Origin of the sequence: Bacillus cereus group sp. BfR-BA-01356, from assembly GCF_022663635.1 — a bacterium.
GTDB classification, from domain to species: domain Bacteria; phylum Bacillota; class Bacilli; order Bacillales; family Bacillaceae_G; genus Bacillus_A; species Bacillus_A cereus.
Window position 1 is genome coordinate 1 of record NZ_JAKUFX010000034.1, and the last position, 45,553, is coordinate 45,553.

The following is a 45,553-nucleotide window of genomic DNA, read 5'->3' on the forward strand; positions in this document are numbered from 1 at the left end:
TTATCTAGAAATATCTTGAGACGTCCAAGTATTTTCTTTATTACTGGACTCTTATTAGAGAGTAAAACTAAGCCTGAGATAGGGCTTAAATATTAATATACGAGGGGATTTAATATATGAATTATGAAGATTTTAAAGAAGTAATTCACGGAAGACGAAGTGTTAGAAAGTTTACAGATCAAGAAGTATCTACTAATGATATAAAAGAAATAATTGATTGTGCTCGTTACGCACCAAGTGATACGAATTCACAAACGTGGGAATTCTTAGTTATCATGAATCGAGAGAAGATTAAAGAAATTGAACAAATGACATGGGATGCATTACATAAACTTGCGGCAAAAGCAGCAGAAAATGGAGAAGAGGAAGCAGGGAAATTACTTACACGTTCTTTCGGACCATATGCAACAGCTTTCTCGGAGGCACCAGTATTAATCGTATGTTTGGCAACACCATATGAATCAAAGTTCCGTGAAAAGATATTTGATCCAATTGCTTTTGTTCCAGATTCAGTTTGGGAAGAAGAAGGCATTAAGAGTAGCTGTTTAGCGGCACAAAACTTAATGTTAGCTGCACATGCAAAGGGACTTGGTACTTGTCCAATGACAGGGCCAGTATTGCTAGCTCAAGATGAACTGCGCCAATATTTACAAATTGAGCCTGAAAAACAAATAAATATGGTTATTTCACTCGGATTTCCGAAAGATAAACCGAAGAAACTTCCAAGAAAAGAAGTAGATGAGATTACAACGTTTGTTTTTTAATTGCTGTATAGAAAAGACATTGAATTAACAATGTCTTTTTATTTTTGAGGGTATGTAATTCATATGTTGGGCTAAAATGATAGATAAGAGGGAATTACTATTTATTTCATAAAAAAAATTAATGTTCTATTAAGGAAAGTATGATACATTAATCGTGAGCAGGATTCTATTTGTTCATGAAAGTGTTGAATGTAGTCTCAAAATTTAAAAGTTATTTTTGTATAATAAATTATAATGAAGTTACAGGGGGGATGAATTTTGAAAAAATTCATAATCACTGGATTGTCTGTATTGTTATTAGTTGGTTGCGGTGCTCCACAGGAAAAAGAGGACGCGCAATCAAAACAGGAAGAACAAGTTGTAAACGCAAGTGATGAGAATATGGTTGTATTTCCTGAAGGAGCAATGTCAATTGGAGAAGGGAAAGTAAAAGTTATTACTCCAGATGGTACTTCTGAAAACGGCAATATACCGACTGTATTCATCAAAAAGGATACGTTAATTCAGCAAGTTGAATTAGAACTTTCTAATTTTCAAAGTGATAAAGAAACATTCGTATTTGTAGATCAAATGTATACAGATAAACATCAAGTAACTAGTACAACGCAGACAACAGTGCAGTTAAAAGAAAAAACGCTGGAAACAGGTAGTCATACAATTACTGCAGTTCAGTATGAAAACAATGATCCGAAAGGAAAGGTTATTAGTTTTAATCAAGCAACATTTGAGACAAAACCTGCGTCTTAATAAGAATAAAAAGTACATTACTCAAAAAGTAGTGTGCTTTTTTGTTTGGACTAGAGTGTGCAAGAGTGAATAACTTATTTCATTTTCTAATACGATTAAATAGGAAGTAATCACTTGTTACTACTATGACAGAGAAAGAGGTTGAATACGTGAATTGGTGTATTCGTATCATTTTGATTAGCCTAATGATGGCAGTAATTTGGTTTACGATACAAGAGTTTATGCAAATAACGCTCAATTATCAAATTCATGACTTGTTAATAGGAGTTATTTGTTTTACCATTGTTTATCTATTATATGATAAACTCGGACTAAGGTAAGTTTCAGAAGAAAAATGTAGGTATTTCATTTGAAATGTCGAATAGTACATACGATGTCGTAATAACAAATTTTCTATTGTTTACTGTGAAACAGAAGAAGGAGAGATAGTGGTTATGAAACGAGCTCTTATTAATATTGATTATACATATGATTTTGTAGCGGAAAAGGGGGCTTTAACTTGCGGGAAACCAGGACAGGAAATTGAGAAGGAAATTGTACATATAACGAAGCAATATATTGAAAATGGAGATTACGTTGTCTTTGCTATTGATAAACATGAAGAAAATGATGTATATCATCCAGAATCAAAGTTATTCCCGCCCCATAATATAGCTGGTACAAGTGGAAGAGATTTGTTTGGTGAATTACAAGATGTGTACGAAATATATAAAAATGCAGAGAATGTATATTATATGGATAAAACACGGTATAGTGCATTTGCTGGAACGGATTTAGATATGAAGCTAAGAGAAAGAGGAATAGAAGAAGTTCATCTTGTAGGTGTTTGTACCGATATTTGTGTTCTTCATACAGCAGTAGATGCTTATAATAAAGGGTTTAAAATTGTTGTTTATGAAAAGGCGGTTGCATCTTTTAATGCACAAGGGCATGAATATGCACTTGGACATTTTAAGTCATGCTTACATGCAGAAGTGAAGTGAAAAAAGAGGCCTTTAAAAAAGGTCTCTTTTATTTGTCCTTGTTCATTGAAAACAGCTACAGCAACTCCTGCTAGATTGAGTGGTCTTGATCCGACAACTTTTCTAAGTTCTTCAATATATCCCATTGTATGTAACCTCCGTAAGAAAAAATAAGAGCAAATAAACTATTCGTTATTATGTAGATATATTCCTCTTTATAAGGGGAGAGATGACATATAACTTATTTGTTTTATTTGGTAAAATATACATCAAAAAAGGTCAAACAAAAACTTTGACCTTTTTTGACCAAATGTTATAATAAAGGCAGAAAGAGATAATCTTTCATTCATAAATAATAAGGAGGAAAAAATATGCGTAATTTATTTCCAGAGATAACAAAACGTCAAAATGGCATTTTTGATTTTGGGCCTTCTTTATTAGAAGGGATGACAGATGCTTTCTTTAAGCCACTGAACATGGATACTTTTAAAGTAGATGTTCATGAGCAATCTGATAAATATACTGTGAAAGCAGATTTACCAGGTTTTCAAAAAGAAAACATTCAAGTTGATTTTGAACAAGATGTATTAACGATTCAAGCAACTAACCATAATGAAGTAGAAGAAAAAAATGAGAATGGCACATATATTCGTAAAGAATGTTCTATAGGTTCTGTAACTCGACGCTTTAGTTTTAAACAAGTTGAGGAAGAAAATGTTAGAGCAAATTATAATGATGGCGTACTGACAATTGAATTACCAAAATTGAAAGAAGAAAAGAGCAGTAAGACAACAATTAATATCGAATAAAAGAGCTGATAAATTCAGCTCTTTTTTTACGTAGTTAATGAATAAATTAGTTGAAATCGTAATGACATGAATAAAGTTTTAACGTATAAAAAAATTTCACGATTTGCTCCCCCCTTAGGTTATTAAAAAGGGTATATTTAAAGGGAAAGGAAAAAGAACACCTAGACATACTGTTTAAGGTGAATTAGTAATAGAGTCAAAATACATAGTAAGGATAGTGGCATTTTAGATTAGGATAATAGATTTTTCTGGAACAAACTTAGGCGATTATGAATTTTTTAATTAGTAAGGAAGTGGTTAAATGAGCTTATTAACGTATACTGAAGAATTTTTTAATTATGTAAGAGAGTTTTTACTTTTAAGATTTTTACTATTTGCTTTAGTTTTAATCATTATTTCTTTTGTAATAAACCGTATTATTGATTGGTTTTTTAGGAAATCAAGCTTTTTTGATGAAGAGATAGAGCAGACGATTCAAAGTGTAATTCGATCTATTTTTAGATATATCATTATCATCAGTCTTATCATATATTTAATTAGCCAATTTGTAGATATAAAAAGTATTATTGCAGGTGCAGGGATAGCTGGAGTTGTCATCGGTTTTGCTGCACAACAGATGCTAAAAGATGTTATATTAGGCTTTGCAAGATTAGCGGACAAAGAGTTTCGGGTTGGTGATTTTGTAACTTTTAACGGAACAAATTCAGGAACTATTGAAGAGATTAGTATTCGTTTTATGCAAATTCGTGAATGGTCAGGAAAACTACTTACCATCCCGCACGGAGAGATTAGAACGATACAAAATTTTAATAAAGGATGGATGCGTGTAATTGAACGCATCACGGTAAGTTATCAGGAAGATCCAACAAGAGTGAAGGAATTGTTAGAAGAAGTATGTATTATATGTAATGAAGAATTGAATCAAACTCTTTATAGAGTAGAGGATGAGGCTGTTGAACCATTTAAATACGTCGGTGTTACAGACTTAAATCCTAACTTGAAATATGTTGGCTATGAATTTTGTATTACAGGTTTAATAAAGCCAGAAGATTATTTTGAAACTTCTAGACAAGTAAGATTTGAATTAATGTCTATGTTCCATAAGAATCAAGTGCAAATGCCAGCAGCGAATATGGTTGTTACTACTGAAGGTTTACAGCATATCCATGGTGGACAATCTTTATCGGACAGCTAAAGTAGAATCGTTTGTTAACAAAAATTCTGCTTCCAACATTGGATAGAATAACAATAATAAAATGATTGATATAAAGAAAGGGCTGAAGGAATTCGGTTCTTTTTTTATTTATAGAATTTAGAAATTTCTTAATGTTATAATTGTAGTTGGTGATGAGAATGAACTTTGAAGAAAAAGAGATGCGTCGTTTAGAAGCATTAAAAGAAATTGCTGAATTATTAAATGAAGCAACAAACTTACAGCATATGTTGGAAAAAGTGTTGCATACATTGTTACAAGTAATGAATTTACAAACAGGGTGGATATTCTTTATTGATGAAAGTGGAAAGCACAGCATGCTTGTAGACGAAAATTTACCAGAGGCTCTTACGTGGCAAAAGAAGAAGCCGATGTGTGAAGGAAACTGTTGGTGTGTAGAACGTTTTGTGAATGGGAGATTGGAAAAAGCGACTAATATTATTGAATGTAAGCGAATAGAAGATGCAATTGAATGTAATTGGGGAGAGACAGAAGATGTTACACATCATGCGACAATTCCGCTTAGGTCTGGATCAGAAAAATTTGGTCTACTAAATGTGGCTGCACCTCATAAGACTCATTTTTCTGAGGAAGAGTTAGCCTTATTAGAATCAATTGCATTTCAAATTGGAACGACAATACAACGTATTCAATTAGTTGAGAAAGAACGTAAATATGTAGTGGTAGCGGAAAGAAATCGACTTGCACGTGATTTACATGATTCAGTAAAACAATTGTTATTTTCTATTATGCTAACGGCGAAAGGTACTCTGAATATGACGCAAGATAGAGAATTGCAAGAGATGTTAAGTTATATTGGGGAATTATCACAAGAAGCATTACAAGAGATGACGCTATTAATTTGGCAATTAAGACCTGAAGGATTGGAGAAAGGATTAGCAGAAGCAATTCAAAATTACGGGAAGTTATTAGGAGTTCAAGTGGAAGTTCGAATTGATGGGATGGTTTCAATTGGGGATGAAATAGAAGAAGTTTTATGGCGTATTAGCCAAGAGGCGCTACATAATTGTAAAAAGCATGCTTCGTGTGAAAAGGTACATATTCTTTTGAAAATAGAAAATAACCAGTTACATTTTTACATAGAAGACAATGGAATAGGATTTATACAAGAACAAGTAAGGGAATCAGCACTTGGCCTGAAAAGTATGAAGGAACGTATTCAGTTAATGAAGGGATCGTTTCAAATTATAACAGAGCTGAAAAAGGGTACAAAAATAGAAATTCAATTGCCGATTTGAAGGGGAGAATAAGGTTGAAGATTAAACTGCTACTAGTTGAGGATCATCATATCGTTCGAAGAGGACTTGTATTCTTTTTGAAAACGAGAGAAGAATTTGAAATTATTGGGGAAGCGGAAAATGGCGAAGAGGCATTACATTTCGTGCAAAAAGAAAGACCAGATGTCGTACTAATGGATGTATCGATGCCGAAAATGGATGGAATTGAGGCAACAAAACGTCTAAAGCAATATGATGAGACAATAAAGGTACTTATATTAAGTAGTTTTTCAGAGCAAGATTATGTTATACCAGCACTTGAAGCTGGAGCAGATGGTTATCAATTAAAAGAAGTACAACCTGAGCAACTTGTCGCTTCTATTATTGCAGTACATCAAGGAAATGCGAATTTTCACCCGAAAGTAACACCTGCATTAATGGGGCGTTCTGCAGTAAAGAAGGAAGTAGAAAATCCTTTTTCAATGTTAACGAAAAGAGAGCAAGAGGTACTTCGCGAAATTGCGAAAGGAAGAAGCAACAAGGAGATTGCAGCAGAACTTCATATTACAGAACAAACTGTGAAAACACACGTTTCAAACGTTTTAGCTAAATTGGAAGTGGATGATCGTACGCAAGCCGCATTATACGCAGTGAAACATGGAGAGAATTATTCATAAGCATGAATAATTCTGTTATATCGTATGACAGAATACATAGGAGCAATTAAAATTTATAGTAATCCCTAATATAGGTTTTTCTTCTTTCGATAATTAGGTACAATAAAGTGAAACTCTAATCAGTGGGGGACCATCCCCACTGATGATTAGTTTAACTAATCGGTTTTTACAGGATAAAGCTACGATGGAAGGGGAGGATATGCTATGCCTGGTACAAGAAGTGGGATTGGAAAGATTCAGGCTTCGTTAAATGGTTTATCACCGAAATTGCGAAGTATTGCCGAACATATTTTGAAACATCCACAAGATGTTGTACATAAATCTATTACAGAATTAGCTGAAGTTACGAATAGTTCCGAAGCTACGATATTCCGCTTATGTAAAAACCTTGGTTTGCAAGGTTTTCAAGATTTAAAGATTACATTAGCTCGTGAAATTGTACATACACCGATGCAAAATATCCATGAAGAGGTATCAGCAGAAGATAGTATGGTAACTGTTGCTAAAAAAGTTTTTCATTCGCATATTACAGGACTGCAAGATACTTTACATTTGCTTAATGAGACGGCACTTGAGCAGGCTGTACGAGCCTTACAAGAAGCAAGTCGAATTGAGTTTTATGGAAATGGTGGCTCTGGTATTATTGCAATGGATGCGTATCATAAGTTTATGAGAACGGGTATTTCTTGTATCGCTCATACTGATTCGCATTTTCAAATTATGGGAGCAGGTTTACTCTCGGAAAATTCAGTTGTTATTGGTATTTCTCATTCTGGTAGCAATAAAGGATTACTTGAAGCGTTAGAAGTAGCGAAAGCAAGAGGGGCCAAAATTATTGCGATTACGAGCTATAAGAAATCAGCATTAAGTCAACTTGCTGATATAACGTTATATACATCAACACGTGAGACTGAATTCCGCACAGAAGCAAGTTCATCACGATTAGCACAGTTAAGCTTATTAGATACTTTGTATGTAGGGTTGTCGTTGCAGCGACAAGAGGAAACTCTAAAAAATTTACAAAGTATACGTGAAACGATTTCGATGAAGCGAATATAAAAAAAGCTCTTCAAATGAAGAGCTTTCAGACTGTAGACAAACTATTTTTGGAGAGTTCAAATGCTAAAAATAGTTTGTTTCTTATTTTAGGGATAATTTATCCAATGGAATTTATATGTAGTGCTTTCTATACTATAATTTACTATAAGTGAGGAAGATGTCTTATGAAAATATCTGTTTATGTTGCAAGTGCATTTAGCAAGGATCATAAAGGCGGAAATAAAGCAGGAGTGGTATTTATTGAGAATACAAATACATTGACCACTACTCAAAAAATGGAAATAGCCAAACAACTGGGTTATGCGGAAACCGCATTTATATCAGAATCTGAACTTGCTGATTATAAATTTGAGTATTTTACTCCAAAAGAAGAAGTTGATTTATGTGGTCATGCCACAATTGGCTCTTTCGCGATACTGATGCATTTAAATAAACTTTTCAGGAATCGCTATACGATTGAAACGAACAGCGGTGTTCTTACTATTACTATAACAGATGACATCATATTCATGGAACAAAATAAACCGATATTCTATGATGTTGTATCTCCAAATGAGTTCACCGACTGTTTTGATAGTAAAGATATAGACAATAAATACCCAATTCAAATTGTCTCCACGGGCTTAAAAGATATTTTAATTCCTATAAAAAGCGAAATACAATTACATGCACTGCAACCTAATTTTGAAAAAATTAAAGAAATCAGCAAGTATTATAATGTTGTCGGGATGCATTTATATACTTTTAATGACAATCGAATTATATGCAGAAATTTTGCTCCGCTATACGACATCAATGAAGAAGCAGCGACTGGAACTTCGAACGGTGCATTAGCTTGCTACCTTTATGAACAGGACTACTTGAAAAAAGAAGTCTATGTATTTGAACAAGGTTATTCTCTACACTCGCCTTCTGAAATATTAGTTAAATTAGCAACCAATAGCAAAAATAAAATAGAAAAAGTTTATGTTGGTGGCAAAGGATATTACTGTGAAACTAAGTGTTTACATGTAGAAAATATTGAGTGAAGAGCTTTTTTATCGGTGAGAAGTTTGTTACTTTATTTTGTTTTAGAAATGTATGACTTACTTATAGTCAATGATAAACTCTCATTTTTAAAAATTTAAAATAAAGACCGATTTGTGTAATAATTCAAATATTGTTCATAATTTCACAAGTTGTTTATGAAGTGTCATGTTATGATGAAGATGTAATGATGATTGAACACTTAAATTTGGTACAATAACTAGCCAAAGTAGTGAAGAAAGTAGTTGTGAGATAAACTCATTAAAATGCTAAAACACTAAAGGGGAGATCACATATGAAAGCAGTAGTGGTTAATAAAAACAGCAAAGCAAACATCGAAGTGATTGAAAAAGAATTACGTCCGTTACACTCAGGTGAAGCGTTAGTAGATGTAGAGTATTGTGGAGTGTGCCACACTGATTTACACGTTGCGAATCATGATTTTGGTAACACTGATGGCCGTATTCTTGGTCATGAGGGTGTAGGTATTGTTACGAAAATAGCTGATGATGTTACTTCACTAAAGATAGGTGACCGTGTAAGTATTGCATGGATGTTCCAATCTTGTGGACGTTGTGAATATTGTGTAACTGGTAGAGAAACATTTTGCCGTGAAGTTAAAAACGCTGGTTATTCAGTGGATGGTGGTATGGCTGAACAATGTATCGTTACAGCTGATTATGCGGTAAAAGTACCAGAAGGATTAGATCCTGCTCAAGCATCATCAATTACTTGTGCTGGTGTAACTACATATAAAGCTATTAAAGTATCAGATATTAAACCTAGTCAACCTATTGTAATCTATGGCTGCGGTGGATTAGGTAACTTAGCTATCCAATATGCTAAAAATGTATTTGGTGCAAAGGTAATCGCAGTAGACATTAATGACGACAAATTAGCCTTAGCGAAAGAAGTTGGTGCTGATATGACTATCAATCCAATTTCTCAAGGTCCTGCTGATAAAATTGTGCAAGAGGAGTTTGGTGGCGCTTATGCTGCGGTAGTAACAGCAGTCTCTAAAGTAGCCTTTAACTCAGCAGTTGATGCAGTACGTGCTTGCGGTAAAGTAGTTGCAGTAGGGCTACCAGTAGAAACAATGGACTTAAACATCCCACGACTTGTACTGGATGGAATTGAAGTAGTTGGTTCTCTAGTTGGTACTCGTAAAGATTTGGAAGAGGCGTTTATGTTCGGGGCAGAAGGAAAAGTAGTGCCAGTTGTTCAAACTTGTTCTCTAGATAAAGTACAAAATGTATTCGAAGAAATGGAACAAGGTAGAATTCAAGGGCGTATGGTAATTGATTTTAAAAAACATAATTGTGATTGCAAATAATTCACTTTAAATATAAAAAGCATGAGTCTAGCAAAGGACATGTAAAAAAGCTAGACAGCATAAGAAGATGATCCCTGTATTTAATAGGGATCATCTTCTTTATTTTCTACTAATATCGATGCCAATTAATACTTGATTAATGAGAAATGATTAAAGGTTTACTTTATTGGCAAACGAAAAGGAATCTTTATGTTTAACAAATTTTTTATGATCTGGAACGTTTTGAATTGCTACAATTTGCGAATCTCTTGCTTTCAGTGCATCTTGAATCCCGATGGTCATAAGCTTAATAAATAGAATCGTAATAAAGAATGAAGCGAGAGTATAAAAAATAATCCACCATGAAAGATTCATTTCATTACGATTTAATCCAATAAGACCTGCCCAATCATTAGATAGAGAAACAGGTTTGAGCACTCCGTCATAGAGTTCACGCATTTGTATGCCGCCAATTACAATGTTAAGCAGCGCTAAATGGATAACGAGTATGAGTGTTTGGACGATATGTTCCATAAATAATACAAATAAGCGGTCAAGTAATAAGACTCGTAAGTGTTTTTTAATAATATGAAAACGACTAGCCCCCAGTAATTGTGAACTTAAGATGTAATCTTGTTTCATAAATTCATCAACCTCTGAGGATATGTATAAAGAAAGTGTAGGCAGAGCGACGAAAATAAGTACGAGTACTTGATAAAACGTAAATGAAATATTTGGATCTACCCCATCAGCATTTGATGTGATTATAATATTAACGGGCGTGATGAGTATGAATGCGATAAATAGAGTTGGAATATAATAAAAAACTTCTGAGCATGACTGGAAAAATCTTTTGAGTTTTGGAGCAAATAAACTTAAGAGGATTCCTATACATGTTCCGCATAAAATTCGAAAGAAGCTAATTGCCATGGCTAATAAAATAGTGAATTTTGCTCCTTCTACAATTTGTAAGAAAACAGACTCTCCAAAACGATCAGATCCAAAAGGTGGAATTAACGATGGCGGAAAGGGGGCCTTTCCAAGTAATTCGTTATTGTCATTGTAAAGTAACTGAGGAGGTTTTGGGATGTTATCTTTAAAGAACCAACTATAAATAAAACTAGCTGAAATAAGTATGAATAGATAAGTAAAGCCGATTAAAAAGCGTTTTGATTTCCAAATAGATTTCATAATGATACTCCTTTCACTTGCTTTTTCCATCTATTCATCATGAATGAGACTATTTGGAAAATAGCATAAAATGGTAAAATAATCATAACAAGTATGATAAATGCAGCTGGAGGTGAAACAAACGCCTTATTAAATAAAAATTGAATAATGCCTTCCATATTAAAAACAAATTCTAAAATGAATAAATTAGAAAGTAAGAAAACAAAAATCGTTTTTAAATGGTGGAAGAAGTGGATAGATATATTTTTGAATAAATGAATGCATAGTATATAACTTGATGAAAGGCCTTTTCCATATGCAACCTCTACGTAATGTTTTCCTTGCTCTTCTTTTATGTATAACACCATCATCCGAAACATTTGTAATGTAGGTAAGACAGCTAATGATAAAATAGGGAGTAAATAAGCTCGATTTTCATTAAAGGAAATAATAGTGACAGGAGATTCCCCAAATTTCTGAAGTACCCATATGAAAAAAATTTGCAAACAAATCATCATCATCATATCAGGGACAGCTTCTAATATGAACACAATTCGGTTTATCCATTTTTTTATATAATCTTTTGCTAAAAAATAAAAAAATGCCATGCTAGATGATAAAAAGAGAGCAAGAAAAAAGGCTAAAAATAATATAGTAAATGAATATAGGTAAGGTTCTAAAACAGTTGGAAATAATGGTGTTTTTTTGAAATGGCCAAACTTCGGGTCTGATCCTATAATCACTAATGATTCAGGGGAAAAAACCTGTTTTAACATAGTAACGGTCTGATTAAAAAAATAAATTGGTTGAAAGGTAAATCCTTGTTGAGTAATAAATAAATAAGGTAAATTTAATAATAGTAAGAGTGATAAAAGAATTGATGAAAGCTTAATTGTGAATTGAGATATTTTATTTAACATTAAATCCCTCCGACATCTTTTTACAACATTATACAATAAATTTCGTGTTATTGTTTTTATTTTTCTGAAAAATAAAAATACTTTTCGATTTTATAGTATGCAAGATATATTTACAAGATAAAAAAGTGATAATAGGGGGTCACGCTCTATGTTTATCAAGATAAAAGACTAGTGAACCTAAAACAATAAATAAGAGTAAAATGCACAGAATTCTCATTCTGCGGTTAGTTACTTTTCTTGGTTTGATGGTGATGTTACGTGACCGCTAAAAATAAATATTGCTTTTCAACTCTTTCTTCAAGCAAATAAGTAGAACGTATGGAGGACTATGTATGTGTTGTTAATGAGAGAAAAGAGTGTATTGCGTAACGAATATAACGTAATTTTACCGCATGGAAAAGCTAAATTTAGTATATAAGTGAAATGGAATGAGGGGATTTATTTTTTGATATGAAAAAATTTTCTTTTTATAACTTGATAAACGAAAAAATATTTTATATACTAATTCATGTAAACGGTTTACTAAATCGTATTTTGCTAGAAATGAAGGGAAGATTCGCATGGAAACAAGGGGGAGAGTAATCGGGATTGATATCGGTACCACAAGTACAAAAACGGTTGTGTTCACAGAAAAAGGAAAAGTCATTGCATCACATGCAATCGATTACCCAATTATTCAACCGAATGTAGGATGGGCTGAGCAAGATCCTGATGTAATATGTGCCGCTGTATACAAAAGTGTAAGCGTTGCCATTGGAAAAGGTAATGTATTACCAGAAGATATTTCTTCAATCGGTATTAGTACAGCTATGCACGCATTAATTGCAGTAGATGAAAATGGTGCGCCATTAACGCGTTCTATCATTTGGGCAGATAATCGAAGTACGAAGCAATCAGAAAAATTATTACAACAAATGAATGGGCATGAGATTTATAGACGTACAGGTACACCGATTCATCCAATGTCACCACTTTCTAAATTGTTATGGATGAAAGAAGAGGAACCAGAGTTATATACAAGTGCCTATAAATTCATTTCCATTAAAGAGTATGTGATTTACCAATTATTTTCACGCTACGTAGTTGATTATTCGATTGCTTCTGCTACGGGGTTATTTAATTTAGAAACATTAAACTGGGATGAAGATGTTTTAACTATGTTACATATGTCACCAGAACAATTATCAACCCCTGTACCAACTACATATATTTTATCAGGTATGAAGCCAGAATTAGCACAGAAGATGGGGATAAGTGCAGAAACACCAATTGTCATCGGAGCAAGTGATGGGGTTCTTGCAAATGTAGGAGTTGGTGCGATATCACCGGGTGCGGCTGCAATTACGATTGGAACGAGTGGTGCGGTTCGAACAATCTCATCAAATATAAATACAGATGAGAAAGGGAGAACGTTTTGTTACGCATTAACAGATGAGCACTGGGTAATCGGTGGTCCAACGAATAACGGCGGAATATTACTGAGATGGTTACGTGATGAATTTGGTAGTCCAGAGCAAGAAGTAGCAAGAAAGCTCGGCATTGAGCCTTATGATTTATTAATTAAATATGCAGAAAGCGTACCAGCTGGAGCGGATGGGCTATTGTTCTTACCTTTCTTATCTGGAGAACGCGCACCTTACTGGAATGCAAATGCTCGTGGTACATTCTTTGGAATCAATCTTCAACATAAGCGAGAACATTTTATACGTGCAGTGATGGAAGGTGTTTGTATGAGTGTATATTCAGTAGCACTCGCAATCAGGGATTGTACAGGGCCACTTACTGAAATACGAGTTTCAGGAGGGTTTGCAAAATCTGCATTTTGGAGACAAATGTTGTCCGATATGATGGGAAAAGAATTGCTTGTACCTGAAAGTCATGAAGCATCTGCGCTTGGGGCAGCGGCAGTTGCTTTATATGCTGTAGGAAAAATTGATTCTCTTGAAGAGGTAAAGGATTGGATTGATATTGTCCATCACCATGTACCGAATAAAGAAAATACGGCTATATATTTAGAAATGTTTTATATGTATGAACGACTTTACAATCGCTTGAAAGAAGAATTTGATTGTATAGCTGCTTTCCAACGTAAACAATAGGGGGATTGGGAGAAATGGTAGTTGGGATCGTACTAGCGGCAGTTGTCATACTACTTTTACTTATTACGGTAGTAAAATGGCATCCATTTGTCGCATTAATTTTAACAGCAATTGGTGTAGGATTAGCAATGGGAATGCCTTTAATTGGAACTTCACCAAAAGATCCAGGGATTATTGATTCTATTAAACTAGGGCTTGGTAATACATTAGGGTTTTTAGCGATAGTTTTAGCACTAGGAACGATGCTTGGAAAAATGATGGCCGAATCTGGTGGTGCTGAACGTATCGCTAACACATTAATTAATCGTTTTGGGAAGAAACGAGTTCACTGGGCGATGATGTTCGTTGCATTTTTAGTAGGGATTCCGGTATTTTTCCAAGTTGGATTTGTACTATTAATTCCGTTAGTATTTACAATTGCGTTAGAAACTGGGGTATCACTTATTACAATTGGTATTCCGCTAGTAGCAGGACTGTCAGTCGTACACGGACTTGTTCCACCGCATCCAGCGGCAATGGCGGCAGTTGGTATTTTTAAAGCAGATGTAGGGAAGACAATTTTATATGCGTTAATTGTCGGACTTCCAACTGCAATTATTTCAGGTCCACTTTACGGGAAATGGATTGGTGCTCGTATACATAAGGAAGTACCATTAGATATAGCGGAGCAATTTGTTGAAAAAGATAATAAAAAAGAGCTTCCTAGCTTTTGGAATACATTGTTTACAATTTTACTTCCCGTATTTCTTATGCTTGGTGCATCAATAGCAGAAGTTGCATTAAATAAAACGAGTCAATTAGCACAAGTATTACACTTTATTGGAGATCCGATTGTGGCTTTATTAATTGCAACCATTTACTCTTTCTTTAGTCTTGGATATGCAAAAGGTTTCTCAAAAGATAAAGTGTTACAATTTACAAATGATTGCCTTGGACCTATTGCAAACATATTGTTAGTGATTGGTGCAGGCGGCGCATTTAATAAAGTATTATTAGATTCTGGAATTGGAACGACAATTGCAGATATGGCGAAAGAATCACATATTTCACCGATATTATTAGGGTGGGGAATTGCGGCACTAATCCGAATTGCAACTGGATCGGCAACTGTTTCTATGATGACAGCAGCTGGTATTGTTGCGCCGATTGCAGCAAGCACACCAGGTGTAAATGTTGAATTATTAGCACTTGCAACTGGTGCAGGGTCATTAATTTTATCACATGTGAATGATTCAGGATTTTGGATGATTAAAGAGTATTTCGGAATGACTGTGAAAGAAACATTATTAACATGGACTGCAATGGAGACTATATTATCTGTAGTAGCACTTGGGCTAATTTCGATATTAAATATATTTGTATAGAATAGGAGATTGATTAATATGAAACTAGGTTTAATTGGATTAGGAAAAATGGGATTCCCATTAGCTGAACACTTATATGAAGACAAGCATGAAGTAGTTGTATACGATGTAAATAAAGAGCTTGTTGAAAAGGCAGGAAAACTAGGAATTACTGCACGTCATACATTAAAAGAAATGATTGCTGAACTAGAAGCTCCTCGTACAATTTGGGTAATGGTGCCTGCAGGAGAAGTTGTAGAGTCAGTACTAAAAGATGTATATCCATTATTAGATGAAAGTGATATCGTTATTGAAGGCGGAAATTCATTCTATAAAGATACGTTACGCCGTGCTGAAGAAGCAAAAAGCTTCGGATTACATTATGTAGATATCGGTACATCAGGCGGTGTAGAAGGAGCTAGATACGGTGCTTGCTTAATGGTTGGTGGAGAAAAAGAAATTTACGACCAATTAGAACCTTTATTTAAAGATTTAGCAGTAGAAAATGGCTATTCTTATGCTGGCCGTGTTGGTAGTGGTCATTTCTTAAAAATGGTTCATAACGGTATTGAGTACGGCATGATGCAAGCAATCGCTGAAGGATTTGAAGTACTAGATAAGAGTGACTTTGATTTCAATTATGAAGATGTTGCAAAAGTATGGGCTAACGGATCAGTTATCCGTGGTTGGTTAATGGACTTAACTGAAAAAGCATTTGCAGAAGATCCGAAACTAGATGGCATTAAAGGTGTAATGAACTCTTCAGGAGAAGGAAAATGGACTGTTGAAACTGCACTTGAACTTCAAGCTGCAGCACCAGTTATCGCTATGTCATTATTTATGCGCTATCGTTCTCAGGAAGATGATACATTCCATGGAAAAGTAGTTTCAGCATTACGTAATCAGTTCGGTGGACATGAAGTTGTGAAAAAATAAGGATGTTTTTAAAAAGAAACTTGTGTATAAGCGCAAGTTTCTTTTTTATAGTTTAAGAAATTACTAATTTAAAAATACCAATCAATCATCGTTTTTTTGTCACAAATGATAGCTTCAACGTTCATTGAATGAACAATATATTCTATATTTTCTTCTTTAGCTAATAATAAGGTTGTAAAGGAATCGTATATACTCATAAACGCATACTCATTATCTTCGCCAGTAATAATTAACTCATTATTGCTAATGTCCCAAATATCTAATGGAGTAGTATTATTTACCTGTAATAATCCGTTTGTATCAAGAATTGGTCCAGAGAAATATAGATTTTTTGCACCTTTAGAACCGAGGAGTTTAAGTAATTTGTGTAATAAAAATATAGACGTATAATCTTCTGTTGGATAATAAAGATCTTTTTTTAAGTTTGAATGTAGCTTTTCAGCTAAATCCTCTCTTTTATATTCTTCTGAAAGGGCACTAATGGAAGTCAACATGGCCATTGCTAGGTCTGCGTATGAATGTAATCCACTACAAGACATCATTTCCTTCCAAGAAACGGATTTCCCATTATAAATGATTTCTTCAGCGCTAGGATAGATGTGCTCATATGGTCTTTTTCTCACAGACTTTTCCCATCCTAAAGGCATTTGGATAAAAGGATGTAGCAATATAGCTGCAGATTTAAAGTTTCTTGGTAGTTGTTCTAAAATTGGTGATTTGTCATCTAGCCAAATGTAATCCAACAAAATATAACCTCCTCTTAGACTTTGAAATGTACGGATTCCCGTATTATGTTTTTTGTATTGATTGTATCAAATATAAAGCGAAGCATGAAATATGTCCCAACATAAAAGTAAGAATAAATAAAATGAAGTTTTCATAAATAGTAAAAGGGTGCTTATGTCATCAGTATAGCTAAGAAATGTTGTTACATATGAGAAGAGCGTGTTAATAAAATATGAGGTGGTTAAATGGGAAATGAGCAAGTGAAGTCTGTAAAGGAAGAAAAAAAGTTATGTCTTTGTATGATCGTTAAAAATGAGTCTAGAATTATGGAAAGATGTTTAAATGCAACAAAATCAATTGTAGACTTTGTTTCTATTTGTGATACTGGATCGACGGATAATACGCCTGAAATTATTGAAAATTGGTGTAAGGAAAATGAGATACCTGGGACGGTTCATCATGAGCCGTTTAAAAACTTTGGTTATAACAGAAGCTTAGCTGTTTCGTTAGCGCAAAAAACATACCCAGAAGCAGATTATTTATTAATATTAGATGCGGATATGATTTTAGAGGTTGATCCGAATTTCGATAAAACGAGCTTAACGGAAGATCATTATCTTACATTACAATATGATGTTCATATTAAATATTGGCTTACACGTCTTTTAAAAGCTTCTTTACCATGGAAATCTGTCGGTGTTACTCATGAGTATTGGGATATAGATCGTTCAAAAGTTGGAGCGAATTACAATACGAGGGTAGCTCGGTTAGAGACTCTTGTCGTGAATGATCCCGGAGATGGCGGGAGCAAAGCTGATAAATTTGAAAGAGATGAGAGGTTGTTGTTACAGGGAATAAACGACCCAGAAACAACGCCAGATTTGCATATAAGATATTTATTTTATTTAGCTCAGACTTATTTTCATTTAAGTCAATTTGAGAATTCAATTAAATGGTATAAAAAACGTGTGGAAGCAGGAGGATGGGTTGAAGAGGTATTCTATTCGTTATTGCGAATAGGATTTTGTTATGAGCAGTTAGCAAATCGTTCAGCAAATAAACAAAATGAAGTGACAGATGCTGATGAAAAACTGTTAAAGGGCAAGAAGAGCAATATTTAGCATTAGCTGTTTTTTATTTTCAAAAAGCTTGGGAATATAGACCAACCCGGGCTGAACCATTATACCAACTTGCAAGGTTGTATCGATTACGATCTCAAAACAATATTGCTTTGATGTATGCTCTGCAAGGGAAGGAAATTCCTTTTCCAAAGGATGATCTACTATTTGTAGATTATCATGTGTATGATTACTTATTTGACTATGAAATTTCTATTAGTGCTTTCTATATACCTCATAAAAAACATTTAGGGGCGGTGTCGCAAAAGTATTTGGAATCGATAAAAGAAAAGATTCCATTTCATATAGCAAATATAGTAGAGAATAATGCGAAATTTTATTAAATACATTTTCGATTAAAGGAGTAGTGGAGTAATCATGGAATTAATGCGATGGGCGATTGAACTAGGAGAATCGGTGCATGGAAATACGTATGAAGAATTGATGCCACTACTAGACTATTATTATGATCGTGATCATTTAAAAGCGTATTGTATCGCAAATCTTCTTTTAAACATGGATGTATTAGATGAAGATCGGGAAAGAATCGAATTAAGAAGATGCATCGCTGCTTATTATGCTGGATTATATAAAGTAGCAAGAAAACATGCAAATGAGTTGGTACTTAAACATCCAGATGTAGATCTATATAAAAATAATTTAAGATTAATGGAAGTTTATTTGAATAAAGAATATGATTATTGTCTTTTTATATGCCCAAAGACATACGGTAGTTTCATAGATGTTGCGCGAGCTTTAAAGTGGAGATTGGAGCAGGAGGGAAATACAGTAATTATATCAGAAACAATACTGGAAAATGTAAAGAATACAGTTGTTTTTGGAGCCCATACATACGCATATAACCCGAACCTTCTTCCGAAAGATGCAATTATTTATAATTTAGAACAGCTATACGAAGGAAGTCCATATGCGCATCCCCTTTATTTAATATTATTAAAAGATAGAGTGATTTGGGATTATAGTAAACAAAATATAGAATGGCTTAAACAAAAAGGGGTAGGAAAAGAAATAAAACATGTAGAAATGAACTATGCTCCAACTTTGGAAATAAAAAAAGATGCGTTTGAAGATGAGATTATTGAAGATATTGATATTCTGTTTATAGGTGCTCTTAATCCGAGGCGACAAGCTATTTTTGATCATCTAAAAGCGATTGCCCCGAATTTAAATATAGTTTTTAAAAATAATGCGTGGGGAATTGTTCGAAATGAATTGATTGCTAGAGCTAAAATTATATTAAATATTCATTTTTACTTATCAGGAATTCTTGAAACACCTCGCGTATCTTATGCAGTCGCAAATAAGAAATTTATTATTTCCGAAAATAGTAATCCAGAAGATGAGGTAGAGTGGCCAGGAATTGTATTTACTCCGTACGAAAAAATAATTGAAAACGTAATGAAATATATAGAATTACCAGAAGAACGGAAAAGATTAGCGGAAAAAGCATATAATCATTTTGAAGCAAATAAAAGTTTAGGTACATTGAGCATGAGAGATGAATCAAAGTAATTGTACGAAACTCATACGAAAGTATGAGTTCTTTTTTGTTTATCATACTATTTTATGAAACAAGTTAACTCTTTATATTGTGTTTTGTATAGAAATTTCTGATAATATATAAGTAGAACTTGAAAACAAAGGGGAGAAATAATCATGAAACTAGTCGTTATTAACGGTACACCAAGAAAATTTGGTAGAACTCGCGTGGTGGCAAAATATATTGCGGATCAATTTGAAGGGGAATTATATGATTTAGCAATTGAGGAGTTACCTTTATACAATGGAGAAGAGTCGCAACGTGATTTAGAGGCAGTAAAAAAATTAAAAACGTTAGTGAAAGCTGCGGATGGGGTTGTATTATGTACACCAGAATATCATAATGCGATGAGCGGTGCGCTGAAAAACTCTTTAGATTACTTAAGTAGTAGTGAATTTATTCATAAACCAGTTGCGTTGTTAGCGGTTGCTGGTGGCGGTAAAGGTGGAATAAATGCATTAAACAGCATGCGAACGGTCGCTAGAGGTGTTTATGCAAATGCAATTCCAAAACAAGTTGTGCTTGATGGATTACATGTGCAAGATGGTGAACTTGGGGAAGATGCAAAACCATTAATTCATGATGTAGTTAAAGAATTGAAAGCATATATGAGCGTATATAAAGAGGTGAAAAAACAACTAGGAGTGGAGTGATATGTCCTCACTTTATCATGATTCTCGCTTGTATTACATTCTAGGAGCCAATAGTCTATCTGCTATTGGTTCCGGAATTGTTATGATAACGATTCCTTGGCTGTTAATTAAAGAGAGTGGAGGAGAGACAACATTTGGTTATGTTTCTATCATTGCAACCCTCATTATGTTTTTATTAACACCATTCATTGGGCAAAGTATTGATCGTTTTTCAAGAAAATCTTTATTGCTATGTAATGAAGGAATCGGAATAGCCGTAATCGGAATAATGGTTATATGGGGATTTGCTGGGCAACCTTATCATTCTATTCACTATATTCTTATTTATATAGCCGGATCATTCTACTATTTATTATTTTATCCTACAATATTTGCGTTCAACCAAGAGATATTTCAAGCAGAACATTATAAAAGTTTAAGTGGAACGATGGAAATACAAGGACAGTTAACACAAGTTATTTCTGGAGCGGCCGCGAGCTTCTTAATTGAAATTGTATCTTTGAAGTGGATTTTGTTAGTAGATATGTTAACTTTTGCTGGAGCATTTTTTCTTTTCTTATGTATACCGTACGTAAAGAAAAAAGAAGTGAAAAGAAAAATAACATTTAAGAAGCAATTGTTTGAAGGAATTCACTTTATGAAAAAACGTCCTAAGCTCTTTTGGTTCTTACTGGCCACTTATATGCCGTTTATAGGTGTTATGATGGCAAATTATTTAATACCAGTTTATATTTCGGATATACTTAAAGCCAATGCCTCTGTATACGCAATAGAGGGGATGATGTACGGTGTTGGAGCGGTTGTTGCAGGAATCTGTATTCCACTCATAATGAAATATATCAAAACAGAAGTTTCAATCGTTATGACGATGTTCATTTATGTAATTTCAATTACCGCAATGATTATTGAACCTTCGGTAATTTTCTTATATGGACTTGCAATTTTTCATGCAGTTGGAAATGCGGGTACAAGAGTGGCGAGAAATGTATTGATGATGGAGGAAATTCCAAACGAAGTAATGGGACGTGTAGACAGCTTATTTCGCCTAATTGGTACTGGAATACGAATTGTATTATTAATGCTGTTTACAGCGGGTGTATCTAAAGCCGGAGTAATGCTTCCGTTTTACGTATTAAGTTGCATATTGATCTTCTCATTAGGAATCGCTATTTATTATGTACTATCACAACGTAAAGTAGCGGCGAATGTTTCTAATAAATCAATCGTTTAAAAAAACACTTCTGCCGCCCTTTCTTTTTCTGTATAATAAAAAGAAAGGGAGTGCAAACTTATTTATGAACAAATGGATCTTTCTTATCATTTTATTATTACCGCCACTATACATCATTTATATGACGTTTAGAATGAACAAAGTTGCTCGTGAAAAGTTGAGCTATCACTCTCCGTACGTTCTTATACTGGGTGCAAAGTTATTTGGAGATAGACCGTCTTTATCTCTTCAAAATCGTTTGGATGTAGCGTTGGAGTATTTATTTTCACATCCTGAAGCGAAAGTAATTGTTTCAGGTGGTCAAGGAGAAGATGAAGATATACCGGAAGCTCACAGCATGAGAAACTATTTAATGGTACACGGTATAGATGAGAGTCGTATTTTAATAGAAGATCAATCTACAAATACGTATGAAAACTTAAAGTTTAGTATGGATTTATATAATGTGAAACATGCGGTAGTTGTAAGTAATACGTATCATTTATATCGAACGAAAATAATTGCAAAGCGTTTAGGCATGAAGATGGAGGCACTAGCTGCTGAAACACCAATTCGTTCTAAGAGAAAAATGTATGTTCGCGAATATGCTGCTATTATGAAAACAATATTGTTCGACCGTTAGAGCTCAAATGTGAGCTCTTTTTTAATTTAAAAGCGTATCATTTGAAATGAATGCCATATTCCATCAAAATAAAGGAAACAACATTAAAGGAGTTGTATTTGTGATTCAATTTAATCATGTGTCAAAATCGTATGAAGATGGCACGAAAGCAGTGGATTCATTGCATTTAGAAATTAAAAAGGGAGAATTTTTTGTTCTCATCGGTCCGAGTGGATGCGGGAAAACAACGACAATGAAGATGATTAATCGTTTAATCGAAACGACTGAAGGATCGATTTTAATCGATGGAAAAGATATTCAACAATATAATATAAACGAATTACGTTGGGATATAGGATACGTGTTGCAACAGATTGCTTTGTTTCCTCATATGACAATTGCTGAAAATATTGCAGTTGTTCCTGAAATGAGGCAATGGAGCAAAAAAGAAATTAAAGCACGCGTCGATGAATTGTTACATATGGTTGGATTAGATCCGGATATTTATCGAAATCGTATGCCTGATGAATTGTCAGGAGGACAAAAACAACGTGTCGGTGTCGTGCGAGCATTAGCTGCAAACCCGAAAATCGTTCTTATGGATGAACCATTTAGTGCGTTAGATCCATTAAGTAGGGAACAGCTTCAGAAGGATATTGTACAGTTGCAAAAAAAGATTCAAAAAACAATCGTATTCGTAACACATGATATGCAAGAAGCATTATCACTTGGAGATCGCATTTGTATTATGAAAGAAGGAAAAGTTGTTCAACTAGATACACCAGAAGGAATTATACATAATCCGAAAAATGAATTTGTAGAGGAATTCATTGGAAATCGTGGGCGAACTTGGTATGAGGGGAAAAGTATAGCAGATGTATTGCCGCTCGATCAAAGTGTGCAATTAGAAGGGCAGGCGCTATCATTACATTCTTCTTTACACGAAGCGTTAGTTCGTGTGCGTGATGAGGAGGTCGTTCCAGTTGAAAAAAACGGTCAATATATTGGAACGTTAACAAGTCGTCATATTGTCAATTACATTGTTGAACAAATGAAGGAAAGAGGCTAAACAGTGACTAATTTTATACAAACGTTCCAAGAACGAAAAATAGAATTACTAACTGCATTAAGTGAGCATTTACAAATATCGCTTATTTCATTATTTTTTGCAGTAATTATAGCGGTGCCACTTGGCATCTTATTAACAAGAAAAGAACGAATGGCTGAATTTATAATAGGAACTTCTGCAGTAATGCAGACAGTGCCATCACTTGCATTACTCGGACTATTAATTCCATTAGTAGGAATCGGAAAACTTCCAGCGATTATCGCATTAGTTGTGTATGCACTATTACCTATTTTACGAAATACATATACAGGAATAAGGGAATTAGATGAATCTCTAATAGAAGCCGCGAAAGCTATGGGGATGAATAGTTGGAGAAGATTGTGGAAGGTAGAACTTCCTCTTGCATTGCCTATCATTATGGCTGGTATTCGTACAGCGATGGTATTAATTGTTGGAACGGCTACATTAGCAGCTCTCATTGGTGCTGGTGGGCTCGGTAAGCTTATACTATTAGGTATAGATCGAAATGATCATGCACTTATCATTTTAGGGGCCGTACCAGCCGCGTTACTCGCTTTATTCTTTGATATAGTACTTCGCATACTTGAACGACCGAAACGCTCTTCTAAGCGTGTTATATTGACGATATGTATTGTTTGTATAATGATTGCTTCTCCATTTCTTTGGAGTACAGAAAAGAAAGATATTGTTATTGCGGGCAAACTTGGATCAGAACCTGAAATTTTAATTCAAATGTATAAGCAGCTTATTGAACAAGATACAGATTTACACGTACAATTAAAACCAGGTCTTGGAAAAACAGCATTTGTATTTGAAGCGTTGAAATCAGGGGAAGTAGATATATACCCAGAATTTTCAGGAACAGCTTTATCTACTTTCGTGAAAGAAGAACCAAAGAGTACAAATCGTGATGAAGTATATGAGCAGGCTCGCATTGGAATGGAAAAGAAATATAATATGATTATGTTGAAGCCAATGGAGTATAACAATACATATGCACTAGCTATGCCGAAAAAAATAGCAGATCAAAAGAATATAAATACAATTTCTGATTTAGGGAATGTTGCGCAGGAAGCCAAAGTAGGATTTACATTGGAATTTGCTGATCGTGAAGATGGTTATAAAGGAATGCAAAAATTATATAACTATAAGTTCTCGAATGTTAAAACGATGGAGCCGAAGCTGCGTTATAGCGCAATTGAATCTGGAGATGTTAACGTAATTGATGCATATTCAACAGATAGTGAATTGGAGCAATACGGACTGAAAGTGCTGAAAGATGATAAAGGGTTATTCCCACCTTATCAAGGAGCACCATTATTAAGAAAAGAAACGTTACAGAAATATCCTGAACTTGAAAAGGTATTAAATAAATTATCTGGAAAGATTACAGATGAAGAAATGCGAAAAATGAATTATGAAGTTAACGTAAATGGTAAAAGTAGTGAAGAAGTCGCAAAACAATTTTTACAAAAAGAGAAGTTACTTCGTTAAATTTACAAGAAATATACAAATTTATATGTTTGAAATGACCGTTCATTACAAAATGAGCGGTTTTTTTGTGCATACTTATACATTTTTTCAAAAAAGTATTCCATTTTTGCTCATTTTCTTTTAGAATAAGTAATGTTTTCCTGAAAAAATATAAGAGAAACGTCTATTAGAGAAAAAGGTGACTTTAATAGTTGAACGAACATAACACCTAGAATGACAGATGGGGTGGTACAAATAGAAAAGAAGTTAGGATTTTTTCCATTAATCGCATTAGTAGTTGGAACAATGGTTGGTGGCGGTGTTTTTAGTTTACCGCATGATTTAGCAGTAGGAGCAAACAGTGGTGCAATAATAATTGGCTGGTGTATTACAGCAATGGGAATGATTCCACTTGCGCTCGTATATCAAACGTTAGCAAGACAAAAACCGGAACTTGAAGGTGGAATTTATAGTTATGCACGTGCTGGTTTCGGTGAATACATTGGATTTAATAGTGCTTGGGGATATTGGCTAGCAGGAATCTTAGGTAATGTCGCAACAATTATGTTACTGTTTAGTACATTAGGTTATTTCTTTCCAATTTTTAAAGGAGGAAATAATGTTGCGTCTATCGTTGGGGCATCACTTTTATTATGGACACTTCATTTTTTAATTTTATTTGGAATCCGTGAAGCTTCTATTATGAATGTGATCGCAACAATAGGGAAGTTAGTTCCAATCGTTTTATTTATTGTTGTAATGGTAACAGCCTTTCGCTGGGACACATTTACACATGATTTTTGGGGAGAAGGAACGATCTCACTTTCCGCTATACTTGGTCAAGTGAAAAATACAATGCTTGTAACACTTTGGGTTTTCATTGGAGTTGAAGGAGCGGTTGTATTATCTGGAAGAGCGAAGAATAGTCGAGATGTTGGTAAGGCAACAGTATTGGGACTTATTTTAGTAATGTCCATTTATATTTTAATTTCTGTCCTGTCAATGGGAGCTATGACAAGAGGCGAACTTTCTGTGTTAGAAACTCCGTCAATGGGACATGTATTAGAGCACGTTGTTGGTCCATGGGGTGCAGTTGCGATTAACATCGGATTAGTTGCTTCACTTGTCGGTACATTAATTGGCTGGTTTTTACTTGTTTCTGAAATTTCTCATGTAGCAGGAAAAGATGGCGTATTTCCGAGAGTCTTTACGAAAACAAATAAGAAGCAAACACCGCACATGGCATTATGGATTTCAAATGGTGTTGCCCAAATTATATTTATCATCGTTTTGTTTTCGGAATCAACATATCAAATTATGTATTTCATTGCATCAACATCAATTTTATTACCATATTTATTATCAGCGTTATTCCAATTTAAATTAGTCATTACAAACGAGTTAAAAGACGCTAAATTAAAAAACGGAGCGTTAGCTTTAATTGCTTCTATTTACTCTGTATGGCTTCTTTATGCAGCTGGTTTAAAGAATTTACTACTCGTTTCAATTGTGTATGGAATTGGAATTATTGTTTACACGTTTGCAAGAAAAGAACAAGGGAACCGTTGCTTTGTAGGTGCAGAGAAGTATGTGATGTGGGCAATTATTGTTGCGGCTATCACATCCATATATATGTTATTAACTGGAAATATAAAAATGTAAAAAGTCCTTTTCATTTAAAGGGCTTTTTTCTTTGTTTAGAGAATATTTACTACATAAGATATTCAGGAGGGATGAGAATGGAAGAAAAAGAACAGTTGTCTAGAATAATTGATTTAGCTAGTGAGTTAAGGAAAGTATTAGTGCAAGAATCTTTTTTTAATCATCATCCTGAACTAAGAGGAGTCATTGAAAATTTAGCAAGTTCTGTTGAAAATTTGGCGGAATTACAAATAAGTAAAGATGAAAACGCTGAAGATCGATTACGTTACGTACTTGCGAAAATGAAAATTGCTCATAATGCAATTTTACAAGAGAAAAAAGCATTTCCTTCTCATTAATATAAGTTTTTATATTGAACCTGGCGGATAACGTCAGGTTTTTTATTTCTAGTTTTTCGTTTCTTTCATACACTAAGAATAGTATGAAAAAAGAAGGTGACTAAGGTGAAATTACATAAAGCTCTTCAGCCAAGTTTTATAAAACGAATGTACTATATGAGATTTTTAGGGAAATTTACAAAAGCTGAGAAAGAGAAGAGTGGAGAGAATTTTTTTGTACAATGCTTATCGCCAATACCATTCACTTTACAGGAACAATTTATAAATGAACCATATGTATTTGAAGGGTTATGTAGCAATAAAAAGAATGAAAAAATCTTTTCGGAATTAAAGAAGAGGAAATTAGAAAAGCAATTAGTAATGTTTCGTCTTTATTATGAAAGAGGAAATGTATACGTGGAGTTAATATGTACAGAAGAACCGAAAGAAATAGCAAGCAGCTATAAAATGATTCCGGCACCTAAAGTTACAAATCATAAAAAAAGAGAATCTTTAGAGCGAAAACTTAGCAACGGTTATTTATCATTTCTTATGCCAAAATTTCCGAAAGACTTTGAGCCTCCTGAATTATTGTGGCACGATGGAAGACTGTACGGAAACATATCCCTAAAGTCATCAATTAGCTCAATCGCCTATTTTGAACAGAAACGTGAATGTAAATATATAAACTGCAGTGACTGGACGAAGTATGTAGAAATAGCGGTAGAAGATCAATTATATTTTGTAAGTGATTATGTGTATGAGCAATTAAAAAAACGAATGCATGAAGAAGGTAAGTTAGTTGAAGTAGAGGATATAAAAATACAAAAAGATGAATGGGAATGGGATGAGCGTGAATCGTCCTTTTTACAGTATGTACAAAGTATGGTGCATAATAAAGGGTTATATTTGGATGAAACGGATATTTATAATTTCCATATAAGTGTAAAAACAAATATGTTAACGATTCTTGGTGGTATACCGGGCGTTGGAAAATCACGTTTTGTGCAAACTTATGCAGAAGCATTAGGGTTACAGTATGGGGAAGAGTTGGTTTGGATTCCAATTTCGCCATCGTATCAAGAACCACATGATTTACTTGGTTACCTTCATCCAAATGGTACTTTTATTGAATCTGAAGCGAAGTTAGTTAGGACGTTAATGAAGGCGAAAGAAAATCCAAATCAACTGTATATAATCGTTTTTGATGAAATGAACATGTCTCATATTGAGCATTGGTTTACTCCGTTTCTATCTGTTCTTGAACTTGAAACAAAAAATCGTATTTTAAACTTGTATGAGGGTGTACAGGACATAGAGAATTCAATTCCATCAACAATTGAAATTGGAGAAAATATTATATTTGTAGGTACTGTAAATTTTGATGAAACAACGAAAGAGCTCTCTGATCGATTATTAGACCGAACGAACCTAATAACGTTACAGAAAATTCCGTTTTGTGAGATGGGCATGGAACAGGGGAAAGTCGTATTACATCCACCTTTGAAAGTAACGGCGGGAGAATTTCGGATAAATTGGATGAGAAATAAAGCGATGATTGAAGTGTTTTCTGAAGAAGAATTAGAGCTATTAGATAAGTTGCATGTCGTATTGTCATCACATGACGCGTCTAAGGGAATTTCTTTCCGATGTGCAAATGCAATTGCGACTTATTTGCAAAACATACCGTTTCAAAATAACCATACCTATATGATTAGTAGAGAAGAGGGGTTTGATTTACAAATAAAGCAGCGTGTATTGACGAAAATCAGAGGGACCGAAATGATGGTTGGGCCTTTACTTTCTGAAGAAGCAAAAAGGGGGGCGACCTTAGTACCTCTTTTGCAATCTACACTTGCAAACAGAGTATCTACATTTGAACACTCTTTAGCATATATACGAGAAAAACGTAGAGAACTGGAGTTGTATGGATATGCAAAATGAAGGGCGTTATGAAACAAAAATCGTTGATACGAATGAAACGCTCCCTTTTGTATTAAAGTTAATCATTGGAAATGAAGGGAAAGGAGATTATATTTTATTAAATCGTCTTTGTACATCTACTACAGCATTAGTTCAATGTATTTATAAAGTACAAGAATTAAAACCAATAAGATTACAGTACAATTATGAAATCCCAATGAATATTACTTTTATATGGAATAAAGTATATGAGGGACAGAAAAATATAAAAGAGGCTCAATATGAAATAAATGAAAAAAAACAAAGAGTATTAATATATGAACATGGGAAAACAGAATTCTTTTATCCATGGCGCTGTGGTCTATACCATTTTGAAGTGCGTATAGAAGATACAACGTATTATGGCGCATTTCACATCGTACCGAAAAACTTTTTTGATGATCAATTTGAAATGATTCAAGACTATGTGAAGTCAATTTTAAATGAGTTGATTTTGGATAGAGGTTACTATAAAAAGACCTTCTCTGCACTTAGCGATATTGAGGATTCTTCTTATTTAGTGTTACTTAGAAAGTTACCGCAAAAAATGAAAATGATAAAGCAAATCTTTAAGAAAATAGAATCAAGCTCAACTTTTATAAATGAATATAAATGGGAAGGAAAAGAGCGAAAGCCAACAAGAAAAGGAACTATAGTGGCAGAACGAAAACCTTATGCCAAACATTATAATCGTAAGTTTATGGAACAAAAAAATAGTAAGGAAAATGCATTTCTTAAATATAAAGCGATGCAATTTTATCATTATTTAATTGAAGCTAAAAGTTTTTTACGTCAAACAATTGAAATCTTAGAAAGAGAAAAAAAGAAAAAATCAGAAGAGTTTCAAGCTGTAAAAACGATTATACAAACAATTGAGCGTAATGGATCAGTAACCGATAGAGAGAAGCAAAAATATAAAAATATACATTTACTAAAAGAAGCCGATTTACGAAAGAGCTCAATGAAAATACAAGAATATAAAATATTGGCGCATATTGTGCATGAAAATGTACAATACTTTCAAATGTTAATGCACTCTTCATTTTGGAGGGAAGTTACTGAAACAAGTAACATGAACTTACATGATTTACCGATACCACATCAACAATTACTACATCATTTAGAAGTACTCCCGCAATATACGGATCAATCTCCATCATTATTATTTGTTTATAAGCCAACGTTTTTAGTGTATGAATATTACGCTTTTTTTATCGTTATTTCACTTTTAGAGCAAATTGGTTTTGAGGCTAGAAACTCCATCCGTGAACAAATACAAGAACATTTTTATGTAGATGGATTACAAGATGGAACGACAGTAGTTTTAGAACGAGATGATATAAAGGTGCATGTCGCATTTAATGACTTAATTGAAACACATCCTCTTATTGCATTAAGTAAAGGTAGTAATTTTTACAATGGTGAGGATACGAAGAAGCCAGATATTCGCTTAGACTGTTATGTAAAAGAAGATGGGAAATACGTATATAAATCTTCTATTATTATTGAAGTGAAGTATAGTCCAATGTACAATATTTTTCAGCACGTCGGAAATACGAAAGCAACTGAGCAAATGTATAAGTACTGGTCTATAAAGTATGTAGAAGAACAGGATGGAAAGCGAGTCTATTATCGAAGGTCAATTTATGAAGTCATTTGTGTATATCCAGGAAGCCATATGCATAGTAAAAAAATTGAGTCTGGATGCGGTGTTTTCTTGCAGTTATATCCATATAAGACGAAACAAGGGGAAGAGAAATTAGCGGGAAAACATGGGATGGTACAAATTTTTGAAAAATGGCTAAAAAGCATTAAGAAGTAAAAGAAATCCTTTTTCATAAAGGATTTCTTTAGATTAAGAAGAATTATATGCTGTATGGAAAGAAACGTAGTGTAATTTAGATTTGAAAAGTGCTACAAATGTGTTATTAAAAGGAATGTGAGCGCGGGATAAAAGTCGATTAAATTGGAATCTAATTCATTTTGCAGAATATAATAAGTCATAAATATTTTTAGTTGCATACGAAGATTTGTTCTTATATGATAGATAGTGAAAGCGTTATCAAAAAACAGAGCGGCGATGGGAAAGGCGGTTAAATATGTTCCAGCGTGTTCAAACAAAGGAAGAACATTTTGGGTTCGAGCAACTATGGGGAGATTTTTGTGAAGAAAGAAACTTAATGTTCGTAGAACGTAATTTAAATCCATCACGATTTTTATTAATAGAAGATGAACATCCTATTGGTACAGTAGAATGTATTAAGTATACGGTACCTGAACAATCGAATTCTGAGTTTTTCTATCCGTTTTCTAAAAATGATTTAGTAAAAGATTTGAAGAATGTATATGAAATAGGCAAGTTAAGTATTTCGAAAACGTCTCGTGGAAGAGGACATTTCAAAAGGCTAACAGCTATTTTATTTATACATGCGTTAGAAACAAAAGCTGAATGGTACATTGCAGCAGTAACAAAAAGAATGTATATGTATTTACTTACACTTGGTTTTCCAATTGAACCAATAGATAATCCTTTTCAGTTTCATGATACTTTACAAGGTGTACCAGTAAGAATTCATGCTCGAAAAGGGGTTACGCATTTGTATTCTTTAAAAGAATTTCGTGATGTGATTCAAGGGAATGCTCATGCACAGGCATTAATTACAGAATACAGTAAAAATATTATGTTAACGAAATAAAGCGAAGTGAATATGTATAATAAAGAGAATAACATTTGTATAGGATATAACTCTTCATTAAAAAAGACCCTTATTATTTTAATAAGGGTCTAAAAATTATAATCCAAATATACTAAAAATCATTTTGCGGCGCTTCGGTTTCTTTTCTCGTTCATATGTTGGTTTTGAATCCGGAGTAATATAAATGGATTCTTCTTTCGTTAGGGCAGCTTCTAACTTTTGAATTCGCTCTAACATTTCCTCCATTTCACGACGGTGTTGTAAAAGTTGGTACGTGACGACATCATTTGCCTTATCTTGCATTTGTTCTTCCATTCGATCAAGTCTTCTCGTAATAGTGTTTAATTGATTAGCTAATTGCTCAAAATCATTCGATGATATGTTTTGAACAATTGTATTAACTTGAGTTTTTAATTCCTCAACTTCATTTGAGGAAGCCTTTTGAGTAGATTGAGAATTTTGAGATTGCTCTATTTGAAATCGATGGTGTTCTAACATTTGATCGACATCCTCTTGTGTGAATATAAAGTGGCCATATTTGTTTTTCTCTATCGTAAGATTTAATTGTTGCGCGATCCGGACAACAGCCTTTGGGCTAACACCTAATTTCTTTGCGATAAATGGTGTTTTATATTCCAAAATAATCCCTCCTATATATATCCTGTTGAATGATTTCGAGCTATGAAGTAAGTTCCCTTCTAGTGCGACAAAAGAAGTGTGGAATCGGCAAAGAAAGTGTTTTTTCACGAAATTGAGTTGAGGAGAATAGTTCTTTTAAATAAAAATGTCTTATCGTAACATTTAGAATAATTTGACGAGTGTAAATGAATTAGATTATCATAATGATAAATATCTTTTTTATGTATGCATATAATATATAAAAAGGTGGTTGCTAATGTAGAATTTTGTTAGAGTATTAGAATGCTTACTTCACTTGAATAAAATTAAGTAGGAGGTGGCTTCCTTGCTTACAAAGTAAGTAAGGAAAAGTATTTGGACATATATAGTATAAGTATAGTGATTGTTTTAATTGCTTTAACGGCATTTTTCGTTGCAGCAGAATTTGCAATTGTTAAAGTGAGAAGTTCACGAATTGACTATTTAATTGCAGAAGGAAATAATCGTGCAACATCGGTCAAAACAGTCATTACAAACTTAGACGAATATTTATCTGCTTGTCAGCTAGGAATTACTGTTACAGCTTTAGGAATTGGGTGGTTTGGTAAACCTGCGTTAAAGCAAATGTTTGATACGCTTTTTGCAAATTGGAATATCTCTACTCAACTAGCAGACATTTTTGCTGTAATTTTAGTATTTTTGTTAATTACTTTTTTACATGTTGTAATAGGGGAATTGGCCCCAAAAACATTTGCAATTCAAAAATCTGAACAAGTGAGTTTGCTTGTTTCTAAACCGTTAATTTTCTTTTATCGTATTGCATTCCCATTCATTTGGCTATTAAATGGTTCAGCTCGAATCATTACGAAGCTGCTAGGGCTGAAACCGCCGAAGGGGCATGATGAGGTTCATTCAGAAGAAGAATTACGGTTGTTAGTTTCAGAAAGTTATAGAAATGGTGAGATTAATCAATCTGAATATAAATATGTGAATAAAATTTTTGAATTTGATGATCGGATTGCAAAAGAAATAATGGTACCTCGAACTGAAATGAATATTATAAGTAAAGAGATGCCTGCTGAAGAAGCTTTGCAAAAAATGTCTCGTGAAAAATATACAAGGTATCCAGTTGTTGATGGCGACAAAGACCACGTAATAGGTTTTGTGAATTTTAAAGATATTTTTACTGAATTTGTACAACATAAAGCTGTTAATAAGAAGACAGTAGAGCAATATATGAGACCAATTATTTTAGTTATCGATTCTATTCCAATTCATGATTTGTTTTTGAAAATGCAAAAAGAAAGAACACATATTGCTATATTGATAGATGAATATGGTGGAACATCTGGACTTGTTACTGTTGAAGATATTCTGGAAGAAATTGTTGGAGATATTCAGGATGAGTTTGATACGGATGAGCAGCCAGAAATTCAACAAGTTAGTGAAACGAAGACGATACTAGAGGGAAAAGTACTTGTTAGTGAAGTGAATACGTTATTTGGTTTAGGGATTGATGATGATGGTGTTGATACAATCGGTGGTTGGATTTTAACGAAGAATATAGAGATTGCTGAAGAGGATTCCATTGAAATTGAAAATTATAAGTTTTGTGTGAAAGAATTAGATGGACATTATATAAAAAGATTAGAAGTTACAAAGATAGTAGAATCGATTGTTATTTTAGAAGATGAAAAACAAATTTCGTTACAAGAGCAAATTAGCTCGTAAACTCTGCTATATAGCAGAGTTTTTTTGAGCATAATGTTTTTTGAGGGATAAGGGCTATGATACAATGACATAAGTCAAACCTTTCACTAGGTGAAGTATTGTTGTATACATATATTTGGAAGGAGCAGAAGTATGAAAAAGCATTTATATATAAATGGAGATTGGAAATCTGTAAACACGTATAAACCATTATACGCACCATATTCTGAAGAAACATTAGCGGAAATTGCACAAGGCACGGAAGAAGATGTAAAAGAGGCTGTTACCGCTGCAAAAAATGCAATGACAAAAATGAATACATTATCTGCATATGATCGTGCGACTATTTTAGAGAAAGTTGCACAAAAAATGGATGAAAGAAGAGAAGAATTTGCAGAGATTATTGCAAAAGAAGCTGCAAAACCAATACGTGCTGCAAGGGGAGAAGTAGATCGTACTGTTCAAACATACAAATTTGCAGCTGAAGAAGCGAAGCGTATATATGGTGAGACATTGCCATTAGACGCCGCACCTGGTGCAGATGGGCGTATTGCATATACAATCCGAAAGCCGATTGGGGTTATAGGGGCTATTACACCATTTAATTTCCCATTAAATTTAGTAGCGCATAAAGTTGGACCAGCAATCGCTGCCGGAAATACAGTTGTATTAAAGCCAGCTGATCAAACGCCATTATCATCTTATGCATTAGTTGAGTTATTTGAAGAGGCAGGATTGCCAAATGGAGCTTTAAATATCATTTCTGGCCCTGGCTCCACGGTTGGTGAGGCAATCGTCAAAAATGATTACGTTGCTTCTATTACTTTTACCGGAAGTCCAAAAGTTGGAATCGGAATAAAACAAAAGGCTGGGCTAAAACGAGTTACGTTAGAACTAGGCTCAAATGCTGCTGTTATCATTGATGAAGATGTAGAGTTAACAGATGAAATAATTGAACGTGTAAAATGGGGAGCATTTGTTAATAATGGGCAAGTTTGTATTTCAGTACAACGTGTTTTTGTACATGAAACGAAAATGCATGAATTTCTTTCGAAGCTAAAGAAAGCGATGGAATCAGTTGTTGTTGGTGATCCACTGCTTGAGGAAACGGATGTATCAGCTTTAATTTCAAAAAGAGATGTAGAGCGAATTGATATGTGGGTTCAAGAAGCAATTAAGGAAGGAGCAACTGTTTTATGCGGTGGTAAGAAGCGGGATGCAAGAATTTTTGAACCGACTGTATTAACAAATGTTCCAGATCATGTATCTGTGCAGTGCCAAGAAGTATTCGGTCCACTCATGACAGTAAATACATTTAAAAAATTTGATGAAGCGATTGAGCAAGTAAATAATTCGCGTTACGGCTTACAGGCAGGAGTATTTACAAATAATTTATTTAAAGCAATGCGTGCAATTGATGAGCTAGAGGTTGGTGGTGTCATGATTAATGATATTCCAACGTTCAGAGTAGATCATATGCCTTATGGTGGTGTGAAAGAAAGTGGCACGGGACGCGAAGGAATTAAATATGCAATAGAAGAAATGACAGAAATGAAATTAGTATGTATTAAAAAATAAAGTGGAAAAACTTAAAACTTGCACTAAAAAACGAGTAGGAAATGTTTACGATTCCATACTCGTTTTTTACGCTTCTAGTAACTATTTAATTAAGTGTAACTTTTACTTCATTTCTTGTTTGAAAATAGTATCTTCTACATAAATTTGTTCTTTATCTATAGCAGTAGCATGAGTTAATACTAAACCGATTGGTGTTTTTGTATCTTTATTTTGAACAATTGTAAAAGGAACATTTTTTTCGTTTGCTAATTTAATGTATTTTGATAAATGTGGGTAAGCAATGCCACCATTTAGGAGGAGTTGTAATGATTGAGAAGAGCGCATGCTACCCGCCACTTCAGAGTATACATTACTTTGCATTACTTGACCGATTGTTAAAGCGATTTCCACACGCTCACGTAATGTAGTTAAATACATATTACGTTCTTCTGGTTTGTTTTGCTTTTGGCCGTAAATGCCTTCTTGGAGATAATCTTCCACATTTTTATTTACCATATTTTTCACACCTTTCATTTTCTATTGTACGCAAGAATTAAAAATGATGCAAAAAAAAGTCGTTTTGACTACGGAAATAATGAAAATATGTGAAGGAAAAAGGGGATTTGTATACAATTAGTTAAATAAGAAAGAAAAAATAATTTTATCAACAGAAATTAACAAAATGTGACAAAAATCTATTAACGAATTGTATTTTTTGTGTTAATATTCAAAATATAAAGGGTATTCGTCGTATGGAAATGGAGGGAATGGAGGTTTTTCCAATCGATAAGGATATTAAAGAAATATTTTGTTCACACTTGAAAAACAATAGGCACCAATTCGTAGAGAACTGGAAAAACAAAATGATAATTTCCGAAAAAGATCCATTTAAACTAGAAGTAGTTCAAAATGGAGAGGATTTACTAGAGTTAATTATCGAACTTACTATGGAAGATAAAGATATAAATTATCTTCAACCGTTATGTGAGAAAATTGCTATTGAACGTGCTGGAGCAGATGCGAATATTGGAGATTTTGTTTATAACGCAAACGTGGGAAGAAATGAACTTTTCGAAGCGATGTGTGAATTAGATGTTAGCGCTCGTGAATTGAAACCAATTATGGCAAAAATACATACTTGTTTTGACAAATTAATTTATTATACCGTTTTAAAATACTCGGAAATTATATCGAAGAATTTAGAGGAAAAACAGCAATATATTAACGAAACACATAAAGAAAGGCTGACGATTTTAGGGCAAATGTCAGCTAGTTTTGTACATGAATTTCGTAATCCGCTTACTTCTATTATGGGGTTTGTTAAATTATTAAAGGCGGATCATCCGAGTTTATCGTATTTAGATATTATTTCGCATGAATTAGATCAATTAAATTTTCGTATTTCGCAATTTTTACTCGTATCGAAAAAAGAAATGTGGAATGAATCGGAACGGTTTTGGCTTAATGACTTGTTTCAAGACATTATACAATTCTTATATCCGAGTTTGGTCAATGCGAATGTTTTGATTGAAAAGAATTTACCGTATCCAATTCCGCTTGTTGGTTATCGGAGTGAAGTGAGACAAGTATTTTTAAACATATTAATGAATTCAATTGATGCTCTTGAATCAATGAAAGAAGAACGAAAAATTATCATTGATGTATTTGAAGAAGATCAAGCTATTCGAATTGTGATAAAAAATAATGGACCAATGATTCCAGCTGAAAATGTAGAAACGATTTTTGAACCATTTGTAACTACTAAAAAGTTAGGAACTGGTATTGGATTATTTGTATGTAAACAAATTGTGGAAAAACATAATGGATCCATTATGTGTCGATCAGATAACGATTGGACAGAATTTCAAATTGCATTTCAAAAATAAACAGTCTACACCAAATGAATGGTGTAGACTGTTTTAATTTGTGAGTATAACGGCTTCTAATTTAGGATCTTTAGTTGAATAACCTACTATTGAAATTGTATAAATAACATTTGGTTCAACATTGAATTTTGGTATAGTCAATAAAACGTTTTTATTATCTGCGAGTGAAATTTCAATATCTGCTGTACCAGGGCTAACTTGCAAAAAATCTGTTATTTGTTTAAAGAGTACATTTTCAAATAAATGATCCCCATCTTTTAAATCTACGTTTACAACAGGGGTATCTGGAGAGAAATGTGCAAACCGTATTTTGGCTTGACCAGCTGGTAAATGTGTATTATCAAGTATAGGCTGTAATTGTAGGTGATTATCACTATTTATTGCAGCAAGAGTATAAGTATGATTTCCCATTATTGGTACCAACGCTGAAAAGATTGGAGTTTCATTTCCGACAGGAACAATATCTATACGGTATTTACCTTGCACTAATGATAAATAAGGGCTGAATTGCTTAAATGAAATATTTTTAATAACCTTTTGTCCGTTTACTAAAATGTCAACCGCTGGTATATTTGGATCGGCATGAAAAATTCTTATATGTGACGGTAAAGCAGCTTCTTGTGAGTCTCTTGTTTCATACGCCTGTACAAGTTTTGATAGTGCATCGTAATATTTCATATATAATTCTATATATTTTTTAGGATTACGAAACTGATAGTAACGTGCGAGTTGTTCGTATTGTGTAACTTCTTGTCCATATTTTTCGATTTCAGATTGAGACATGAACATTCCTCCTTTGTCATCATTAAAACTATATGCGAAGCAAGAAAGCGGTTATGCAAAAAAAATGATTTTATAAAGGGAAAATTAAAAATTGACAACAAATATGTTTTCATAAAGAGGTGCTGGTGCTTACGAGAATTTCGCAGAGTAAAGCAGTACATATGACTGTACGAAAGTAAAATAAATGCCAAATTGAAAGTGCATTTCAATTAACATATTGAATACATGTCCAAAAATCGCTAGAAAACTAGGGATTTTTTTAATTATAGGCAAATACACATACAAAGTGATAATTGTCCTACATAAATTATAAAGGAAAGATACTTTGAATCTGAGGAAAGGAGTGCCACTTCGGGATAGGGATATCCCGATAGTAATTGTGAATGAAGTTATGAAAAGGTTTTGTGTTATAGGCTGTAGGATGAATTTGTAAACTTCATTTTTCTATTTATTTTAGCAATTGACAGTATTAACCCATAAGAGAGCGTCATGACGAACTGATTAGTGTGGTTAATCGGTTCTTTTTTTATAGTTTAAAACTGAAAAGTTTACATAATGAATAGGAATCTGAATTGATTAGTAAGGTGGGTGTCGAAATTTGTTTTAAAATATGCAATTTAAAGTAGGATAATAGGAAGGAGTTTAACGGGAGTTCCGTCGAAGTGTACAGAATGTCGGCATTTAAGGACAGCTGGCATTATGCTATAAAAACATTTGGTGATGTAGTCATTTCATATAAAAAGGAGAGTTATTTGGGCGTATAGAAAAGGGTTGGTCTTCGGGTTTTTAGTTCTGAATTTTCTGTTTTATAAAAATTTTTAAGCACTCATTTGTATATTTTATAATAGTTTTTTGATAAATTCACTGCTTTTGCAGAGGATTCTTTTTTATGAAAGAAACGTCAATTTTCTTCATATATATATACAAATTGGAGAAATGGGGGAGCGCTATGCGCGATTACTTAATTAAACCACTTGTTGGTCAGCCGTATCCAATGATTTCACATGGAAAAGGTGTTTATTTGTATGATCAAAATGGCAATAAATATTTTGATGGTTCGTCAGGAGCAATTACGGCAGGTATTGGGCATGGCGTAAAGGAGATTGCAGACGTTATTAAAAAGCAAGCTGAGGAGATTGCTTTCGTTTATAGATCACAGTTTACGAGTGAACCAGCTGAAAAATTAGCGAAGAAGTTAAGTGATTTAAGTGTAGGAGATTTGAACTGGAGTTTTTTTGTAAATAGTGGCACGGAAGCGAATGAAACAGCTATGAAAATTGCAATTCAGCATTTTCAAGAGCGAGGTATTCAAGGGAAACATAAAATTTTATCAAGATGGATGAGTTATCACGGTATTACGATGGGTGCTTTATCGATGTCTGGGCATCCACTACGTAGACAACGTTTCGTATCTATTTTGGAAGATTATCCGACTATACCAGCTCCATATTGTTTCAGATGTCCTGTTCAAAAAGTATATCCAACTTGTCAGCTGGCATGTGCGACTGAACTAGAAAGATCAATTGAAAGAATTGGTGCAGAGCATATTGCTGCTTTTATTGCTGAGCCGATTATCGGAGCAGCTGGAGGCGCGGTTGTTCCGCCGAAAGACTATTATAAAGTCATTAAAGAGATTTGCGACCATTACGATATTTTATTTATTGCGGATGAAGTAATGACTGGGCTTGGTCGTACTGGAGCATGGTTTGCGATGGAGCATTGGGGCGTAGAGCCGGATATTATGACACTTGGTAAAGGGTTAGGAGCGGGATATACACCGATGGCAGCGACAGTTGTAAGTGATCGTGTTATGGAACCAATATTACGTGGATCACGTTCAGTAATGAGCGGTCATACGTTAAGTGCAAATCCATTGTCTGCAGCAACGGCTTTAGCTGTTATTGAATATATGGAGAAACATAATCTTCCTGAAAAAACAGCAGAAAAGGGAGAGTATTTAATAAAAGGCTTACAGAAAGTTCAGCAACAATCGACAATCATTGCTGATGTGCGCGGAAAAGGGTTGCTAATCGGAGTAGAATTGCAAGCGTTTACAAAAGCGTCAGAGCTTATTTCAGTTGCAGCTAAAAATGGTCTGCTTTTATACCAAGCAGTTTCAGGGCAAGCAGGAAAAGAAGATAGTGCACTGCTTGTAGCACCGCCAATGACAACTACATATTCCGAGTTAGATGAATTACTTTCAATTTTCTCTAAAAGTGTAGAAGAGATGATGCAAAAAGGAGGGCATAGTATCGCATGACAACTATTACAAATACATTCGGTAAATTAAAAGAAATTGAGGAAGTAATTTCTTTGTTCCATGATGATATGACATTGATGTTTGGGGGATTTGGAGGGATTGGATCCCCTCCTTCTTTAATACAGGCAATTTTAGAAAAAGGCGTTACAAATTTAAATTTAATTGGAAATGACACTGGATTTCCTGATGTAGGTATCGGTCGTCTTGTTACAAATGAAAGAGTTAAATCAATAATTACTTCTCACATTGGCTCCAATCCAAATGCAGGAAGGCAACTAAACGAGGGAAGATTACAAATTGAGTTTTCTCCGCAGGGAACATTAGCAGAGCGTATTCGCGCTGGTGGCGTTGGTCTTGGTGGTGTTTTAGTTGATGTTGGTGTTGATACGATTGTGGAAGAGGGAAAACGAACAGTTGAAATGAATGGTAAGACCTACTTAGTTGAAACAGCATTAACTGCTGAAGTTTCAATTGTATATGCGAAAAAGGCAGATCCGTTTGGTAACCTTGTATTTGACAAAAGTGCACGAAATATGAATCCCCATGTAGCTATGGCTGGGGATATAACAATTGTAGAAGCAGAAGAAATAGTCCCGCTTGGAAGTTTAGATCCAGAGGAAATTGTCGTTCCAGGTGTTTTCGTAAATTATATTGTACCGTCGGAAGGAGTGAACTGGAAATGGGTATGGGCGTAGAAGTGAGGGATAAGATTGCTAGGCGTGCGGCGAAAGAAATACAAAATGGTATGATTGTAAATTTAGGTATTGGCATACCATCGCTTGTACCAAATCATTTGCCTGAAGATATAAATGTTATGTTTCATGCGGAAAATGGAATCGTCGGCATGGGACCAACGCCAAGTAAAGGGAATGAAGATGAAAATTTGTGTAATGCAGCAGGTTTACCAACTTCTCTTATAACAGGAGCGAGTTATTTCGATAGCTGCACAGCGTTTGGGATGATTCGAAAAGGTTTGCTAGACATAACGATTCTTGGTTCATTACAAGTAAGTGAAAATGGTGATTTAGCAAACTGGATTGTACCTGGAAAACGTGTTCCAGGTATTGGTGGAGCAATGGATTTAGCACAAAAAGCGAAGCGGGTCGTTGTTGTGATGAATCATGTTGATAAGTACGGAAATGCAAAAATTGTTTCAGAGTGTACATTGCCATTAACTTCAAAGAAATGTGTAGATTTAATTATTACTGATATGGCAGTCATGGAGGTAACTCCGAGTGGACTTATATTACAAGAATTAATGAGCCCATACACAGTAGAAGATGTAAAACGACATACAGAAGCTGATTTTCAAATTAGTTCTAACTTACTAGTAATTGAATGAAGGGAGATGTAATATATGGAGCAATTAAAAAAGCAAGTTTGTGATTATATTGAGAGCCATGAAGAGGAAAGTGTGAAATTTTTAAAACGATTAATTCAAGAAAAGAGCGTATCTGGTGATGAAAGCGGTGCGCAGGCAATTGTGATTGAAAAATTACGTGAATTAGGTTTAGAGCTCGATATATGGGAGCCTTCTTTTTCTAAAATGAAAGATCATCCTTATTTTGTATCACCCCGTACAAGTTTTTCAGATAGCCCAAATATTGTAGCAACTTTAAAAGGAAGTGGCGACGGGAAATCTATGATATTGAATGGGCATATTGATGTAGTTCCAGAAGGGGATGTGAATCAGTGGGAACATCATCCTTATAGCGGTGAGAAAATCGGAAATCGTATATATGGCCGTGGAACGACGGATATGAAGGGCGGAAATGTCGCACTTATGCTTGCGATGGAAGCGATTATTGAATCTAACATTGAATTAAAAGGAGACATCTATTTTCAAAGTGTAATAGAAGAGGAAAGTGGCGGAGCAGGGACATTAGCAACTATATTACGAGGATATAAGGCAGATGGTGTCATTATTCCGGAGCCTACTAATATGAAGTTTTTCCCGAAACAACAAGGTTCCATGTGGTTTCGTCTACGTGTAAAAGGGAAAGCTGCACACGGTGGAACGCGCTATGAAGGGGTTAGTGCAATAGAAAAAAGTATGTTTGTTATAGAACATGTAAGAAAGCTAGAGGAGAAAAGAAATAGTCGAATTACAGATCCGTTATTTAAAGAAATTCCGATTCCAATTCCAATTAACATTGGGAAAATTGAAGGAGGGAGTTGGCCAAGTTCTGTTCCCGATGAATTAATTTTAGAAGGAAGATGCGGTGTTGCGCCGAATGAGACTATAGAGGCGGCAAAAGAAGAGTTTGAGAATTGGATTGCTGAATTAAATGATGTGGACAATTGGTTTGTTGAAAATCCAGTAGAAGTAGAATGGTTTGGAGCGAGATGGGTTCCTGGTGAACTAGAAGAGAACCATGAACTCATTACGACACTTCATCACAACTTTGTTGAAATCGAAGGGAACGAACCAATTATTGAAGCATCTCCGTGGGGGACTGATGGAGGTTTATTTACACAAATTGCAAACGTACCAACAATAGTATTTGGTCCAGGAGAGACGAAAGTAGCACACTATCCAAACGAATATATAGAAGTTGATAAAATGATAGCTGCCGCAAAAATTATTGCATGTACATTACTAGATTGGTGTGAGGTGAAAAAATGAAATACTATGAATCTTTTAGAGAACAGACGAATTGTTATACAGTAGAAGGTGTTTTAGATTATTTTAATAAGCGTATTCGGGTAGATCACTATACAGGAAATGTTGAAGGTATTATACAGACCATTGACGAACTAGCAGAGAAACATTCTTTCACTAAATGTATTATTAAAGGAAAGGGAGAGCATGTTTCAACATGGCTCTCTTTCGGTTTTTTGTTGGAAGCAACGATACCTCATTATTTTCAAGGGCACGATGCATACTTTTTTGTGAAATATAATAATGATGAAAGACGAAATAGTATGCATTGGACTGAGGAAGATACTATATTAAGCGGTGTAAAAGGAAAAGAAATAAAAGAAAAAGTAGTTCCAGAGAAATTTTTGCTGAGAAAAGCGACTGAAGAAGATGCAGAAGAATTAGCAACTGTATTCGGAAAAGTATTTGAAGTGTATCCGACACCTTTAAATGAAGCGAGTTATGTATTACAGACGATGAAAGAAGACGATACAATTTACTACGTGTATGAATTTGAGGGGAAAATTATTAGTACAGCATCTGCAGAAATGAACATAAAGGAAGGGAATGCAGAATTAACGAATTGTGCTACTTTACCTGAATACCGTAAACATGGATTTATGAAAAGTTTACTAATTAAATTAGAGGAAGAACTTCAAGAAAGATCTATTTTCTGCTCCTATACAATTGCTCGATCGCTTTCTTTCGGAATGAATGCTGCCTTTCATCAATTAGGCTATACGTATACAGGAAGACTGGCGAATAATTGCTACATTTTCGATAAGTTGGAAGATATGAATATATGGGTGAAAGATCTATCTAGCTATTCGAAAGCAGTAAAACTTCCGCCTCAAAATTTGGCTGTAAAGCAAAACAGTTAGGTGGAGCTGGTTGTTTGAAAAAGCCGCACTAATTAGAGTTTCGAGTTATCTAATGAAAATATAAAATTGATTAAAATTATAGAACGGAATCGTCATGCTTACAATCGCACATAGGTGTGCCGAAAAATCGGCATGTAATTGCTGGATTTTCGGCAAGAGGGGGGATGACATTGCTAGCAGTTTCGACACAAGAAGTCATTGAAGCGATTTTGGGCAGTATTGATGAGGCTATACACGCTGTAGATGAAAATGGAATTACAATATTTTATAATTCTGTAGCTGCAAAACACGATGGATCGAAGATTGAAAAAGTGTTAGGGAAACATCTGTTAGAAGCGTTCCCGTCTTTATCAAGGGAAACGAGTACATTGATGAAAGTACTAGATACAAAAAAACCTATCGTACATCAGGTACAACATTATCAAAATTTAAATGGTGAAGATGTTTGTACAGTAAATACGACGTTACCTATTTTTATAGATGGGAATATTGCTGGGGCTGTTGAAATTGCAAAGGATTACTCTACAATTCAAAAGCTTACTGACACAATTGTTGACTTACAGTCGAAAATAAAGCGATCATCTAGAAAAAAAGTGATTAAAAAGCACGCTGCATTTGAGACGATAGTGACAAATGATACGCGGTTTAAACAGACGAAAGAGTTAGCACAAAAAGTAGCACCAACAGACGCGAATGTTTTAATATATGGTGAAACAGGAACAGGAAAAGAACTGTTCGTACAAGCAATTCATGAAGCTTCTAAAAGAAAAAACAAGCCATTTATTGCACAAAACTGTGCAGCTTTACCAGAGTCGCTATTAGAAAGTTTATTGTTTGGAACGACAAAAGGAAGCTATACGGGAGCGATTGAAAGAGCTGGGCTATTTGAACTTGTTGATGGTGGTACATTATTTTTAGATGAACTGAATTCAATGCCTCTTGATTTGCAGGCAAAAATGTTACGAGTGTTAGAAGATGGAGTCATTAGAAGAATTGGTGATAATAAGACGAGAAAAGTAGATGTTCGTGTTATTACCGCGATGAACCAGCCTCCAGAAATATGTTTACGAGAGAATAAAATTCGCACTGATTTATATTATCGCTTAAACGTATTTTCATTATATATCCCACCGCTTCGTGAAAGAACTGAGGATGTACTATTATTAGCATCTTATTTTTTGAAAGAATATAATAAAAGTTATAAAAAAGGTGTACTTCAAATGGATGAGGAAGCGAAAGATAGACTGCAAGCTTATCAGTGGCCTGGAAATGTACGGGAGTTAAAACATACGATTGAACATGCTGTTATTATTGCAGAAGGGAATACATTAACAGCCAATTGTTTACCACGTACATTTCGGAAAGAGAAGTTTTCGAAGAAGAAGGGTATAATGCCACTTAGAGAAGCACTTCATCAAACAGAAAAAGAATTAATAGATCAAGCGTTGATTGAAACGGAAGGGAATATATTACAAGCCGCAAAAATGTTGGGTATCCCTCGTCAAACGCTTCAATATAAACTGAGCAAGTACGACAAAACCGCCGAATAATCGGCGGTTTTTGTGTGTTTGCACCAATAAAAGAGCGTTTACATATATAAAAAGTAATGAATATGATGTTAAGTATTGATTTCATACAACGCTTAAAAATATTTTTTCGCTTATGTAATAGGGTTCTCCGCACATTTACTTATCAACAATGTAAAGTTGGCATAACTATTGCTTATATAAAGGATGAGCGTATAAAAAGACCTGCGGTAGTATGTCAACTGAAAAATAATATCTTTTGAAGTTATCAAAGGACAAATTGCTTAAAAAAGACATCACGAAACTAGACCAGTATTTTATGTAAA

General features: G+C 34.2%; 40 protein-coding genes and 2 pseudogenes. 35 read left to right on the top strand and 7 right to left on the bottom strand.

All coding sequences use genetic code 11. The features are described 5' to 3' along the window. The first annotated feature begins 116 nt into the window (after positions 1-116). From MR168_RS13990 to MR168_RS14000, 4 genes are all read left to right on the top strand, one after another. Positions 117-764 (top strand): nitroreductase family protein, encoded by a 648-nt coding sequence (locus MR168_RS13990; protein ID WP_086411611.1) that lies wholly within the window; start codon positions 117-119, stop codon positions 762-764. Between the two features lie 258 nt (positions 765-1,022). Further along, on the top strand, positions 1,023-1,511 hold the full coding sequence (locus MR168_RS13995) for a putative periplasmic lipoprotein (protein ID WP_000713496.1): 489 nt from the start codon (positions 1,023-1,025) through the stop codon (positions 1,509-1,511). Positions 1,512-1,636: 125 nt separating this feature from the next. Beyond that, positions 1,637-1,831 (top strand): hypothetical protein, encoded by a 195-nt coding sequence (locus MR168_RS33655; protein WP_033686798.1) that lies wholly within the window; start codon positions 1,637-1,639, stop codon positions 1,829-1,831. Between the two features lie 114 nt (positions 1,832-1,945). Continuing rightward, the gene (locus tag MR168_RS14000) at positions 1,946-2,494 is read left to right on the top strand and encodes a cysteine hydrolase family protein (RefSeq protein WP_061113273.1); all 549 of its coding nucleotides are present in this window, start codon (positions 1,946-1,948) and stop codon (positions 2,492-2,494) included. Between the two features lie 29 nt (positions 2,495-2,523). Here MR168_RS14000 and MR168_RS14005 read toward each other — a convergent pair. Further along, a pseudogene (locus tag MR168_RS14005) lies at positions 2,524-2,619 on the bottom strand (NUDIX hydrolase); the annotation flags it as partial. 225 nt (positions 2,620-2,844) lie between these two features. Here MR168_RS14005 and MR168_RS14010 point away from each other — a divergent pair. The 7 genes from MR168_RS14010 (at position 2,845) to adhP (ending at position 9,828) form a co-directional block, all read left to right on the top strand. Next, positions 2,845-3,282 (top strand): Hsp20/alpha crystallin family protein, encoded by a 438-nt coding sequence (locus MR168_RS14010; protein ID WP_242291396.1) that lies wholly within the window; start codon positions 2,845-2,847, stop codon positions 3,280-3,282. Between the two features lie 301 nt (positions 3,283-3,583). Further along, positions 3,584-4,477, top strand: a complete 894-nt coding sequence (locus MR168_RS14015; protein ID WP_006925149.1) for a mechanosensitive ion channel family protein — start codon at positions 3,584-3,586, stop codon at positions 4,475-4,477. A gap of 158 nt (positions 4,478-4,635) precedes the next feature. Next, on the top strand, positions 4,636-5,754 hold the full coding sequence (casK, locus tag MR168_RS14020; RefSeq protein WP_001008471.1) for a two-component system sensor histidine kinase CasK: 1,119 nt from the start codon (positions 4,636-4,638) through the stop codon (positions 5,752-5,754). A 14-nt stretch (positions 5,755-5,768) separates the two neighbouring features. Beyond that, complete coding sequence (gene casR, locus MR168_RS14025; protein WP_000694629.1) at positions 5,769-6,410, top strand: two-component system response regulator CasR; 642 nt, start codon at positions 5,769-5,771, stop codon at positions 6,408-6,410. Positions 6,411-6,614: 204 nt separating this feature from the next. Further along, entirely contained in the window at positions 6,615-7,469 is an 855-nt protein-coding gene (locus MR168_RS14030; protein ID WP_001119646.1) for a MurR/RpiR family transcriptional regulator, read from the top strand. 164 nt (positions 7,470-7,633) lie between these two features. Continuing rightward, positions 7,634-8,497 (top strand): PhzF family phenazine biosynthesis protein, encoded by an 864-nt coding sequence (locus MR168_RS14035; RefSeq protein WP_000704323.1) that lies wholly within the window; start codon positions 7,634-7,636, stop codon positions 8,495-8,497. Between the two features lie 293 nt (positions 8,498-8,790). Further along, positions 8,791-9,828, top strand: coding sequence for an alcohol dehydrogenase AdhP (gene adhP, locus MR168_RS14040; RefSeq protein WP_000649119.1), 1,038 nt, complete (start codon positions 8,791-8,793; stop codon positions 9,826-9,828). A 150-nt stretch (positions 9,829-9,978) separates the two neighbouring features. On the opposite strand, the gene MR168_RS14045 is transcribed toward adhP, so the two are convergent. After that, entirely contained in the window at positions 9,979-10,998 is a 1,020-nt protein-coding gene (locus MR168_RS14045) for an ABC transporter permease (protein ID WP_000836565.1), read from the bottom strand. Further along, positions 10,995-11,897 carry an ABC transporter permease subunit gene (locus MR168_RS14050; RefSeq protein WP_242291397.1) on the bottom strand — a complete coding sequence of 301 codons (903 nt, stop codon included), beginning with the start codon at positions 11,895-11,897 and terminating at the stop codon, positions 10,995-10,997. Before MR168_RS14050 ends, MR168_RS14045 begins: the two co-directional genes overlap by 4 nt. A 560-nt stretch (positions 11,898-12,457) precedes the next feature. Between MR168_RS14050 and gntK the strand changes: the two genes are divergently transcribed. From gntK to gnd, 3 genes are read left to right on the top strand one after another with little or no spacing between them, the layout of a single operon-like run. Beyond that, positions 12,458-13,996: a gluconokinase gene (gene gntK, locus MR168_RS14055; RefSeq protein ID WP_086412214.1), complete on the top strand. Its 1,539-nt coding sequence runs from the start codon at positions 12,458-12,460 to the stop codon at positions 13,994-13,996. A 14-nt stretch (positions 13,997-14,010) separates the two neighbouring features. After that, the gene (locus MR168_RS14060) at positions 14,011-15,360 is read left to right on the top strand and encodes a GntP family permease (protein ID WP_000260208.1); all 1,350 of its coding nucleotides are present in this window, start codon (positions 14,011-14,013) and stop codon (positions 15,358-15,360) included. 18 nt (positions 15,361-15,378) lie between these two features. Beyond that, positions 15,379-16,275: a phosphogluconate dehydrogenase (NAD(+)-dependent, decarboxylating) gene (gene gnd / locus MR168_RS14065; RefSeq protein ID WP_086412216.1), complete on the top strand. Its 897-nt coding sequence runs from the start codon at positions 15,379-15,381 to the stop codon at positions 16,273-16,275. A gap of 68 nt (positions 16,276-16,343) precedes the next feature. On the opposite strand, the gene MR168_RS14070 is transcribed toward gnd, so the two are convergent. Next, the gene (locus MR168_RS14070) at positions 16,344-17,021 is read right to left on the bottom strand and encodes a DUF2711 domain-containing protein (RefSeq protein WP_348980672.1); all 678 of its coding nucleotides are present in this window, start codon (positions 17,019-17,021) and stop codon (positions 16,344-16,346) included. A gap of 225 nt (positions 17,022-17,246) precedes the next feature. Here MR168_RS14070 and MR168_RS14075 point away from each other — a divergent pair. The 12 genes and pseudogenes from MR168_RS14075 to MR168_RS14130 all read left to right on the top strand — a co-directional run bounded on the left by MR168_RS14075 (position 17,247) and on the right by MR168_RS14130 (position 31,365). Next, a pseudogene (locus tag MR168_RS14075) lies at positions 17,247-18,463 on the top strand (tetratricopeptide repeat-containing glycosyltransferase). Between the two features lie 34 nt (positions 18,464-18,497). Next, positions 18,498-19,652: a CgeB family protein gene (locus MR168_RS14080; RefSeq protein ID WP_086412218.1), complete on the top strand. Its 1,155-nt coding sequence runs from the start codon at positions 18,498-18,500 to the stop codon at positions 19,650-19,652. Positions 19,653-19,796: 144 nt separating this feature from the next. Then, on the top strand, positions 19,797-20,333 hold the full coding sequence (locus tag MR168_RS14085) for an NADPH-dependent FMN reductase (protein ID WP_000780355.1): 537 nt from the start codon (positions 19,797-19,799) through the stop codon (positions 20,331-20,333). A gap of 1 nt (position 20,334) precedes the next feature. Beyond that, positions 20,335-21,564 (top strand): MFS transporter, encoded by a 1,230-nt coding sequence (locus MR168_RS14090; protein ID WP_000097159.1) that lies wholly within the window; start codon positions 20,335-20,337, stop codon positions 21,562-21,564. Positions 21,565-21,628: 64 nt separating this feature from the next. Next, positions 21,629-22,186: a YdcF family protein gene (locus MR168_RS14095; protein WP_001045713.1), complete on the top strand. Its 558-nt coding sequence runs from the start codon at positions 21,629-21,631 to the stop codon at positions 22,184-22,186. A gap of 100 nt (positions 22,187-22,286) precedes the next feature. Continuing rightward, positions 22,287-23,234: an ABC transporter ATP-binding protein gene (locus tag MR168_RS14100; RefSeq protein ID WP_000614084.1), complete on the top strand. Its 948-nt coding sequence runs from the start codon at positions 22,287-22,289 to the stop codon at positions 23,232-23,234. Positions 23,235-23,237: 3 nt separating this feature from the next. Continuing rightward, positions 23,238-24,749, top strand: a complete 1,512-nt coding sequence (locus tag MR168_RS14105) for an ABC transporter permease/substrate-binding protein (RefSeq protein ID WP_000181014.1) — start codon at positions 23,238-23,240, stop codon at positions 24,747-24,749. 213 nt (positions 24,750-24,962) lie between these two features. After that, entirely contained in the window at positions 24,963-26,390 is a 1,428-nt protein-coding gene (locus tag MR168_RS14110; RefSeq protein ID WP_000129451.1) for a basic amino acid/polyamine antiporter, read from the top strand. A gap of 77 nt (positions 26,391-26,467) precedes the next feature. Next, a complete protein-coding gene (locus tag MR168_RS14115) occupies positions 26,468-26,728 on the top strand; it encodes a hypothetical protein (RefSeq protein WP_000391445.1) in 261 nt (86 codons plus the stop codon). A 105-nt stretch (positions 26,729-26,833) separates the two neighbouring features. Continuing rightward, complete coding sequence (locus MR168_RS14120; protein WP_000766194.1) at positions 26,834-28,651, top strand: AAA family ATPase; 1,818 nt, start codon at positions 26,834-26,836, stop codon at positions 28,649-28,651. Further along, a complete protein-coding gene (locus MR168_RS14125; protein WP_086412219.1) occupies positions 28,641-30,491 on the top strand; it encodes a hypothetical protein in 1,851 nt (616 codons plus the stop codon). The genes MR168_RS14120 and MR168_RS14125 overlap by 11 nt, the downstream gene beginning before the upstream one ends. A gap of 277 nt (positions 30,492-30,768) precedes the next feature. After that, entirely contained in the window at positions 30,769-31,365 is a 597-nt protein-coding gene (locus MR168_RS14130; RefSeq protein ID WP_000487796.1) for a hypothetical protein, read from the top strand. Between the two features lie 96 nt (positions 31,366-31,461). On the opposite strand, the gene racA is transcribed toward MR168_RS14130, so the two are convergent. Then, positions 31,462-32,004, bottom strand: coding sequence for a chromosome-anchoring protein RacA (gene racA / locus MR168_RS14135; RefSeq protein ID WP_086412220.1), 543 nt, complete (start codon positions 32,002-32,004; stop codon positions 31,462-31,464). Between the two features lie 354 nt (positions 32,005-32,358). Here racA and MR168_RS14140 point away from each other — a divergent pair, with 354 nt between their 5' ends. Then, positions 32,359-33,714: a hemolysin family protein gene (locus tag MR168_RS14140; protein ID WP_000356250.1), complete on the top strand. Its 1,356-nt coding sequence runs from the start codon at positions 32,359-32,361 to the stop codon at positions 33,712-33,714. 132 nt (positions 33,715-33,846) lie between these two features. After that, complete coding sequence (locus tag MR168_RS14145) at positions 33,847-35,271, top strand: aldehyde dehydrogenase family protein (protein WP_086412221.1); 1,425 nt, start codon at positions 33,847-33,849, stop codon at positions 35,269-35,271. A gap of 102 nt (positions 35,272-35,373) precedes the next feature. Here MR168_RS14145 and MR168_RS14150 read toward each other — a convergent pair whose 3' ends face one another. Then, complete coding sequence (locus MR168_RS14150) at positions 35,374-35,766, bottom strand: YueI family protein (RefSeq protein ID WP_000247558.1); 393 nt, start codon at positions 35,764-35,766, stop codon at positions 35,374-35,376. Between the two features lie 236 nt (positions 35,767-36,002). On the opposite strand from MR168_RS14150, the gene MR168_RS14155 reads away from it, so the two are divergent. Continuing rightward, positions 36,003-37,136, top strand: a complete 1,134-nt coding sequence (locus tag MR168_RS14155; RefSeq protein WP_000425086.1) for a BA2291 family sporulation histidine kinase — start codon at positions 36,003-36,005, stop codon at positions 37,134-37,136. A 33-nt stretch (positions 37,137-37,169) separates the two neighbouring features. On the opposite strand, the gene MR168_RS14160 is transcribed toward MR168_RS14155, so the two are convergent. Further along, positions 37,170-37,919 carry a DUF4397 domain-containing protein gene (locus MR168_RS14160; protein WP_000083284.1) on the bottom strand — a complete coding sequence of 250 codons (750 nt, stop codon included), beginning with the start codon at positions 37,917-37,919 and terminating at the stop codon, positions 37,170-37,172. Between the two features lie 949 nt (positions 37,920-38,868). Here MR168_RS14160 and MR168_RS14165 point away from each other — a divergent pair. The 6 genes from MR168_RS14165 (at position 38,869) to rocR (ending at position 45,251) form a co-directional block, all read left to right on the top strand. Next, positions 38,869-40,179, top strand: a complete 1,311-nt coding sequence (locus tag MR168_RS14165) for an aspartate aminotransferase family protein (protein WP_086412222.1) — start codon at positions 38,869-38,871, stop codon at positions 40,177-40,179. Further along, positions 40,176-40,874 carry an acetate CoA-transferase subunit alpha gene (gene atoD, locus MR168_RS14170; protein ID WP_000208102.1) on the top strand — a complete coding sequence of 233 codons (699 nt, stop codon included), beginning with the start codon at positions 40,176-40,178 and terminating at the stop codon, positions 40,872-40,874. The genes MR168_RS14165 and atoD overlap by 4 nt, the downstream gene beginning before the upstream one ends. After that, positions 40,859-41,521, top strand: coding sequence for a CoA transferase subunit B (locus tag MR168_RS14175; protein WP_000525293.1), 663 nt, complete (start codon positions 40,859-40,861; stop codon positions 41,519-41,521). Before atoD ends, MR168_RS14175 begins: the two co-directional genes overlap by 16 nt. Positions 41,522-41,536: 15 nt before the next feature. Then, positions 41,537-42,805, top strand: coding sequence for a peptidase (locus tag MR168_RS14180; RefSeq protein ID WP_000436698.1), 1,269 nt, complete (start codon positions 41,537-41,539; stop codon positions 42,803-42,805). Next, a complete protein-coding gene (gene ablB / locus MR168_RS14185) occupies positions 42,802-43,701 on the top strand; it encodes a putative beta-lysine N-acetyltransferase (RefSeq protein ID WP_086412223.1) in 900 nt (299 codons plus the stop codon). The genes MR168_RS14180 and ablB overlap by 4 nt, the downstream gene beginning before the upstream one ends. Positions 43,702-43,865: 164 nt before the next feature. After that, positions 43,866-45,251, top strand: coding sequence for an arginine utilization transcriptional regulator RocR (gene rocR / locus MR168_RS14190; protein ID WP_086412224.1), 1,386 nt, complete (start codon positions 43,866-43,868; stop codon positions 45,249-45,251). Positions 45,252-45,553: the final 302 nt, after the last annotated feature.

Bases quoted from the DNA above. Each gene is read 5' to 3' on its own strand.
- MR168_RS14125 (WP_086412219.1), top strand. From the start codon at position 28,641: ATGCAAAATGAAGGGCGTTATGAAACAAAAATCGTTGATACGAATGAA.
- ablB (WP_086412223.1), top strand. From the start codon at position 42,802: ATGAAATACTATGAATCTTTTAGAGAACAGACGAATTGTTATACAGTA.
- gnd (WP_086412216.1), top strand. From the start codon at position 15,379: ATGAAACTAGGTTTAATTGGATTAGGAAAAATGGGATTCCCATTAGCT.
- rocR (WP_086412224.1), top strand. From the start codon at position 43,866: ATGACATTGCTAGCAGTTTCGACACAAGAAGTCATTGAAGCGATTTTG.
- MR168_RS13990 (WP_086411611.1), top strand. From the start codon at position 117: ATGAATTATGAAGATTTTAAAGAAGTAATTCACGGAAGACGAAGTGTT.
- casK (WP_001008471.1), top strand. From the start codon at position 4,636: ATGAACTTTGAAGAAAAAGAGATGCGTCGTTTAGAAGCATTAAAAGAA.
- MR168_RS14015 (WP_006925149.1), top strand. From the start codon at position 3,584: ATGAGCTTATTAACGTATACTGAAGAATTTTTTAATTATGTAAGAGAG.
- MR168_RS14060 (WP_000260208.1), top strand. From the start codon at position 14,011: ATGGTAGTTGGGATCGTACTAGCGGCAGTTGTCATACTACTTTTACTT.
- MR168_RS14180 (WP_000436698.1), top strand. From the start codon at position 41,537: ATGGAGCAATTAAAAAAGCAAGTTTGTGATTATATTGAGAGCCATGAA.
- MR168_RS14030 (WP_001119646.1), top strand. From the start codon at position 6,615: ATGCCTGGTACAAGAAGTGGGATTGGAAAGATTCAGGCTTCGTTAAAT.
- MR168_RS14160 (WP_000083284.1), bottom strand. From the start codon at position 37,919: ATGTCTCAATCTGAAATCGAAAAATATGGACAAGAAGTTACACAATAC.
- MR168_RS14035 (WP_000704323.1), top strand. From the start codon at position 7,634: ATGAAAATATCTGTTTATGTTGCAAGTGCATTTAGCAAGGATCATAAA.
- MR168_RS14010 (WP_242291396.1), top strand. From the start codon at position 2,845: ATGCGTAATTTATTTCCAGAGATAACAAAACGTCAAAATGGCATTTTT.
- gntK (WP_086412214.1), top strand. From the start codon at position 12,458: ATGGAAACAAGGGGGAGAGTAATCGGGATTGATATCGGTACCACAAGT.
- MR168_RS14145 (WP_086412221.1), top strand. From the start codon at position 33,847: ATGAAAAAGCATTTATATATAAATGGAGATTGGAAATCTGTAAACACG.
- MR168_RS14110 (WP_000129451.1), top strand. From the start codon at position 24,963: ATGACAGATGGGGTGGTACAAATAGAAAAGAAGTTAGGATTTTTTCCA.
- MR168_RS14115 (WP_000391445.1), top strand. From the start codon at position 26,468: ATGGAAGAAAAAGAACAGTTGTCTAGAATAATTGATTTAGCTAGTGAG.
- MR168_RS14085 (WP_000780355.1), top strand. From the start codon at position 19,797: ATGAAACTAGTCGTTATTAACGGTACACCAAGAAAATTTGGTAGAACT.
- MR168_RS14150 (WP_000247558.1), bottom strand. From the start codon at position 35,766: ATGGTAAATAAAAATGTGGAAGATTATCTCCAAGAAGGCATTTACGGC.
- MR168_RS33655 (WP_033686798.1), top strand. From the start codon at position 1,637: ATGACAGAGAAAGAGGTTGAATACGTGAATTGGTGTATTCGTATCATT.
- MR168_RS14130 (WP_000487796.1), top strand. From the start codon at position 30,769: ATGTTCCAGCGTGTTCAAACAAAGGAAGAACATTTTGGGTTCGAGCAA.
- MR168_RS14165 (WP_086412222.1), top strand. From the start codon at position 38,869: ATGCGCGATTACTTAATTAAACCACTTGTTGGTCAGCCGTATCCAATG.
- MR168_RS14095 (WP_001045713.1), top strand. From the start codon at position 21,629: ATGAACAAATGGATCTTTCTTATCATTTTATTATTACCGCCACTATAC.
- MR168_RS14090 (WP_000097159.1), top strand. From the start codon at position 20,335: ATGTCCTCACTTTATCATGATTCTCGCTTGTATTACATTCTAGGAGCC.
- MR168_RS14050 (WP_242291397.1), bottom strand. From the start codon at position 11,897: ATGTTAAATAAAATATCTCAATTCACAATTAAGCTTTCATCAATTCTT.
- MR168_RS14155 (WP_000425086.1), top strand. From the start codon at position 36,003: ATGGAAATGGAGGGAATGGAGGTTTTTCCAATCGATAAGGATATTAAA.
- adhP (WP_000649119.1), top strand. From the start codon at position 8,791: ATGAAAGCAGTAGTGGTTAATAAAAACAGCAAAGCAAACATCGAAGTG.
- MR168_RS14080 (WP_086412218.1), top strand. From the start codon at position 18,498: ATGGAATTAATGCGATGGGCGATTGAACTAGGAGAATCGGTGCATGGA.
- atoD (WP_000208102.1), top strand. From the start codon at position 40,176: ATGACAACTATTACAAATACATTCGGTAAATTAAAAGAAATTGAGGAA.
- MR168_RS14175 (WP_000525293.1), top strand. From the start codon at position 40,859: ATGGGTATGGGCGTAGAAGTGAGGGATAAGATTGCTAGGCGTGCGGCG.
- MR168_RS14000 (WP_061113273.1), top strand. From the start codon at position 1,946: ATGAAACGAGCTCTTATTAATATTGATTATACATATGATTTTGTAGCG.
- MR168_RS14045 (WP_000836565.1), bottom strand. From the start codon at position 10,998: ATGAAATCTATTTGGAAATCAAAACGCTTTTTAATCGGCTTTACTTAT.